We start from the raw sequence: 50702 nt of genomic DNA, 5'->3' as shown, positions 1-50702 counted from the left end.
CCCGAGCCGCGAGATCTTCGGTAGCGAAGGGACTGAAGATTACGGCATTCATCCGACTGTCCTGCACCTCACTGCCGCGCACTGGCATACGCTGGTGGCCGAATGGCACAAGCAACCGCAGGTGGCGGCTCAGCGCCTGCAACAGGTGCGTTTGATCAACGTCACTGGCGATGCGCTATCAGCACAGAAGCTCAAGCTCTGGGACGAGATGCGCCCGGCGCACACTCGCCTGGTCAACACCTACGGCCCTACCGAAGCGACAGTGTCCTGCACCGCCGCGTATGTCAGCCATGACGCCGTGGCTGGCAGCGAAGGCAGTGGCAACGCGACCATCGGCAAACCGATGGCCAACACGCGCATTTACCTGCTCGACGATCATCAGCAGCCAGTGCCCTATGGCGTGGCCGGTGAGATTTTCATCGGTGGCGACGGCGTGGCACGCGGTTACCTGAACCTTGAAGCGGTCAACGCCGAGCGCTTTCTCGCTGATCCGTTCAGCAACAGCCCTGATGCCCGGATGTACAAGACCGGCGACCTGGCGCGCTACATGGCCGACGGCCGTATCGAATACCTGGGCCGTAATGACTTCCAGGTCAAGGTGCGCGGTTTCCGTATCGAACTGGGCGAAATCGAAGCCCGTCTGGGTACTTGCAAAGGGGTCAAGGAAGCGGTGGTGGTCGCTCGGGAAGATAACCCGGGAGATAAACGCCTGGTGGCCTATGTGGTTGCCCAGCCGCAAAGCCAGCTTACAACCGCTGAACTGCGTGCCGAACTGGCACCGCAACTGGCCGAGTACATGCTGCCGAGCGCATTCGTGATCCTCGACGCCTTGCCGTTGACGCCGAACCGCAAGCTGGATCGCAACGCCTTGCCAGCTCCGGAAGCCAATGCCTTTGCCAGCCGCGAACACGTGGAGCCGCAAGGTGAAACCGAGATTGCGCTGGCGCAGATCTGGCAAAACCTGCTCGATCTGGAACAAGTGGGCCGTCATGATCAGTTCTTTGAACTGGGTGGCCACTCCTTGCTGGCGATGCGTCTGATTTCCCAGGTGCGCCATCAATTGGGCGTCGAACTGGGTCTGGCCGCCCTGTTCGCCCACCCCGAACTGAGTACCCTGGCCGTAGCCATCGCTCAGGCCGGGCGCAGCAACTTGCCGGACATCGTGCCGGTGGCACGCGATCAGGCGTGGCCATTGTCATTCGGCCAGCAACGTCTGTGGTTCCTCGCTCAGATGGAAGGCGCCAGCGCGGCCTACCACATACCTGCCGGTCTGAGCCTGCATGGCGAACTGGACCTCAAGGCAATGCAACGGGCGCTGGAGCGCCTGGTTGCACGCCACGAAGGCTTACGCACCACATTCATTCAGGGTGATGACGGACAGCCGGTACAACGCATCAGCCCGGCGGATGCCGCTTTCAACCTGCAACTGCACGACCTGCAAGGGCTGGCGGATGCCGAGGAACAACTTCAGGCGCTGGCCAGCGAAGAGTCGCTGCAAAGCTTCGACCTGCAACAGGGCCCGATGATTCGTGGCCGCCTGATTCGCATGGCCGAGGACCATCACGTCCTGTTGCTGACCATGCACCATATCGTGTCCGATGGGTGGTCGGTTGATGTGTTGACCCGCGAATTGTCTGCTCTCTATGCAGCATTCAGTCAGGGCCAGGACGACCCGCTGGCGCCACTGGAGCTGCAATACCTGGACTACGCCGTGTGGCAACGTCGCTGGCTGAGTGGCGATCTGCTGCAACAGCAAAGCGACTACTGGCAACAAACCCTTGCAGACGCTCCGGCGCTGTTGATGTTGCCCACCGATCGTGCGCGTCCGGCGTTGCAGGATTACGCCGGCGCAGCACTGCCTGTCATTTTCGACAAAGACCTTACCCATAGCCTCAAGGCGTTGAGCCAACGTCGCGACAGTACCCTGTTCATGACGGTCATGGCCGCTTGGGCCGGGCTGCTGGGACGCTTGGCGGGTCAGCAAGATGTGGTCATCGGTACGCCAGTGGCCAACCGCACACGCAGTGAAGTCGAAGGGCTGGTGGGCCTGTTCGTCAACACCCTGGCCATCCGCGTTGACCTCAGTGGCAAGCCTACCGCAGAGACTCTGCTGGCGCGGGTCAAACGGCAGACTCTCGATGCACAGGCGCATCAGGACTTGCCGTTCGAACAAGTCGTGGAAGCCATCAATCCGCTACGCAGCCTCTCCCACAGCCCGATTTTCCAGGCCATGTTGTCGTGGGAGAACAACGATGCGTCTGATCTGACGCTCGGCGACATGACGCTGAAAAGCGTCGAATTGGCCGCTGATACCGCTCAATTCGACCTGACGCTGGACATGGCCGAGGTGGATGAGCAACTGGTCGGCACGCTGGAGTACGCCACAGCGTTGTTCGACGAGAGCACCATGCGGCGGTATCTGGGCTACTTCCAGCGTGTGCTGGAGGCCATGGTCGCCGACGATCAACAGGTGCTGGAACACGTGACCTTGTTGGGGGGCGATGAACGTGAACATCTGCTGGCAGGCCTCAACGCAACAGAGGCGCCCTACCCGCAGGACTGCGCGATTCATCAGCTGTTTGAGGAAAGGGTTCAGGCGCAGCCCGACGCCATCGCCGTGGCCTGCGGGGCGCAGCGCTTGAGTTATGCGGAGTTGAACCGCCAGGCCAACGGTCTGGCGCATCATCTCATCAGCCTGGGCATCAGCCCGGATGATCGAGTGGCGATCTGCGTAGAACGCGGCGTGGAAATGATCATCGGCGTGCTCGGTGTACTCAAGGCTGGTGCCGCCTATGTACCACTGGACCCGGCCTACCCTGCTGAGCGTCTGGCCTACATGATCGAAGACAGTACGCCGTCGGCACTGCTGACCCAGCGTGGTGTGCAGGAGCGTCTGCCGACGCTTGACGTGCCGCTGGTGCTACTCGATGACGATCAACGCGATACCTTCTCCGAGCGTGACGACAACCCGGTTGTGGAAACCCTCGGCGGGCACAATCTGGCGTATGTCATCTACACCTCGGGCTCAACCGGCGTGCCGAAAGGCGTAATGGTCGAGCATCGCGGATTGCTCGCCGTCAGCGCGGCGTGGAAGCAATTGTATCCGTTACACGCGCCACTCAATCACTTGCAGATGGCCGGGTTTTCCTTCGATGTGTTCAGCGCCGACCTGATCCGCTCACTGGGTTTCGGCGGCACACTGGTGCTGTGCCCACGCGAGACCCTGATGGACCCGCCTGCGCTTTACCGCCTGCTGAGCGAGGGGTCGATCGGTTTTGCGGATTTCGTGCCGGCCGTGCTCAATGCGTTGCTGGCCTGGGTGGAAGAGACGGGTCGCGACCTGTCGTTCATGCGCACCGTGGTCTGTGGTTCGGATATCTGGACCGCGCACAGCGCCCGGCAACTGCGCAAGCTTTGTGGCGATCACGTGCAGATCGTCCAGACTTACGGTGTCACTGAAGCCAGCATCGACAGCACCTGTTTCGAGTTCGAGGCAAGCAGCCAGGTCGACGGGGTCTTGCCGATTGGCCGTGCATTGGCCAACACACGGATTTATCTGCTCGATGAGCTTGGCCAGCCAGTTCCACCGGGCGTTGCGGGCGAGCTGTATATCGGCGGCGCAGGTATTGCACGCGGCTATCTGAACTTGCCGCAACTCACCGCCGAACGCTTCATGGACAGCCCCTTCGTGGCGGGCGAACGGCTTTACCGCAGCGGCGATATGGCGCGCTACCGGGCTGATGGCAATATTGAATTCCTCGGCCGCAACGACTCCCAGGCCAAGCTGCGTGGGCTGCGTCTGGAGCTGGGCGAAATCGAAGCACGTCTGGCCGAGGTCGCGGGTATACGCGAAAGCCTGGTCGTAATTCGCGAGGACAGCAGCGGCACGCCGAAACTGGTTGCGTATTTCGTGGAATATGCCACCCGCGAACCTGCCGGCCCTGCCCTTACCCCGCGCGCGCTTCGCCAGCACCTGCAACTCAACCTGCCGGAATACATGATCCCGGCAGCGTTCGTGCGCATGGACGCATTGCCGCTGAGTGCCAATGGCAAGCTGGATCGCAGAGCGTTGCCCGAACCGGACGCCGAAGCCTTCGATCAGCATGATTTCGAAGCAGCCGATGGCCCGCTGGAGACGGCAGTCGCCGCAATCTGGGCCGATGTGCTGGGCGTCGCGCAAGTCGGTCGGCATGATGACTTTTTCGCGCTCGGCGGTCATTCATTGCTGGTCATGCGTGTGCTGGCCCAGGTTCGTCAGCAATTGAATCTGGAGGTTTCACCGTCAGCGTTTTTCGCAGCGCCGGTTCTGCGGCAGTTCGCAGAGCGGCTGAGCAACACGCAGGGCAACGCTCGCCTGGCGATCACGCCTGTGCAACGTTCGGGTGCGCTACCGTTGTCGTTTGCCCAACAGCGCCTGTGGTTCCTCGCGCAACTGGAAGGTGGCAGCGCCGCTTACCATATTCCAGTTGGGTTACGTCTGCGCGGCAGCCTTGATCAGGCGTCGCTGCAACGCGCACTGGACCGTATCGTGGCCCGCCATGAGGCGCTGCGCACGACCTTTGTACAAGAGCAGGGACAGCCTGCGGAGCAGCGTATCTCTGCCACTGAAACAGGTTTCAGACTGCAACTGCAGGTACTGGCCGGGCAGACCGATGCCGAAGACAAGCTGCTCGCCATCGCTGCACAAGAGGCCAGTGAGCACTTCGACCTCGTCAATGGCCCGTTGGTGCGCGGACGTCTGGTGCGCATGGCCGATGACGACCACGTGTTGCTGGTGACCATGCACCACATCGTCTCCGATGGCTGGTCAACCGGGGTGTTGAACCGCGAGCTGGGCGCGCTCTATGCAGCCTTCAGTAAGGGGGCGGAGGATCCGCTGCCGGCGTTGCCGGTGCAGTACGTCGACTACGCACTGTGGCAACGTGACTGGTTGAGTGGCGACGTGCTGCAACAACAGCGTCAGTACTGGCAGCAGGCACTGGCCGGTGCGCCAGCCTTGCTGACCCTGCCGACCGATCGGCCACGTCCGGCGCAACAGGACTACAGCGGGCAGACGCTGGAGCTGGTGCTGGATACACAATTGACCCATGGCCTCAAGGCTTTGGGCCAACGATATGGCAGCAGCCTGTTCATGACCGTGATGGGTGCCTGGGCCGCCCTGTTGGGAAGGCTGTCCGGTCAGGACGACGTGGTGATCGGTACGCCGGTTGCCAACCGAATGAGCGCCGAGGTGGAGAACCTGATCGGGTTCTTCGTCAACACCCTTGCTGTACGGATCGACCTCTCGGGGGCGCCGAGCGTCGAAGCGCTTATGCGGCAGGTCAAACAGCAGACTCTGGCTGCTCAGGCAAATCAGGACCTGCCGTTCGAACAAGTGGTTGAAGTGGTTCGACCACAACGCAGCCTGTCTCACAGCCCGATTTTTCAGGCGATGCTGTCATGGCGAGACAATGAGGACGACGCCCTGGTGCTCGGCGACATAAGCCTGCAAGGCGTTGCAGTGCCCGGTGATGCATCAAAATTCGACCTGGCGCTGGACATCGGTGAGGTAGACGGACAACTGATCGGCACGCTGGAGTACGCTACGGCGCTGTTCGACGAAAGCACCATGCGACGTTATCTGGGCTACCTCCAGCGTGTGCTGGAAGCCATGGTGGCCGACGATCGGCAAGTGCTGGAGCGGGTGCCGTTGCTCGACACGGCGGAGCGCGATTACCTGCTGAAGGATATCAATGCCACAGAGCGCGCCTACCCGCTCGGTCAGTTGATGCATCGCTTGTTCGAGGCCCATGCCGAAGCTGCACCGCAGGCAATTGCAGTCCGCCAGGGTGAGCAGACACTGACCTACGCCGAGCTCGACAGCCGCGCCAACGCCTTGGCTCAGCAACTTCGCCAGCACGGCGTGGTGTCTGGAACCCGGGTGGCGATCCTGCTGGATCGTTCGGTGGAGTTGCTGGTCAGCATGCTGGCCATTCTCAAGTGCGGTGCGGCGTATCTGGCGCTGGACCGCCTGGCCCCTGAAGAACGCCTGCGCTTCATGCTCAAGGACAGCGAAGCCATCATGCTGCTGAGCCGCAGCGACCTGACGGCACCTGAAATGACGCCAAGACTGGATCTGGACAGGCTGGATCTGTCAGCGCTGAGCCAGGGGCCAGTCGTGCTTGCAGATGACGTCGCAGGCGAGCCCCCCGCGTGCATCATTTACACCTCTGGCTCCACCGGTCAGCCCAAGGGCGTGATCGTGACCCACAACGGCATTGTGCGTCTGGTTCAGGACAACGGTTACTACGACTTCTCGGCTGAAGACCGTGTGGCGTTTTCGTCCAACCCGGCATTCGACGCCAGTACTCCGGAAATCTGGGGTGCGTTGCTCAATGGTGGCCAGTCGGTGATTATCGAGCCCCATGTGCTGCTCGAGCCGGTGGCGTTCGCCGCCCTGCTGAAACGCCATGGTGTAACAGCCATGATCAGCTCGACCGCCCTCTTCAACCTGTATGCCGGGTTGATTCCAGAGGCCCTGGCAGGCTTGCGCATGATCATGTGTGGTGGCGAGCGCGCTGATCCGGCCTCGTTCCGTCGGGTCCGTGAACATTCCGCTCAGATACGCCTGTTCAACGGCTACGGCCCGACCGAGGGCACCACCTGTGCCACCAGCTACGAAATTTTCGAGGTACTGCCTGACACCCTGAGTCTGCCGATTGGCAAGCCCAATGCCAACGTGCGGGTCTATGTGCTTGATGCCCGGCGCGAACCGGTGCCGATGGGGGTGGTCGGCGAGATCTACATCGGTGGTACTGGCGTTGCACTCGGCTACCTGAACCGTCCCGAGCTGACCGCCGAACGCTTCAGTGAAGACCCGTTCACTCCGCAGCCAGGCGCGAGACTCTATCGCACCGGCGATCTCGCGCGCTGGTTGCCGGACGGTAACCTTGAATACGTGGCGCGTAACGATGGGCAGGTCAAGGTCCGCGGCTTCCGCGTCGAGCTGGGCGAAATCGAAAGCGTCCTGCACTTGTGCGACGGCGTGCGCAACTCCGTGGTGGTGGCGCACGAAGCCAGCCCGGGTGACACCCGTCTGGTCGCCTATTACACCGTGCATGCGGGCGTTGAAGCACCTGACCCGGAGGATCTGCGTACGCAATTGAGTGGCGGTTTGGCGGAATACATGGTGCCGAGTGTGTTCATGCGTCTGGATACCTTGCCGCTGACACTCAATGGCAAGGTCGACCTGAAAGCACTGCCGGCACCGGACCTGAATGCCATGTCCGAGCGAGTCTACGTTGCGCCGGAGAGCGCCACCGAACAGGCCCTCGCGGAGATATTCCAGGAATTGCTGAGCCTCGAACGAGTGGGTCGCCATGACGGCTTCTTCGAGCTTGGCGGCCACTCGCTGCTGGCTGCGCAACTGGTTTCCCGGGTGCGTCAGCAACTGAACGGCGACATGGCGCTGCGCCAGCTGTTCAGTCACCCGACCGTTGCCGAACTGGCGAAGGTGGTCGATGGCCTGCAAGCGGTCGATTCCGTTAGCATCGAACCCATCGGGCGTAACGCGCCGCTGGCACTGTCCTTTTCCCAGCAGCGCCTGTGGTTTCTCGACAGGCTCGACCCTGGCGCCAGCAGCGCCTACCACATGCCGATGTCACTGCTGCTGCGCGGCGAGCTTGATCACAGCGCGCTCAAGGCTGCGCTCGACCGTCTGGTCGCGCGTCATGAAAGCCTGCGCACTACGTTCGAGTTGCACGGCGAACAGCCGGTGCAGGTCATCGCAGCGGCGGATAGCGGTTTCGCCCTGGCAGAACAGGACTTGCGCTCGCAGCCTTATGAACAGGCCAGCCTCAGCGCTTCACGCATCGCCGACAGCGAGGCCGCTGCACCGTTTGACCTGCGCCAGGGCCCGCTGATTCGCGGGCATCTGCTGCGCCTGACCGATAACGAGCACATGCTGTTGATCACCCAGCACCACATCATCTCCGACGGCTGGTCGGTGGGTGTACTGGTCAACGAGTTCGCCGCCCTCTACCAGGCCTTCAGTCAGCATCGGCCTGACCCGTTACCTGCCCTGTCAATCCAGTACGCCGACTACGCCGCCTGGCAACGCCGCACCTTTACCGGCGAGCGCCTTGCCGAGCAGGCCGACTTCTGGCGTGAGCACCTGGGTGGTGCACCGACGCTGCTGTCGCTGCCTACTGATCGGCCACGTCCGGCGGTGCAAAGCTACCGCGGCGGCGCTGTGCCATTGACAATCGATGCAGCGCTTCATCAACGTCTTGAGCGCTTCTGCCAGACCCACAACATCACCCTGTTCATGGGGCTGCTCAGCGCCTGGTCGGTCCTTATGGCGCGGCTAAGCAACGAGCGCGATGTGGTGATAGGCGTGCCGAGCGCCAACCGTGGCCGCACCGAAACCGAGAATCTGATCGGCTTCTTCGTCAACACCCTGGCGCTGCGCGTCGATCTGGCGCAGAACCCGAGCGTGGCGCAGCTGCTGGAACAGGTCCGCCAGACCACGCTGGCGGCCCATGAGCATCAGGACATTCCGTTCGAGCAAGTGATCGAAGCCTTGCAGCCGCCACGCTCGATGAGCCATAGCCCGCTGTGTCAGGTCGCCCTGTCGCTGGATAACACCAGCGTTGGTGGCGAGTTGAGCCTGCCGGGCCTTAGCCTGCATCCGATGTTGCAGGCCCATGAAACCGCGCAATTCGACCTGATGCTGATGCTGGGTAGCGAAAACGGCAGGCTGACCGGGATGATCGAATACGCCAGCGACCTGTTCGACCACGCGACCGTCGAGCGTTTTGCCGAGCATTTCCATACGCTACTGGAGGCGATGGTCGAGGATGTCGCGCAACCTGTGCTCAGCCTGCCGTTGCTCAGCCAGGCGCAGCGCCTGGCCTCGCCAGCGCTATTGCAGCCCAAGGCGGTATTCGCATCGGGTCTGATGGTGCATCAGCGCTTCGAACAGTTCGCCGCCGCCCACCCGCAGGACATCGCACTGGTCTTTGGCGGGCATGAGGTGAGTTACCAGGCGCTCAATCGCCGAGCCAACCGTCTGGCCCATGAACTGCTCGCCCAAGGCGTGCGCCCCGATGACCGGGTAGCGATCCTCGCAGAGCGAGGCACACAGATGGTCTGCGCGGTGTTGGCCGTGCTCAAGGCCGGTGCAGCCTATGTACCGCTGGATCCGACTTACCCCACCGAGCGTCTCGGCTACCTGCTGGCAGACAGTGCGCCGGTAGCGTTGCTGGCCCAGTCGGCCTGCCTCGACGTGCTGCCGGTACACAGCGTGCCGGTACTGACCCTCGGCGCGGACAACGACAGTGCCGATTTGGCAGATGAATCGCTGGACTGCAACCCTGAGCCTGCTGCTCTGGGTCTGTCTCGCGAGCACCTGGCTTATGTCATTTACACCTCAGGGTCTACAGGCCTGCCCAAAGGTGTACTGGTGGAGCACGGCAACGTTGCACGCCTGTTCGACGCCACCGCCAGGCAATTCAACTTCGGCCGTGAGGATGTCTGGACGCTGTTCCACTCCTTTGCCTTCGACTTCTCGGTCTGGGAAATCTGGGGCGCGCTGTGCTACGGCGGCAAACTGGTCATCGTCCCGAGTGAGGTGGCGCGCTCGCCGGATGACTTCTATGCGCTGGTCTGCGAGCAGCAGGTCACCGTTCTGAACCAGACGCCAAGCGCTTTCCGCCAGTTCATCCAGGCCCGCGAACGCAGCCCACAGGAGCATGCGCTGCGTGAAGTGGTATTCGGGGGTGAGGCTTTGGACTTCCGCAGCCTGCAGCCCTGGACCGCACGCACACCGCTGTCGCGTACCCGTCTGGTGAACATGTACGGGATCACGGAAATCACTGTGCATGCCACTTACTACCCGATAAGCCAGGCAGAAATCGACACAGCCATGCCAAGTCTGATCGGTCCGGCACTTGATGACCTGTGCCTGCGTATCCTCGACGACTATCAGCAGCCGGTGCCGGTGGGCGTCAATGGCGAGATTTACATCGGCGGTGCCGGTGTTGCCCGGCATTACCTGAACCGCACGGAACTGAATGCCGAACGTTTTATTGCCGACCCCTATGCGTTGCAAAGCGGCGCACGGCTCTATCGCACCGGCGACGTTGCGCACTACCGCAGCGACGGCGGCGTGGTCTACGTCGGCCGCAATGACTCGCAAATCAAGATTCGCGGCTTTCGTATCGAGTTGGGCGAGATCGAGGCGCAATTGCTCGCCTGCCCCGATGTCCGTGAAGCGATGGTCATCGTGCGTGAGGATCGCCCCGGCGACAAACGCCTGGTCGCCTACCTGATTGCCGAGGAAGGCGCCGCTCCCGAGTCAGCGCTCCTGCGCAACCAACTGGCCAGCGTGCTGGCCGAACACATGCTGCCCAGTGCCTTTGTGACCCTCGAAAGCTGGCCGTTGACCACCAACGGCAAGCTGGACCGTGCCGCCCTGCCCGCGCCGGACCAGTTCGCGACGGTGAGTCGTGACTACGAAGCACCGCTAGGCGCTATCGAAACGACCCTGGCCGCTGCCTGGCAGGAATTGCTCGGGGTCGAACGTGTCGGTCGCCAGGATCACTTCTTCGAACTGGGTGGTCACTCTTTCCTCGTGATTAACCTGATAGAGCGCTTGCGTCAGATCGGCTTGGTACTGGATGTGAGCACGGTGTTCTCGGCGCCAACCCTGCAAGCCATGGCCGCGGTCCTGGCGGGCGGCACTGCGGCGGAACGGGTCGCCCCGGCGAACCTGATTCCCGTCGATTGCACGGCGTTGACCCCGGACATGCTGCCGTTGGTGAAACTGACCCGGCAGGAACTGGAGCATATCGTTGCCGATGTGCCAGGCGGCGTCGCCAATGTTCAGGATATCTACCCACTGTCGTCGTTGCAGGAAGGCATCCTGTTTCACCATCTGTTGCAGTCAGAAGGTGATGCCTACCTGATGCGCACCATAGCGACCTTCGACAGCCGTGCGTTGCTCGACAAGTTCCTCGGCGCGCTGCAAGTGGTGATCAACCGCCACGACATCATGCGCAGCTCCCTGCGCTGGCAAGGTCTGCCGCAACCGGTACAGGTGGTGCATCGCCAGGCAACGTTGCCAGTCATTGAACTCGACACCGCGCCGGGTGAAGACGCCTTGCAGATGCTGCGCGACCGCACCAATACCTACCATATGCGCCTGGACCTGCAACAGGCACCGCTGATAGCCGCGTATATCACGTACGATACCCGGCAGGAAAAGTGGCTGATGGCGTTGCTGGACCATCACCTCATCAGCGACAACGTCACCCTGCGCCTGATCATGGGCGAGATTCAGGCAGTGATGGACGGACGCGCCGACGCCCTGCCGCCATCCCAGCCGTACCGCAACTTCATCGCCCAGGCCGCGTGTGTCTCCCAGGCCGAACATGAAGCCTACTTCCGTCAACTGCTGGGGGATGTCGATACCACCACTGCGCCCTATGGCGTGCTCGATGTGCGTGGCGGCGATGCAACAATCCTGCGTTCGGTGCAGGATCTGAGCGACGATCTCAGCGCGCGGATCCACAGCACCGCTCGGGCCCAGGGCGTACCAACCTCGGTGCTGTTCCACGCCGCATGGGGCTTGGTGGTGGCCGCCACCAGCGGCCGCGACGACGGGATTTTCGGTACCGTGCTTTCGGGACGCTCCCAGGGCACATCCGGCGCCAACCATGCGCTGGGGATGTTCATCAATACCTTGCCGATGCGTATTCGCCTGCAACAAAACAGCGTGCGCGATATCGTTCAGGACGCCTACCAACAGCTCAGCGGCCTGCTGACCCACGAGCAGGCGCCTCTGGCCCTGGCGCAGCGCTGCAGTGCAGTGGATGCATCGCTGCCGATGTTCACCGTGATCCTCAACTGCCGTCACGGTGATCTGGTGAACACTGCCGGGGAAAACATCGAGGACATGGGCGAGGAGCAGGAAGGGGTTCATTTCCTGGGCTCCGAAACCCGTACCAACTACCCGATCGAAATTGCCGTAGCCAATGAGGCCAATGGCTTTTCGCTGACTGCGCAGTCTATAGATGGCATCGACCCGCACCGGATTGCCGCCTACCTCGGTCAGGCGGTCGCCGAACTGGTCAATGCCCTCGAGCAGGATCCGCAACGTCTGGCAAGCAGCCTGGAAGTGGTCCCGGAGGACGAGCGGCAACGGCTGCTCAACGAATTCAACGACACCGCCAGTGAGTTCGCACCGGCAGTACCGATCCATGCCTTGTTCGAACACCAGGTCCGCTGCAACCCCGAGGCTGTAGCGCTGGTCTATGAAGACCGCCAACTGAGCTATCGCCAGCTCAACCGCCGTGCGAACCACGTGGCCCGGCAGCTGCTGCAACTCGGTGTGCAGCCGGACGAGCGCGTGGCCATCTGCGCCGAACGCAGTCTGGACATGATTGTCGGCCTGCTGGGCGTGCTCAAGTCCGGCGCTGCTTACGTGCCGATCGATCCTGCCCACCCGGCTGACCGCATGGCCTTCATGTTGCAGGACAGCCAGCCGCGTGCGCTGCTGACCCAGAGCGCACTCAGTCTGCCGGCTGGCGACATACCGCCGATGTTGCTCGACAGCGCTGAATCGCTGCTGGCAGCGGACGATCAGGCGTTCGACGCCAATCCAGTGGTCGACGGCCTGACGGCGGAAAACCTGGCCTACGTGATCTATACGTCAGGCTCCACTGGCCAGTCAAAAGGTGTCATGGTCGAGCACCGCTCGGTGTTCAACTTCTGGAACGTGCTGACCCGCACCACCCATCAGCATTGTCCGACACCGGCCACCGTGGCGCTGAACGCCGGCTTCTTCTTCGACATGTCGATCAAAGGCATCTCGCAATTGTTCTCCGGCCACACGCTGGTGATCATCCCGCAACTCATTCGTGCCAACGGCAGCGAACTGCTGGACTTCCTCGAAGCCCATCAGGTTCATGCCTTCGACTCAACACCATCGCAGCTCGACACCCTGCTTTCCGCCGGTTTGCTGGAACGCAGCAGTTACCAGCCGGTCAGCGTGCTGTTGGGTGGCGAGGCGATCAACGCCAGCACCTGGGAAAAGCTGCGCAACTGCCAGACCATCCGCTTCTACAACATGTATGGCCCGACCGAATGCACAGTGGACGCGACCATTGACCTGATCCGCGACCTGGGTGAAAAACCAAGCATCGGCCGACCCATCGCCAACGTTCAGGTGCATGTTCTGGACGCGCGTGGCGAGCCTGCACCACTGGGCGTCGCCGGGGAAATTCACATCGGCGGTAGCGGTGTGGCTCGTGGCTACCTCAACCGTGACGAGCTGAGTGCCGAACGTTTCATTGCTGACAGGTTCTCCAGTAACGCCAACGCCCGCCTTTACAAAACCGGCGATCTGGGTCGCTGGCTGGCGGACGGCACGCTGGAATACATGGGCCGTAACGACTTCCAGGTGAAGGTTCGCGGTTTCCGTATCGAGCTGGGTGAAATCGAAAACGTTCTGCTGGCCGTACCAGGCATCCGCGAGGCGGTGGTGATTGCCCGCAACGACAGCCAGGGTGATTCGGACAGTCAGCGCTTGGTCGCTTATGTCTGTGGTGAATCGGTTGCGGCCGAGCATTTGCGTAGCGAGCTGCTCAAGCATCTGCCGGAATACATGGTGCCCAGTGCCTTCGTCCATCTAGATGCCCTGCCGCTGACTTCAAACGGCAAGCTCGACCGCCGAGCGCTGCCGGCACCTGGTCAGGATGCGTTGGCCAGCAAGGCTTACGAGGCGCCGCAAGGCGAAACCGAAGAGGCCATCGCCGAAATATGGAAAGCCCTGCTGCATCTGGATCAGGTCGGCCGCAACGACGGCTTCCTTGAACTGGGCGGCCATTCGTTGCTCGCCGTGCAATTGCTGTCGCGACTGCGACGCAAGCTCGGTACACGAATCACCTTGCGTGAACTGTTCGACGCACCGACCGTGCGTGGCCTGGCCTCATTGGTCAACGCCACGGCGCCAAGTGAAGCGCAATCAATTCCAAGGGCGGATCGCTCGGGCCGTCTGCCACTGTCATTCTCCCAGCAACGCCTGTGGTTCCTCGATCATCTGGATCATGCTGCCGGTGCGGCCTATCACTTGCCGATGGCCTTGCGCCTGACAGGGGCACTGGACACGGCTGCCTTGCAGGCGACGCTTGATCGTCTGGTTGCACGCCACGAAACCCTGCGCACGCGCTTTGAGTTGGTTGACGGTGAACCGGTGCAGAAGATCGCCCCGGCCGATACCTGCTTTCCTCTGTTGCAACAGGATCTGCGCGGACTTTCCAGTGAGGAGCGCACGGCGACCCTGGCCCGTCTGGGTCAGGAAAATGCCACGCAACTGTTCGACCTGACTCAGGGGCCTATGCTGCGCGGGCATCTGCTGCAGGTGGCGGATGCCGAACATGTGCTGTTGATTACGTTGCATCACATCGTCTCCGACGGCTGGTCCAACAGTGTTCTGGCCCAGGAAGTGAGTGTGCTTTACAGCGCTTTCAGTCAAGGCCAAAAGGACCCGCTGCCAGCGCTGCCGCTTCAATACGTGGACTACGCCGCCTGGCAACGGAAATCCCTTGACGGTCCTGCGCTGCAAGCTCAGGTCGACTTCTGGCGTACGCATCTGGAAGGCGCGCCAAGCCTGCTGAACCTGCCACTGGACCGTCCGCGTCCAGCTATCCAGAGCTACACCGGCGGGATGATCGAGTATGTGTTCTCGCCAGAGCTGAGTGCCGACGTGCGCGCGTTCAGCCAGGCTCAGGGCAGCACACTGTTCATGGTTCTGCTGGCAGGCTGGTCGATGCTCATGAGTCACCTCAGCGAGCAGAATGATGTGGTGGTCGGTACGCCTGTCGCCAACCGTCAACGCCCGGAACTGGAGCCATTGATCGGCTTCTTCGCCAATACACTGGCATTGCGTGTGGCAACCTGCCGAGAGACCCGAGTGAGTGATGTACTCGGCCGGATCAAAGACATCACGCTGTCTGCCTACAGTCATCAGGATCTACCGTTCGAGCAAGTGGTAAGCGCCTTGCAGCCAACCCGCAGCATGAGCCACAGCCCGTTGTTCCAAGTGATGCTGAGCCTGGACAACACGCCCCCTTCGCTGTTGCAACTGCCCGGTCTGGAAGTCGAGTCGCTGGACAGCGCTCATATCACCACTCAGTTTGACCTGTCTTTGTCACTCACCGATACCGGCGAAAGCCTGAGCGGCGGTCTGCAATACTCCAGCGACCTGTTCGACAAAACCACTGTGCAGGCCATCATGCAGTTGTTTGCCACAGTTCTGGAGAACATGGTGACTGACGCACAGCAGTCGATCGGTCAGGTGCTGAACAACACGCCGGCGCTGCCGCGCTCGGCGCATACCGCGACTATCACTGCGACGGCCGAAAGCGAACTGCCTGAAGACCTGCCGTACGAAGCGCCCGAAGGCGACACCGAGATCGCCCTCGCCAACCTCTGGAAGGAGTTGCTCAAGCTGGACAAGGTCAGTCGCCATGACGACTTCTTCAAGTTGGGTGGTATTTCGCTGATGGCGGTGCAGATGGCCTCGCGCCTGCGCAAGGTGCTCGGCAAACCGATCGCGGTCCGCGATCTGTTCATCGAACCGACCATTGCCGGTTTTGCCAGAACCCTGGACGGCCAGGCACGTCCCGGCAAGCACAGCAATCTGGTGCCTGTCCGTCGCACTGGCTCGCAAACCCCGTTGTTCCTGGTCCACCCGCTGGGCGGCGAAGTGCAATACGTGCGCGATCTGGCCGCGGCAATCGACCCACAGGTGCCGCTCTACGGCTTGGCCGCCAGCGGCCTGGCAGCTGGAGAGAAGCCGTTGTCTGACGTGCCGGCCATGGCCGCGCGTTACCTGGCAGCGATTCGCCAGGTACAACCAAAAGGGCCTTACCGGATCGGCGGCTGGTCTGCAGGTGGTCTTATTGCTTATGAAATGGCCCGCCAGCTGCAATCCAATGGTGAACAGCTGGAGTTCCTCGGCATCATCGACACCTCCGCGCGTCTTGAGCAGCAAACGCCTCAGGCATTGAGCGAAGGTCAATTCCTGATGAGCTGGCTACCCGAGCAGTTCGACCCCGAGGTGTTCCGGCAACTCACCGAGCTGGCCAGCACGGATGCCGTCGATGAAATGCTCGCACTGTGCATTGCACACCGCCTGCTTCCGGAGGAGCTGCCACAGGACGTCGATGCCACCTTGTTACGCAGCCATCTCGCGGTGGCCTATGCAACCAATAGGGCAATCGACGCCTATGTCAGCCCACCCGCTCCGCTCTCGGTGACGCTGTTTACGGCCAGCGGGCAGGAGCGCAACGATCCGCTGCTGGGGTGGAGTGAGTTGCTAGAGACCCCGGTGAGCATGACAGCGCTTCCCGGGACCCACGAGACCCTGGTCCGGGCGCCTCATGTCAGCGCACTGGGCCAGGCGATCTCCCGGGCGCTGAACAAGGAGCCGGCCCACAAGACCTTCAAAGCCGAGGTTTCACGTTCGATAACAGCGTCAGCTGAGTAGTAACCGCTCGGTTGCGCAGGATGTCCCGGTATCCCGTGACAGACTTTTCCTGCGCAACTCAGCTTAATGGGAACCTCGAGCTGAATCGTTTTTTGTGAAGACATTCACGCGTGATACCGGATTCGATTGATGTCAAGGGGCAAAGGATTTGAGCGTGCGGAGGACGGAACTCACAGTCTGATCGACAGCATTGCACGCAACTTCTGATCTGCAGGAATAGACATATGAACCGACAAGCGAATGCCAAAGATGAAGTGAAATCGCACATTTATCTGGAACTCGGGAAGTTGGTGGCCAGCGTCGGAAATGACATGTTTCTGAGCAACATGCACCAGTTCATCAATACATCGCTGGCCGTCAGCCGTGTCGAATTGAGCGAGTGGACCGTTGACGACAATCAGTCGTCGGTGACAGATGTGCAGTTGTTGGGCTATGCGGGCACTGAGTTGAATCCGCAGTTGCAGACGTTGTGTCCGACACACGCCAGGCACCGCCACGACCACCCGTTGGTCAAGCGGGTGCTGGAGGTGGATGACGACCTGCTGATTCACCTGAATGCCCGGATGAAAAACGAAAAAGGCAATGACTTTGTCGGTACCTCGCACCAGTGCAGCATGATCTCGCGCAAGGCCAATCGCTGTTGTGTGATCTCGTTGCACCGCCCGCAAGCCGACAAAGATTACTCGTTGCAAGAGCTGTCTTTTTTGAAATACCTCTCGGAGACCCTGCTGCCTTTATCGGAGCGACACGCACGTGCCCATCGCCAATCCGGTATGAAAAGTGCTGGACGCACACTGTCGCACGGCCCGCTTTCCGATGAGTACAAGCACCTGCAAAGCGAGTTTAACGAACGCTTGCGTGCCTGCGACGTTTCGCTCTCCGCACGGGAGAAAGAGGCCTGCCTGGAGTTCCTCGCGGGCGGCACAGTTCCCGAGATCGCAGAGAAACTTTGCGTCAAGAGCAGTTCTGTCGAAACCTACCTCAAACGTTCCGCCGCCAAGCTGGGTATCAGCGGTCGACATGGGTTGGCCAAGTGGATGGTAGGCGCAGAATGAACAAATTCCTTGGCCCCTGGCTGTTTGCTGCGCTGTCCCTGAGCGGCTGCTCGTTGATTCCTGATTATCAGCGCCCGGCAGCACCGGTTCCCGCACACTACCCACAATCTTCCAGCTACGCGCCAGCACTCTCAGGACCGCTGGCGGCGGATATGGGATGGCGTGACCTGTTCCGCGACCCGACGCTGCAACAGCTTATCGAAAGCGCCCTGCTCAACAATCGTGACTTGCGTGTGGCAGCGCTCAACGTCGAGGCCTATCAGGCGCAATATCGCATTCAGCGCGCCGATCTGTTCCCCGCGATCAGCGCCACGGGCAGCGGTACCCGGCAGCGCCAGCCGGCCAGTATCACGCAGACCGGCGCCCCGGTGACCAGTGGTAGTTATTCGGCGACGTTGGGTATCAGCTCCTACGAGCTGGATTTGTTCGGACGCATACGCAGCCTCAGCGACCAGGCATCGCTCACCTATTTGTCCAGCGAAGAGGCCCGGCGCAGCACTCAACTGAGCCTGGTGGCGAGTGTCGCAACTGCCTACCTGACCTGGCGTGCCGACCAGGAACTGTTGGCCTTGACTCAGGACACGCTGATGTCCTACGAAAAGAGCCTGAAGCTGACCACTCGCAGCCAGCAAGTGGGCGCTTCTTCGTCACTGGACCTGGCCCAGTCGCGCACGTCGGTGGAGAGCGCACGGGCAAGTCTGGCGACGTTCCAGCGCCAGGTCGCGCAGGATCTCAACAACCTGACCTTGCTGGTGGGCACCACGGTTGCGGACAGCGCGCCCGACCGCCCGTTGTCTTCGGAATGGCTCGCCGAAGTGCCTGCGGGGCTGCCTTCTGACCTGCTGCAACGACGCCCTGACATTCTCGAGGCCGAATACCAGTTGCAGTCGGCCAACGCCAGCATCGGTGCTGCGCGAGCGGCATTCTTCCCGAGCATTACCCTGACGGCCAATGCCGGTACATCCAGCACCGAGCTGTCCGGCCTGTTTAAAGCCGGCTCTGGAGGCTGGGTGTTTTCGCCGCAGATCGATATCCCGATTTTCAACGCCGGCAGTCTGCGGGCAAGCCTGGATTACTCGAAGATCCAGAAGGATATAAGCGTTTCAAAGTACGAAAAATCGATACAGACCGCCTTTCAGGAGGTCTCCGATGGCCTGGCTGCGCGTCAGACCTACAAGCGTCAGTTGAAGGCGCAGAGCGACCTTGTACAGGCAAACCAGAAGTACTACCGCCTTGCCGAACGTCGTTACCGTATCGGCGTCGACAACAGCCTGACATTTCTCGACGCCCAACGCTCTTTATTCAGCGCTCAACAAAACCTGATCACCGACCGATTGTCGCAACTGACCGCCGAAGTCAATCTCTACAAGGCGTTGGGCGGCGGCTGGACGGAGCGGACATCAAAACCCTTGTGAGGAGGAACTGAAGATGGGCACATTCGAACCTGGAGCACATGTACGCCTTCGCTCGGGCGGCAAAATCATGGTGGTCAAGCATGAACCCGCGATTATCCCTCTCCCGGACACTCTGCTTGTGATGTGCGAGTACCGGTCAAAGAATCGCCTGGTGCAGGGTTTTTATTCGCCGCGTGATCTGATACATGCGCGCCGCGAGCCAATGGCCAATCATGGCTGAAAGCAACCCGGCGCAGCGGGCTGCGTCTCATCAGTAATCCTGTGCGCGCCGGTATTCAGTTCAGGCATTTCAGCCAAGGCGGATACCGGCTTTCACTTGATCTGATCCAGCGTCCTGCAGGTAATTCAGTTTGCCATGCGGTACCGGATCGGACAGGTGCTCCCTCGAGAGCCGTGGTCGGGTGTGCTCCAAAGCCTGTACCTGGCGTTGCTCATCACAACGGAACACCAACGCCTTATTCGGGCGTTTCGGATATACCTCCGCCAGTCTCCCCGGATTCATCTTCAATACCCGAATCGCTGGATAGTTTTGACGCGTGTGTCAGGTGCGGCTTTATGTCATGGGCGGCCCAGATGCGCTGGACGCTGGCCGGCGATATACCGACGAGTTTCGCCATGCTTCGACAGCTCCATCGGGCGTGGCCGATACATGGCTGGGTGACTTGATCAAGGATTTGTTTCAACGCCTCGGCTGGCAGGGATGCCTTGCGACCTCGTCCAGGAAGATCCACCAGGCCTGGCAGACGCAGTTCTCGAAAACGCTTGCACCAGCGTGTGACTGAAACAACCGATAGTCCGGTCAACCTGGCAATCTCGTTACGAGAACAGCCTTGTGCAGCGAGCAAAATCACCTGCGCCCGGCTGCCTTCGCGAGGGCTGATCGTCGCTGAACTCACACGTTGCCTCAGCTCGATTTCTTCCTCGTCATTGAGCACGATGTCTCGATAGCTCACGTGACTACTCCAACATTTACTAAGCACATAAGCACAATCAACGTTAGATACATCGTTAAGAGATGGCGCAGTGACGGAGCACCACCGGGGTGGGAAGCTCAGGTGAACATCGTTGTAGCAGCGACGTTATACAACGCAATAATCGCGAACAGTCCTATCACCAATGACACTAATCGGTTGACTCGATTGCCCGATATTATCGACGGTAGTTTTCGACCAAATACGGCACCCAGCGCAACCCATGTCATACCGACAGGAAGAACGACCAGGGAAAAAACCGTCATGAATGAAAGATAGCTTTCCACGTGCAAAAACGTCCCGGCGGGGGCTACGAGTGTGGCGAAAAACAGCCCTTTCGGATTATTGAGTGTTGCCAAAAACAACGCGGAGACCGAAATCGGCGATGGCTTTCCGTCGGGGTCCTGGTGAATCGAAAACCACAGTTTCAGAGAAATGTAGAACAGGAACATCACGGCCAGAACCTTGGTGGTCACCACCACCCAACCATAGTGTTCGATCAGCGCATCAATGGATAAGCCCCACGCGCTGATCTGAATCACATAAGCCGCCCATTCGGCCGCGACCAGCTTCAGCGAATACAGGCTCAGCCCGCGACTGATCCCTGACTGTAGCAACAGCGAATTGGTCGGCCCTGGCACCAGCAGCACGGTGAGCATTGCAATTGCAACGTAATACATGGCCATACCTAACACTCCAGAATAGGTTTATTTTCAAGCCCGCCTGGTTTCCAGGAATGAAAACGACTGGCGAATGAGCAAACGCTGACGGCGTCAGGAAAGTCCTGACGCCGGCGTCGCCTGTTAATCCACTGTTGACCTGACTTTTGAAACACACGCCCAATTCATCAATCAGACGCCTGCAACGTGCCCGTTATCGATTTAACGTCGGCTTACAACTGTGCTGGATGTTCTTATTATCCAGCACCTCCTGGTCATACGCTCAAACACCTTCCACACCGCCCCGCTCTCCGATGACAACCCTGTCGCCTGCTTGAAGCCCCGAACGTATTTCGACCCTGACCTTATTATTGATACCCGGCTCTACGTACGCTGTTCTGACCTCGGTACCTTCGCCCAGCACTCTTACGCTGTAGGTGCCGTCTTCCCGCCGATCACCCAGTGCGGCAACAGGAATCGTCAACACGCCTTTCTTTGCCTCGAGCACAATTCGCACGTTAGCGGTCATGTTGATGTAGAAGCGGTTTTCAAGGTTGGGGACATCGAAAAGAGCGTTGTAGAAGACGGCTTTGCTGTTTTCGCCTGTGGTGCCAGACGGGCTTGCGGCGTCCACAGGGCCCGGCTCGATCGCCTTGAGGGTGGCGTCATGGTGCCTGTCAGGATCGCCCGGGATAGTGAAGTAAACCGGAAGACCGGATTGGATCTTGAGCACATCGGCTTCGGAAATCTGTGCTTTCACGATCATGGTGTCGAGTTGTGCCATCTTCAGAATGACAGGTGCCATTTGGTCTGCGATGACCGTCTGGCCCTCCTGAGTAACGATGGCGAGGACCTGACCGTCCATTGGCGCGAAGATTCGTGTGTAATCGAGCTTGATGCGCGCAGCTTCTTCCTTCACATGGGCCGTGTGTAATTGTGCGGTAAGCGATACCAGGTTGGCGCGTTGGGTCTCCAGTTCGAACCGGGCCTTGTCCTGATCCGCTTTGGAAACCGCCTCCGTGGAGCCAAGCTCCTGATATCTGCGATCATTCGACTCGGCAAGTTTCAATTTATGCAGCGTCGCGTCTCGCTCCGCATTGAGTTGTTCGACTTTGACAACCGCCTGGCGCAAAGCGTTTTTGGCGGGCAGTGGATCGATCTCTGCCAATAGCTGGTTTCTTTTGACCTTGTCACCTGGTTTGACTTTCAGGGACTGCAATTGCCCGGAAACCTGGGCTCCCACGGCCACTTGATTGCGGCCCTGAAGCACGCCCTGTGCCGATACGGCGTACTCAATGTCCGTCACTTCTGCTGCGGCTGAGAGAAAGACCGTCTCTTCTTCCCCGCTGGCGCCCCTATACAAGGCATAGCCAGCCAGCGACACCGCCAGATCGATCAATACGATCCTCAACAGGATTTTGCGGATATTCAATTTCCGGAAAAAGCCGACAATGCTCACTGTATTCCCCGCTCAATGGGCGTCACGGATCTCGGATGAATCAGCGGCTCAACACTGAAATAAAGGGCGTGCATGAGAATCTCTACTTCTCCACGACGACGATCCTGCGAGGCAGGTATTCATCCTGCAGCCATGTAGTAATGGAAACATCAGGACCCGTGTGCGTCTGTCCCCGCATTCAGGGACATTTTCGCGGAGACCTCACCGCGTCTGGAGCGCAAAACGGAAATATAGTTTGAGCACCCTAAAGCGACGGCGTCAGGCCATGCACTCGGCGGTATGAAGAACCTTATTTTCGAGACAACTGGCCAGCCGGTTTTCGCTATAAACCTTATTTCTGGTTAGTTACAACACGGCGATTTTCCTAAACGGTGAGCCGCTAAAGGATCCTTTATTCCGAGACATCACACTGGGTTGGCCCTTATAGGATTATCCGGTGCTATCGGACACTGTCAGCCCTGGTGCACTGGCGTGTAGCGAGACGTTTGTCCCCCTTTTCCCCGACAGACTGGGAATAGCCCCTATGTGTACATTCTTTAATGCGCCAGTAATATTGTCCTACAATCAGACATTATGCTCATTACTAGGCATCGAGAGGGCTGCCCTGTATGCGAGGTTGCTTTTGGTTGGGCTGGAGACTAACGCCATGGGGGCAAATGTGTAATGGAAGCCAATCTACAAATGACGGGAAATCAGTCAGCGTATTTTCTGGAATTGGGAAAGTTAATCGCAAGCGTGGGTGATACAGGATTTGCCGCGAACATGTACCAGATCATCGCGGCCACCGTCCCCATCGATTTACTTGACCTGAGTGAATGGACGATCGACGAGAACGAAGGAAACGTGATCAGCATTCAGCCCCTCGGGCAAGAGAATGCGGACCAGAAGCCGTTCAGTCTGAGTGTCTCGCAGAACCAGGAGATGCTGCTCGCTCGAATGCTCAATGTGGACGATTTTCTGCTCGTTCATCTCAAGCCACCCTGCAGCATGGGTTCTTCCGGGACCTATCACTGCAATCTCGTGTCGCGCAAGTCGAACAGGCGCTGCGTCATTTCCTTGCACCGCGATCATCACCAACGTGACTTTTCACTTCACGAATTATCGTTCTTGAAAAACTTTTCAGAGGCCCTGTTGCCCCTGCTGGAGCGACATGCCCAGACGACCCGTACCTTGTGCACTGCGCATGCTGACAACGAAGCCGTTACACAGGGCGGCCACCAGCTTCAACGTGAATTCAACGAGAAGCTGAGTCGATCCGAGGTCCGGCTGTCGTTGCGGGAAAAAGAAATATGCCTTGGCATATTGGCTGGCGCGACGGTTCCAGAGCTGGCCGACAAGCTTCACGTCAAGAACAGCTCCATCGAGACCTATCTGAAGCGGGCCGGAGCGAAGCTTGGCGTGAAGGGGCGACACGGTCTGGTCAAGTGGATGACGGGCGTATCCCAGACAGGGTGACCACCCTGTGCTGCAGAAGGTTACCTGTTTGCTCGTCTCACCCGGCGGGCGACCGAAGCTAACCGGCATCATGCGCTCGACGAGGCTGTCCGTGCTGCACGGTCAACCAGCCATCCATCGGCTAAACCGAGCGAACCTACTGTTGTGCGGCGAATAGAATTATAAAATGCCTGTCGAGAAACCAGCAGAACGTAAAATAAAAACAAGCGTGCCCTGATGAGGGTTGTTGTTAGGCGCATTTGCTGTGCACTAACGTACCGATGAGTACTCCTTCACTTGCTATCAAGCCCGATAAATAGTAAAGCGGCTGGTCGAAGCGTCATGCGCTTCTTCCCGCTGCGCAGCGTATCCGGTAATACTGCGTCGAATGCCCCCCGTCCCAGCGATGTCGCTGCGCGTAGTGTGAAATCTATCGCGTGTTGATTAAACTTTTTTTATTGCAATTGGAGCGTGAAACATGAACTATATGGTTAGTTTTCGGTCATACCGGTCAGTTGGAGTTTATTAAAGCTCTTTGTGATGTATATGATCACCTTAATATAAACACGCCAGTGCTGCACGACCCGTATCGCCGCGCCCTGTGCGTATGCGTTAACAACATGGATAGGGACAGGAGTTGAACGTCATGCCAACATTACTGGATACCTCTGCACTTTCAACACAGGCCAGGCGCTGCTGCGCGGTGGTAAGACGATCGTCTGCCGGCCTTTCAAGTATTCAGAGTGATTCGCATTTACCCCTGTCGCACAGGGAGCGTCAGACTCAATAAACATCGATAAAAAGTTGCTGCTATTAAAGAGTGCCTTGCTTAGGGTTAGCGTTCTCGCTTCTCGTAATACGATTGACTTTTTACTACTGCAAGCTCTCGGACGTCGTTGTCGCCTAACTTTCAAACTCCTGTTCAGCCCGCTTGAATGTTGTATTACGGTCTGCATATAACCTGTCTGACCGCAGGACTCGAAGAAACAGAAGACTTACTTAATTGCTGAATCAAGGCTGCGCCTTGGCGTGTCTCTCTATAAACGGAAAAAGGAACCCCGATGAACATGCAACAGCTCTTTCCGCATCTCGGCAAAGTGATCTCCGGTATCGGAAGCCGCCAGTTCGCCCGCTTGCTCCACGAGATGATCACCGCTTCGCTGCCCGTGGATGCGACTCATGTCATTCAGGGACTCAGTCGATCCACGAATGAAGTAACCGGCACTCACGCCGTTGGTGCCTTCGGTGGACATCTGCACCAGGTGCTCAACCCGGGGATCGACAGCAGACGTCTGGAGCCTGTTCTGTTGAGCCCGACAGAACTGGCAGACACTCGCGTCGACAGATCCATCAGGTTTGAGTCGCCCTCCTACAACGCACAGGAAAAGCCAGGTCATCTGCTTCCTCACGCGTCTTTCCCCCAGGTACACCTCGCTTACCCGGGCAAGGGGGAGTATGTGCTGTCGGTTTATCGATCCCCTTCTGCCAAGGCATTCACCAGTCAGGAGCGCGCCCGGCTCAAGGATCTGTCCTGGGTCGTGTTGCCCATCGTAAAGCAGCATATTGCAACTGTGACGCCTACCCTTGTTTCTACAATCCCCTCGCCTGTCACAAAAAGCCTTAAAAACAAAGATGCCATGGAAGGCCTGCGCCAGCGTTTCCTGGGTCGCCTGGAAGCCTCGGCACTGAGCCTGTCTTCGCGCGAGACCGAAGTGTGCGTCGGGCTGCTGGCCGGTCTCACTGTGCCTCAACTGGCGGACAGGCTTGATCTGAAAGTCAGCACGGTGGAAAGCTACTTCAAGCGCGCGGCAGTAAAAATGGGCATCGCGGGTCGCAGTGCGCTACTTCGCTGGTTGCATGCCGAGCATAGCGTGCAGCATCCCACCCCTGTAGAAATGTTTCAGGCGGCAGTCTGAGCCGAGGGCAGTTTCATTGTTGTTCCATATTCAGGGATTTTCCCGCCATGCAGCGGTGCGGTCTGTGGATCGGTTGATGTCCGTCCAGACCGCTACCGCCGCGCCATCCGGCATACGTCGTACATCCCCAGCGCGGCGCTCGACTGATCAACGTCGAGGGTAAACGACCAACCGGTTCAGACGATGTGCGCATTGCGCCATTTCTTGCGCCCATAAAAAAACCCGCCGGAGCGGGTCGTTTTTCTATCAATACCATTCCAACATCCTGTCAGTAGCCATCCCGGCAATGGTGATCATCCCTGACCTCCGAAGCGCCTCCTGCGCAACGGTTGATGGGTATAGATTGCTACTTCGCGAGCATGTCGTACAGGGCTGATTCACCTCGGCGTGTGTAAGCCTTTCGCTATATGTTCAGCTAAGGCGCGGTAACCTCACCCCTGTTCAAACTCGATCAGTACCTTGCCAATGTGCCGCGCGGCGGCGAAATATGCGTAGGCTTCGGGGGCATCGGCGAATTTGAATGTCCTGGCGACTACCGTTTCAACTCCATTGGCCTCGATGGCTCGAATAAGGTCGACAAACATCTCGCGGCTGCCGTTGGCGATGCCTCTGATTGTGACGTTTTTGAGGATCAGCGACAGGTAGTCGGGAATCGGCGAGTGCTGACCTGGCGTCACGCCTATCACGGCAATACGGCCGTTGACGGCAGCCGCCGCGATCGATTGTCCCAAGGTGTCCTGCCCTCCTGTCTCGATAATGATGTCGGCACCGGCGTTATCACTGAGCGCCATGACTTGAGCCGCCCAGTCCGGGTGCGTGCGGTAATTGATCGTGATGTCGGCGCCAAGCTGACGCGCGATGTCCAGCTTCTCGTCACTCGATGAGGTGATCGCCACGCGTGCGCCGTGAAGCCTGGCCAGTTTCAACGCGGCCAGCGCCACTCCGCCGGTCCCCAGACACAGGACGAGTTCACCCGGTTTGACCTTGCAGACCTCCATCAGCGCGTTCCAGGCGGTCAGACCGGCAGATGCCAGTGCGGCAACGTCCTTGTCAGCCAACGCGTCCGGTACGTGAATCAAGGCAGCGGCGGGCAATACGACTTTTTCAGCCAGCCAGCCGTCATGAGTTACACCGACATCGTGGGCGAACACGCTGGTGCGAAATTCGCCCTGCAGCCAGCCGGGAAAGTGACCGCAGATGACCCGGTCGCCCGGTTTGACCTGGCTGACGCCCTCGCCTACGGCGATGACTTCACCCACGCCTTCGGACATGGGAATGCGCTCTGGTAATTGTCGGGGGCCGTATGTACCACGCAGAATTTGAACATCCCGGCTGATAAGGCTCACCAGGCGAGGCGCCACGATGGCCTGCCCCGGCCCGGCGATCGGCTCGGGCCGAGTGGTCGCGGTCAGCGCGTCCAGGCCTTGTTGAGATCCGATCTGAAAAGCTTTCATGAACATAATCCTTGTGCCGTCAGCGCCATGAGGTCTCTGCATCGCGCCTTGAAAATATCGTGTCGCCCGGTTCAGGGCCGCGGGTTCTTCAACGTGTCGCCTACACAATACCTGCTCAGCGCTGAGCATCAAGTCCGGCACTCGCATCCCGGCCGCCTTGGTCTGCTGCCTGGCGTGGCGTAACGGCACGGCGCAGCGCAGCGTTGCGCCACGGCCGTGCTTACGCCTGATGTACCGAGTTATTGTGGTAGCTGGCAGCCCTTTTTCTTTAAGGATTCCAGGACCCAGGAGCGATCGTTTTCTCCCTTGGCGATCTGTTCCAGTTGCTTTTGTTCGGCATGGTGCTTGGCCGCGGCTCGATCATAGACGTCGGCGACATGCTCGTACGGTACGCACAGCAAGCCGTCCTCATCGCCTATGACCAGATCACCCGGTTCGATCACCATACCGTCGATCGCAATAGCCACGTTGATCTCACCCGGCCCGTCCTTGTAAGGGCCCCGGTGGGAAATGCCTGCTGCAAACATCGGGAATGTCCCTGCAGCAATGCTTCCTGCGTCCCGAATCGCGCCGTTGATGACGATGCCCGCCACGCCACGCTTCACCGCATAGGCCACCATCATCTCGCCGATGAGCGCGTTGCTCAGGTCTCCCCCCGCATCCACCACGATCACATCGCCCGGTTCGGCGATATCAATGGCGTAATGCAACATGAGGTTGTCACCGGGCCGGGCTTTCACGGTCAGAGCAGGTCCGGCCAGCACGCCTTCGCGGTGCATCGGACGCAGGCGAGCGCCGCCTGCGGTCATTCTATTCATCGAATCGCTGACATTTGCGACGGGTACGTCGCGATAACGTGATACCCACTCAGCGCTGACTTTGCGGGCTGCTTCGAGGACTCGGAATCCAATCGTCATGGGGCATGGCTCTCTTGAAATTATGGGTTGCCGCCGAAAGGCTGGGGAAGCTTTTTCAGAATCACATTTCATTTTGTATCAATCAAGCGGTAAAAAATAATTAATAAACTTTTTTAGTCCGATAAAAATCAGGATAGTGAAATGGCATTTCATTATGGTAGGGTTTAGATATCGGGTTGAAGTCGCTGCCCGGTCGCACACCAAACGCGACGCAAACAAGAACAAGGTACGCATCCATGACCCGCAAGATTTTGCTGACGGGCCCCGCCCTAGCACACAACGCGATGAGCTATGCGAATGATCTGGGCATTCAGATTTTCCCCACCACCCCCTATCTGCCGGCTGAAGAGCTCACTTCGCTCATCCGCGACGTGCAGCCCGACGCGATCATCGTCAGGCAAGGCAAGCTCACGCGAGAAATGATCGAAGCGTCCCCCAGGCTCAAGGCGGTCGCCAAGCATGGGGTCGGCTACGACACCATCGATATTCAGGCGGCGGCAGAGAAAGGTGTCCCTGTCATGATCGCCCTCGGGGCGAACGCGCAATCCGTGGCCGAACATGCCTTTGCGCTCATGTTCAGCGTGGCTCGGCAAATTGCCTGGCTGGATGCCCGTACACGTCAGGGGCATTGGGATAAGGCCACCGCCAACGGCATCGAGTTGTCCGGCAAGACATTGGGGTTGGTTGGCCTTGGGGCGATCGGCAGCATCCTGATGGATCTGGTTGCGCCCTTGCAGATGAAGGTCAAGGTGTTCGACCCTTACCTCAAAACGCTACCCGAACGTTCAAACGTCGAGCGTGAAACCGACTTTGACCGCCTGATCGAATCCAGCGATATCATCAGCCTGCATTGCCCGCTGACTGACGAAAATCGCAACCTGATCAGTACCGCGCAACTGAACCGCATGCGCTCCAACTGCATCCTGATCAATACTGCCCGTGGTGAACTGGTCGACACCCAGGCGCTTATCCAGGCGCTGCAAGCCAACAGAATCGCAGGTGCGGGGCTGGATACGTTCAATCCGGAGCCACCGTCTGCCGACAGCGCGCTGTGGCAGCTGCCAAATCTCGTTGCCACACCGCATACGGGTGCCAATACCACCGAATCCCTTGATCGCGTGGGACTGCTGGCCGTTCAACAGATCGTGAAAGTGTGGGAAGGCGACGCGCTTGATCCTCGCTGCGTCGTGAATCGCCAATTGCTCGATAGCTGATCCGGCTTGCGCCCCGCTGCCTGGCCGGCGGGGCGAACATCTACCGTTTCTCCACAAAAATAAACACAGGAGAGCACCATGGCCCGCCCCCAAGCGACTCAACCGGTCACCGAACTTGAGCTCACTACCATGCGCAAAGTTGCATGGCGACTGCTTCCATTCCTTATCCTCTGTTACCTGATTGCGATCATCGACCGCGGCAACATCGGCATGGCATCGCTGCAGATGAATCATGACCTGGGCCTCAGCCCGGCGATCTTCGGTTTCGCGAGCAGCCTGTTCTTTGTCTCCTACTTTCTGGTCGAGGTGCCGAGCAACCTGGCACTGCAGAAATTCGGCGCGCGCATTTGGATTGCACGCATCATGATCACCTGGGGGCTGATTTCCGCAGGTACGGCTTTTGTCCAGGGCGCCAACTCGCTATACGTCATGCGCTTTCTGCTGGGCGCTGCCGAGGCAGGTTTTTTCCCGGGGGTGCTGCTGTACATGACTTACTGGTTGCCGTCAGCCTATCGCGCACGCATGGTGGCGATCTTCATGGTCGCTATTCCAGGTGCAAACTTTCTGGGCTCGCCGCTTTCGGGCTACCTGCTGACACTGGACGGCTGGATGGGCATGAGGGGCTGGCACTGGCTGTTCATTCTTGAGGGGATCCCCGCGGTACTGCTGGGAATTGCCTGCCTTTTCATTCTCACGGATCGTCCCGCTCAGGCTCGCTGGCTGAATGACGAGCAGCGCACCTGGCTGGTCAACAAGCTGGACGAAGAGCGCAAGCTCAAGACCAATATCGGCCATATCTCGCTGTGGAAGCTGCTCAAGCACAAGGACATATGGGTCATGGCGCTTATCTATTCAGGCGCGTCTGCAGCAGGCAGCACCATGAGCGTGTGGGCACCGCAGCTGTTGAAAAGCTTTGGCCTGAGCAATCTGGAGATCGGCTTCGTCAATGCCATTCCCTACGGTATTGCATCGGTTGCCATGATCGTCTGGGGGCGCAGCTCGGACCGCAGCAATGAACGTCGCTGGCACACCTCCGCCACGTTGTTTTTGATCACGGCAGGTCTGCTGCTGGCGCTGGTCACATCCTCTCTACCCGCCACTGTGGTGATGCTGACCATGGTGCTCATCGGCGCCTACTCGATGAAAGGTCCGTTCTGGGCACTGGTGTCCAACTGGCTTTCGAGCAGCACGGCAGCTGCCGGACTGGCGGCCATCGGCGCTCTGGCGAATCTGATCGGAGGCGGGATCATGGTCAACGCTTATGGCGCTATCCATCAGGCCACGGGAAGTTATGCGGTCGCTCTGTTGCCTCTGGCCGCGCTGTGCACAGCCGGTGCAATCGCCGTGCTTGTGATGGGCAGAAGCCGCAAGCGTGAAGCGCTTGAGGATGCCAAATCCGTAGAGGTCAGTTGAGGCGCGGCAATAACGATTTGAAACGCTGCCTGACGCAGCGCTTCAAGTCGGCTGTTTATGGAAGTGGCTACTGACGCCGGCTTCAGACCGCTTCGTCTACCGCCGTCGCGCGGTGTGTGACCTTCTCCTCGCCGAAGCTTTTCCCTCCGAGGCTGCGCGTCAGGTCGTCAGCCACCTCGATGAAGATCGACCGGATCGCTTTTGCGTAGTCAGCGGTCAGTCGCATGGACGGGCCCGAAAGTACCAGTGCTCCGATGTTTTCATGCAGCGGGCCAAAAATGGGCAATGCCATCGAGGCAGCATGCGGGTCAGTCGCACCGCTGGAGTAAAAAGGCTCCAGCCCATCCTTCGCACGGGCATACGGGGTACGCAATGCTTCGGCACTCGCCGCACCGTCCATGGGGCGCATGTCTCCAGGCTGCATATGCAATCGCAGCCGGTGAGGAGAGTTGACCCGGTACTGGCACAACCGATAGGCGCCGTGTTTCACATAAAAAGAGGCCGTCTCGCCGGTTTCACCGGTCAACTTGTGCAGTCTTGGCAACACATGCCGCTCAAGATCCAGAGCATCCTGGTAGACCGCATTGAGGCGCATGACCTCGCTCGCGAGCATATAGCGACCGTCTGCAAGACGATTGACGAAGCCATAGGTTTCCAGGGAAACCATCAAACGCATGATCGTGCTTTTGATCAGTCCGGTGCGCTCGACCAGTTCCACAAGGCTCAAGGCCGAGTCTCCGATCTGAAACGAAGACAGAACGGTGAGCACTCTATCCGCTGATGCGACTCCATTCACGGCGGGACGTGGACGCGTTTTGACCATCATTATCTCCTGTGCGGCAGATTGCAGCATGAACCTCGAACTCGCAGCATTATCCGTTAGCTGAAAACGGATAGCCATGAAACCCTTGGTATCAGCCGCGCTGCAAAGGTCAAAAAAACGCCGCCAGCCCAATGTCGGGCTTACTGCTTCAAACGCCAGACACCTTCCACCTGGTGCGCCAGACCTCGCTCGCCCAATGATTCGATATATTTCTGCATGCCCTTTTCGCCACGTTTTTGTAGCAGGCGGATGGCCCGCGGCAATAGATTGGGGAACAACATGGCCAGACTGGACGCCCAGGATTCACTCGGTTTCGGTGATCGCTCCAGGCAGGGCTTGTCGAGCATGAGCATTACCTGACGTGCGACGTCATCCGGCGATTGCGGCGGCGCGATGAACTGCAAGGCGTTGCCGCCCTCAATCGCTTCCTTGCGCAACATTTGTGTGTCTGTCGCAGTGGGCAGGATCGAGCCGACCTTGATGCCCTTCTCTGCCAGATCCAGCCCGATCGACAACATGGCGCCACGCAGGCCGAACTTGCTGGCGCAATAGATGGGTGATTCCGGCGTGGGAAATACACCGCCCAGCGAAACCGTGGAGATGATCCGGGCGTCAGCCGAGCGCTTGAGCAATGGGATGGCGAGGCGCGTAAGAATCAGGGGTGCAACGAGATTGATATTGAGCTCTCTGCTGATGCTGTCCACCGAGCGTGTATCGAACGCCTCGACCACCGCGATGGCGGCATTATTGATCAGCACGTCCAGTCGGCCAAACTCTGCTTCTATATAGGCCATCAAATCAGCCAGGGCTTGCTGATCGGTCAGATCAATCACATAGGGATAAGCGCCTTCCCCCAGTTTTTCTGCCAGCGAACACAATTGTTTTTCGTCGATATCAGCCAGGACCAGTTGCATCCCCCGACGGATCAGCTGGGCACAGATGGCCTGGCCTATGCCACCGGCCGCACCGGTAATCAGGACCACCGTTTTCATGAGCACGTCTCCTGAATGGCGGCTGTTTCCTGGAGCAGCGGCGCAGCCACATAGCCGGCACCTCTGCGCAGGTTCTTGTAGTAGCCTTCCTCGACCATTGGCCAGCCCAGCCCATGAGACAACTTGCGCAGGTATTTCTTGAGCGTATGAGCCTCCAGGTACACCTCATGGCGTTGGGATTTGACGAACGTGATCCCCCCGGAAAGATCCGGATCGTCAGACGCAATCAACCGATCAAATTGACGAGCTCTGGCTTTTTGCTGCAATTGGTCGCGCAAGTAACAGGCCACCGCGTGGGCCTCGCTGTCGAACAGCTTGTAGGCGCTGGAGTTGGTTTCAACGTAACCGATGCCAAACAGGTTGTGGTGCTCGCGGCTGAAAATCGACAGGTATAATCGGGGCCGACCGCCCTTCCACTCGAAATAGTTTGCGGCGTATTTGCAGCTCCATTTATAACCGGTGGCGTAAAGCACCAGATCCAGCGCCTCGCGTGTGCCATCCTTGAACACCACGTACTGCCCCTCATAGTGCGAAACATCCGCTTTGACCTGAATATCACCGTGCTGCAAACAGTGCAGCAACTGGGTATTGAGCAACGGGTGGCTTTCAAACAGCTTGTGGTCAGGTCTGGGCAAGCCAAAACGGCGGGTGTCGCCATTGATCACACGCAGAATCGCCTGAAATATAGGCCGCGCCAGCCATATTGGCAGTTGCGGCCCCTTTTCGCCGAACTCATCAACCGGCATTCCGAACAGATGCTTAGGGATGAAGTGATAGCCGCGGCGCATGCTGATAAAGGCTTTATCCGCATGCCTGGCGGCGTCACAGGCAATATCTGCACCGGAGTTGCCCGCACCGATGACCATTACCCGTTTGCCTTTGAATTCGTCGGCATGCTTGTAGGTTACCGAGTGCCTGATGGTGCCTTCGAACTGACCTTTCACCTCGGGCATGTTCGGGTCCCAGTTGCACCCTGTGGCGCACACAACCGCGCGATAGCGGCGTCGTTCACCGTTGGCCAGTGTCACCAGCCAGCGGCCGTTTTCTTCCTTTTCGACATTGTCGACGGCGGTGTTGAAGCGGATTTTGCCGTACAGGTCAAACGCCATTGCAAAGGAGCGGACGTACTCGAAAATCTGCCGATTGCTCGGGTAGTCGGGAAAGTGCGCGGGCATCGGGTAATCAATGAAGCCAGACTGATCGCGCGAAGAGATAAAGTGCGCCGAATGGTACATCGGCGTTCCGGGGTTATTGATATCCCAGACACCACCCACTTCACTGTGTCGCTCGAATTGTTCGTAATCGAGTCCCTGGCGCTTGAGCGCCCTGGCCATGCAAAGCCCGCCAGGCCCGCTTCCGATAATGCATACCGCGTCGGCGCAATCGTGAATCTTGTTGTCGTTGCTCACTTTGTATTCCTCGGGTTCTACAGCGAGAACCCTAAGTTAGCCAAGGAGCCGTAGCGCTAGCAGGGGGTTTATGGACGTTAAAGGGGGTGATAACGGACTTGTCCGACAGGCACTTCAAGCCGATAAAAATGAACGTTTACACGGATGTTTCAGCTGTTTTTTCAGGCATGCTGTGATTCGATGGGACAAAAATACCTGCACGTGAAAGGTCTGGATCAATATGAAGCTCATTGCCGACCCACTGTTCTCCGAAGCCTCTGCCCCGCCACAGGTATCGCGTATGCTTCTGCAGTACGCGACCGATCGTGGCGTCAATACCCAGTGGCTGTGCCGTGGCCTGGGTTTCGCGCCTGATGACCTGAAGAAATCGGGTTATTTACTGTCGCACCGGCAAAGCAACCTGCTGGTGCGCCGGACCCTTTCGGAGTTGGGCGATGATGGCTTGGGGTTGTCGGTCGGCCAGCGCCAGACGGCCGTGTCATGGGGTATCGTCGGATTGGGCATGCAGGCCAGCCCGACGCTGGGCGATGCGCTCAATCTGGCCATCCGCTATCAGAAACACGCCGGCGCCCTGCTCTCCCACCGTATGGAGTTTCACGAGGGGCGTTGCCTGACGTATATCGTGCCGCAGTTCTTCGACCCCGATGTAATCGGTTTCTATCTGGAAGAGGCGTTCGCCAGCGCGATGGCGATCGTTCGGCACCTGAGTGGCCGTCATGATCTGGTTCCCAGTCGTGTGGAACTTGAATACCCGGAGCCCGAGCACGCGCATCGGTACAAGGAAGTGTTCCGCTGCCCGGTGGTATTCGCCGGTACGCATAATCTGATCGAGTTCGACGCCCGTTGGCTGGAAACGCCATTAGTCACGCGTGACGATTTCGTCGCGGCCGAAGTGGCCGAGTTGTTGGACAGCGCAAACTGGGAAGATAAAGGCACGTCTGATCTTGTCGAAACCGTGCAACGGGAAATACGCAAGCGGCTCTGCGCGCCGCCGTCACTCAATGAACTCGCGCAGCAACTCAATATAGGCGAGCGCACCTTGAGGCGGCGTCTGGATGAAGCCGGACAGTCTTATCAGGGCGTCATCGATTCACTGCGCCGGGCAAAGGCATTGTCACTGCTGAGTCACCGCGAAACGAAGCTGATCGACGTGGCCAGCGAAACCGGCTTCAGTGATATTCGTGATTTTCGCCGGGCATTCAAGCGCTGGACCGGGGTAACGCCGCGAGAGGCCAGGCACGAGATGCAGCAGTTCCGCAAAGATATCCAGCGCCCGACATCGCCCTGATGTTTCGCGTGATCCGCAGTCTGCAGCGTATTGACGGAAGTCCATCGCCGCCCCCTTTCGCGTCCGGTTCAGCCCTGATCGTTCTGTAACCGATTGTTTAACGTAGCCCTGCTCTGCATAACCAATCAAACAAGAGATGGGCTGCCATGACCGATCGAGTTCTTGTTACCGGAGGTGGCGGGTTCGTTGCCTGCCACCTTATTCAGCAATTGCTCGCCAGCGGTATTACCGTCAATACCACCGTGCGCAATCTCGCCAACGAGGCAAAAGTGCTGCCTTTGCGGACGCTGCAAAAGCAGTATCCGGGCAGGCTTTATCTGTTCGAGGCGGACCTTCTGGCAGAGGGCGCATTTGATGCGCCCATGCGCGACTGCAGCGTGGTCCATCATGTGGCGTCACCTTTCCTGTTGCCCGAGAAAATAAAAGACGGTCGCCGGGAGATGCTTGAGCCCGCACTGCAGGGCACTCGGAATGTCCTGCAGAGCGTCGATAAAACCCCCAGCGTGATGCGCGTGGTCATGACCTCCACGGTCGGGGCAATCTTTGGTGACTACATCGATGTGCTGCAGATGAGCAACAAGACCCTCACCGAGGAGTATTTCAATACCAGCAGCACACTCAAGACCAATCCCTACCATTACGCCAAGGTCGAAGCCGAGAAAGAGGCGTGGAGAATCTGCGAAGCGCAGAGCCGCTGGAGCCTGGTGACGATCAATCCCGGCATGATTCTGGGCCCGTCTCTGACACCCGCCTCGGAGTCCGGAAGCCTCTTCCTGCTGGATGAGATGTTCCGTGGCTACTTCTTTTACGGGATGCCCGACCTGAGCCTTACGACGGTCGACGTCCGGGATGTGGCGACAGCCCATATCACCGCGGCCAACAAGGCTGACGCTCATGGACGTTACATCCTTGCCGAACAACGAATGATCTCTTTCGTGGAGATCGCCGGCATTGTGCGACGTCTGCATCGACGTCCCTGGCTGCTGCCCCGCTATCAGATCCCCAATGTGCTCGTGCGCTTGATCGGTCCGATGTTCGGGCTCACTCAGGCTTACCTGAGCAAGCATCTGGGCATCCGTTTCAGCGTGGATAACCAGCGCAGCGTGAATGATCTGGGAGTCAGGTATCGCTCGATCACCGAAACGCTGACCGACCACTATCAGTGCTGGGAAGCGCAGCGCCAGCTGAAAGGTCAGGCGGCCCGAAACCGTTAGGTTGCCCCATCTGTGTAAACGGAATGGAACATGCATGGTTATCTGCCATCACGTTTCACCCGAGGTCTTCCCATGCGCCATCTCGATACCGATTGCCTTGCCGCTTTTGTTGCTGTCATCGACTGCGGCGGGTTTACCAACGCCGGTGAGCGTATCGGCAAGACCCAGGCAGCGGTAAGTCTGATGCTGGGACGACTGGAAGCCAGGGTCGGGCGCAAGCTGCTGGAGCGCTCTCGCCGTGGCGTCACGTTGACGGAGCATGGCGAAAGGCTGATCGGCTATGCCCGGCGCATCCAGATGCTTGAGGATGAAGCGCTTGCCGCGCTGGATTGCGGGCAGGAGGCTGCCCGCGTCCGTATCGGCATGCCGGATGACTACCTGGAGTCACTGGGGTGCGAGCTGATGCAGGCGTTCGCCCTGCGCCACCCGCATCTGCAGGTGGAAATCATCTGTGATTTTTCTTCTCGCCTCGAGGCGATGATTACGGAAGGTAGCATCGACCTGGCGATCATCACCCGCGCCAACACCAAGGTACAGGGTGAGTTACTCCGGTGCGAGCCGATGTTGTGGTGCGCAGCGCCGGGGCATTTTCCCGAGCAACAGAAGGTTGTGCCGCTGTCATTGTTTACCGACAGCTGCCGGGCGCGTCCGCAGATCATCGAGGCGCTGGATCTGCTAGGCACGCCCTGGCGAGTGGTCAGTTCGTCATCCCATCTCCCGGGCGTCATGCATTCGGTTCGATTGGGCACCTCGGTGACGGTATTACCCGCTTCGGTCGTGCCGTCCGGCTGGCGCATTCTGCACTGCGAGCAATTGCCCGAGCTGCCGAGCATCGAGCTGGAGCTTGTAGTGCCCGAACATGCCCTGCTGAACACGCGCCGCCTGGCACATTTCGTTCGCGACTGCTTCAAGGCCGAAAGCCTCTCGGAAAACAGCTCACAAGTCACTTCTAAAGGCACGATTCAAAGCGAAGCGATGGCCGCCTTGTAGCCTTCCAGCAAGGCCTGCAATGCCTGCTCCTGATGGGCAAAGGTCAGGTAGGTGCGGCCGAAAGCAAACGGCATGCTCATGACCCTTTGCCGACGCAGCGCCTTGTGCAAGGCCAGCGTCCAGCGACTGTCAGCCATTTGCGCTGCATCAGCGTAGTCTTTGGGCGGGACTGCCGACGGCCATAAGGTGAACACCGACCCGTAACCCGTGCTGCTTACCGCCATGCCCTTGTTGGCAAAGGCTGCCACCAGTTGCGCGCGCAACTGATCGCCGCGTCTCAGCAGTGCGGGATAGTCCGCAGTGGCCAGTTGCTTGAGGGTTGCCAGTACTGCGGCGCAGGCCGGCGGCGCTCCGCTGTAAGTACCGGCACGGACGATTTTCCCCTGTTCGAACAACCCCATGTATTCGGGCTTTCCGACCAGTGCAGCGACGGGAATACCACTGCCGATGGCCTTGCCGACCGTGGCGAGGTCGGCCTCGGCACCCAGCAACGTGCCGGTCAGCCCCGGGCACAGGCGCAGCCCCATCAGCACTTCATCCAGAATAATGAGCGCCCCATTGCGGTGGGCCAGATCGCTGAGGTACTTCAAGTACCCGGCTGCAGGTTCGATGCAACCCGCATTGGCCAGCACCGGTTCCAGCACCAGAGCGGCAATGTCGTGGTAGTCGCGAAACAACTGCTCGGCGTCGGCAAAATCGTTGTAGCGCAGCAGCAGTACACCGTCCCTTTCCGGACGCTGCGTATCGGCCATCAGGGCCGATGCCTGTCCGGCGTTGCCAAAGGCGACCGAGTCGTACCAGCCGTCATAGCCGGCAGCGAACTTGACGATACGCTGGCGGCCCGTCGCGACGCGGGCAGTCCGGCAGGCCAGGTGCACCGCTTCGCTTCCGGTATTGACGAATATCACCTGGCTGAGATCGCCGGTGAACGCTGCCAACGCCGCCGCCGCAGCCTCCTCGTCTGCGTGGGCGAAGGACGGCATCGGGCCATTGATCATCGCAGCACTGGCTGCAGCCATGACCTGCGTCTGGGCATGACCGAGCATGGTTGCACCGAAGCCCATTGCCGTGTCCACGTAGCGAATCCCCTCGCTGTCCCACAGCCATGGGCCACTGGAACGCGTGACATTGAAGACCTGGCCATCGATTTCAGGCAAAGCGCGGCCGCCGCTGGAAATTCCACCGATCAAATGTTTCATCTTTTTTCTCAGGAAATGGGAGGGATCAATAGCCCATGACGCGGGGCAACCATTGGGTCAGATTCGGGAATAACACGAGCAAGGCGATGGCAAATGCCGTAGCGATCCAGAACGGTATCAATCGTCGTGAGACGGAGCCGATATCAATACGCCCGACATTGCACACCACAAAGATGTTGGTTCCGATAGGCGGAGTGAACAGCCCCCAGCCCAGGGTCATGGTGAAGATCAGACCGATCTGGTAGGGCTCGAAACCTGCCGCCTTGGCAACCGGAACCAGAATGGGGGCCAGGATGATCATCGCCGGGCCCAGGTCCAGCCAGAAGCCAACGACCTTGAGCACCAGAATCACCAGCAATATGGTGATCAGCGGGCCGGTATGCAGGCCGACGATCCAGGTCGCCACGGTATGCGGTACCAGTTCGAAGGTCAGAATCCAGCCGAACGGCATCGCCACGGCCATGATGATCATTACCGAGCCAGTTGTGGTGACCGCTTCGGTCACGGCCGGGAACAGGTCACGCCAGCGCAATTGGCGGTAGACGATGGTGCCGACGAACAGCGCGTAAAGAACCGACAAAGAGGCTGCTTCAGTGGCCGTGGCAAAGCCGGTCACTATCGTTCCCAACACCATGAACGGCATCAGCAATGCTGGTAGCGCGCCGGCGGTATCACGCAGGAACAGGCCCCAGTCCATCTTGCCTTCGGCTTTTGGAAAGCCCTCGCGAACCCCTACTATATAAGCGGTCAGCATGAAGACTGCGGCGAGCATCAGGCCGGGGATCACGCCGGCCATGAACAGACCGCCGATAGACGTATTGGTCAGCACGCCGAACATGATCAGAATGACACTCGGTGGCACGATAATACCCAGCGTTCCGGAGGCAGCGGTGACTGCCGCGGCGAAGGCACGAGGGTAGCCTCGCGCTTCCATCACCGGAATCATGACCTTGGCAACGGTGCCGGTATCGGCCGTGGCCGAGCCGGTCAGGCCGCCATAAACGAACGCAGTGGCCACGTTCACCAGTCCGAGTCCACCACGCAAACGTCCGAAGCAATGCTCTGCAACGCGCATGATGCGCAGCGTGAGGCCGCCACGGTTCATCAATTCTCCGGCCAGCAGAAACAACGGAATCGAGGCCAGGGTGGATGAGTCCGCACCGCGCAGTGTCTGCTGGGCGAGCCAGGCCAGCGGCATGTGCAGATCGCCCCATAGCAAAGCCGCGATACTGCCACCGGCCATCGCCCAGACGACGGGCAGGCCAGCCATCAACAAACAGAAAAACGCCAGAAAGAGAATCAGCACGGTCATGGGCGTACTCCGTTGCGAATCAGGCGTGCCAGGCGCACAACGGCCAGTATCGCGAGCATTGCGGCAGCGCTGATCAGCGCCAGTGAACTCAGTCCTGCCGGCCAGCGCAGCACCGGGGTCGGCATCCAGCCTGTGCGTGAAATAAACGCCACACCGCTGCTCAGCAGCCACGCGCTGATCCCCAGCAAAGCCACGCTCGCAAAGGCATCCAGGGCCTTTTGCAGAGCGGCCGGCAGCATGCCTGCCAAGCCTTGGAATCGCACGTTCTCCTGCCTCATTTCAGCGATCACCGCGCCAGTGAACGTCACCCAGATAAACCCGATGGTGGCGATCTCGAACGACCATTCGAAGCCATGCAGGTTCAGGTAGCGGGAGAAGACGCCCGCCAGAATGGACAGAAAGGTGACGGCGAACATCAACGCGCCGAATACAGCAAGGCAGCGTTCAGCCAGGCTGCTGGGTGGTTGGTCGGGATGCGGGCTGATAGACATGGCGTCACTCGCCTTGCGCGTCGTGTCGCAGCTGGCTGACGAAGTCTTCGCCCCAGACCTTGCCGAACTGCGTATAGACCGGATTGCTCAGCTCGCGAAACGGCCGAGGGTTGACGTCGTTGAACTTCACGCCCTTGCTCTGCATTTCCTGCTGGATTTTGCTGTACACCGCTTCCAGCTGTGAGCGATACCAGGCGGTGGTGTCTACCACCGCCTTGTCGAGAGCCGCCCGCTCCGTTGTGCTCAGGCTTTCATACTTGTCCTTGTTGATGAACCAGAAGTTTGCCGACCACACGTAGTTCGAGAGCGAGACATACTTGGCGACCTCGTACCATTTCTGATCATGAAAATCGCGCAGTTCAGGCTCGACCCCGTCCACTACACCCGATTGCAGCGAGGTATAGACCTCGCCAAACGGAATCGACTGCCCCAGCCCGCCCAATTGCTTGATGGTTGCCAGAATGACCGGGTTGGGCGGCGTGCGTATTTTCAGGCCGCTAAGGTCCGCTGGTTGCAATATAGGGTGTTTGCTGTTGGCGAACTGACGAAAACCCGAGTCCAGTGCCGAGAGCATGACGAAGCCGTGGTCCTGGCCCATGCTCAGAAATTTCTTGCCGGCTTCGCTATCGAGGTAGGCATGCACGGCGACAGAATCTTCGAACAGAAATGGCAGTGACAATGCATTCAGGCGTGGATCGATGCCGTCGGTCGAGCCGCCCAAGCCAATGTCGATGGCACCGGCGCCGACCGAGTCGACGATAGGCGCTTCGTCGCCCAGTTGGCCGTCCGGATAGACCTGTACGTTCAATTCACCTTTCGTCTCGGCGCTGACCTCGGCGGCAAAACGCGTCATCGCCTGGTTGATCAGACTGTCGGAGCTGGAGGCATGGGCCAGACGCAAGGTCTGCCCGGCCATTGCCAGGTTGGTACCCACGAGAAACGCCAGACCGGCGATGGCCTGAAGTACTACGGTTTTACGAGACAGGGATCTGAGCATGGCGGCGAACTCTCGTTGATAGCGTTGAAGCTATTAACCATGAGCCGCTGCTGCAGCGTCAATTGAGAGATGGCTTTTTGCGATTAAGATGCGTAATACATCCATACATATATTTATTCATGGGCACCCTCTCCGCCATCCTGGCGCTCTCAGTCAACTCTGGCCGCCCCACTCAAGTATTGCGATAACCCGGTGATTACAGTCGAGGTGCCAAGCGAAGCCTTTTGCTCACAACTCCAAAAATAGAGCCGCGCCGATGACACTGAAAATATCCTTGCCAGCCTGCCTGGTGCTTAGCTTCATGCCGTTCGTTGCCCACGCAGCAGATGGCCCTCCACCGCCCTCGGTCAGCCAGCCCAGTGGTATCAATCTGGGCGGCACGAGCTTTTACGACGGTTTTGCCGGACCGCCTGGCCTGACGCATCAGACCTATCTGAAGTTCAGCACGGCAAGCAGCATCAGAACCAACGGCGGCAAAGACAACAGCGCCTTCGACGACCCGAAGATCAATGTTGTCACGATGATCAATCAGTTGAGCTATTACTCGCCAGAGAGCATTGGTGGTGCGCACCTGGGCTGGAGTCTGCTGGTGCCGGTGGTCTCTCTGGACGGTGACTTCGGTGACAACGGTGCCACACTCAAAGACAACGGCGCTGGGCTGGGCGACGTTACGGTCGGGCCTCAGGCGCAGTTCGACCCAATAATCAACGCCCAGGGAAGGCCGGTTTTCGTCCAGCGTGTGGCTTTCGATACCATCGTGCCCACGGGCAAATACGACAAGCACAAAGACCTGAACCCTGGCTCTAATCATTTCTCGCTGAACCCCTACTGGGCGGCCACCTGGATGCCTGCGCCGCGCTGGGAAATGAGTTGGCGCCTCAACTACCTGTACAACTTCAAGAACGACGACCCGGCGAGCAGTTCGCAACAGTTTTTCGACGGACAGTCAGTGCGCAACACCCAATCCGGCCAGTCGGCGTGGGCCAACTTCACCGCATCGTATGAAGTGTTCCCCAAGGTTTCCGTCGGCATCAACGGCTACTACTTCAGGCAGATATCGGATGATCAGGTCAATGGCAGCCGCTTGAGTGACTCCCGGGAAAAAGTACTCGGCATCGGACCTGGCCTGTTCTGGAAAATAAGCGAACCGCAGGCGTTCTGACTGAACACCTACAAAGAAACCGGCGTCGAGAACCGCTCACGCGCGGATTACATGGTGCAGGTTCGTTACGTTCACACGTTCTGACCGATGTCTGTGTCCGCCCGTGCACGGTGGGCGGCCCCTTTGTAGAGGTAATGAGTGAATATATCTGGCAACGACGCCTGTCGCGTTGCGCCGAAGAGTTGCGCAGCAATGAGCATGCCCATCGTTCACTGACCGATATCGCCTATGCCTGGGGCTATGGCAGCAGTTCGCATTTCAGCAGGCAGTTCAAATCGACATTCGGTATGTCGCCCCGGCTGTTTCGAGAGATGGCTCGCGGCAGGGATAAGCCGTCGAGTGCGGCCTGACAGCTGCAATCAAGCGACGGTTTCAGACCGGTTTCGAGCCGTGCAGTGCCGGCAAAAGCACGTCAGCTCGACAATCGGCGCGCGTTGCAAGAAACTTGGCAGCACGGTCTGCTCGTATCGGCATTCCGCCTCGGCACCATGACCTCCAGCATCCCTGCTCGCCAATACGCTGCAACGGGCGGCGTTCGGCAGGACCAGATCGACCTCATTACTGCCCGTGCCGTTGACGCAGTTATCCACTTCATCGATATCGCCAACGGAGCACGTTAATGTTTCATGTCATGTTCAGCATGCCCTGCCTGTACGTCATCGCCCGATTCCTATGGCCGATGCCCTGGGCGTTATCGGCGAAAATCGCCGTTGCGGTGCTGCTTGTCCTTGCCTCGCAATATCATCTGTATTGCCGGTTTTCCTCCGGCAGCGTGTTCTCGCCGGAATTTCCACGCTACATCGTGATGCTGTTCAACTGGGCGTTCGGCGCGATACTGTTGCTTGCGGTACTGCAAATCATCGTCGACATCGGCACATTGCTGACGATGCTGGTGCGCCGGCAGACGCTGAGCATTCCGGCCAATCTGCGTTATTTCATCGGTATGGCGGCCCTGGTGCTGGCGGCAATCGGCGTCCAGCAGGCCGTGCGCGTGCCGCCAGTGAAAGACATCCAGATCGCGATTAAAAACCTGCCTCCGCAATTCGAGGGCTACAAGGTATTGCAACTGACGGACATGCACATCAGCCGCCTGTTCGATGCGCCCTGGACCCGGGCTGTGGTGCAGCAGTCCAATGCGCTGGGGGTTGACCTGATCGTCATCACCGGCGATCTCATCGACGGCTCGCTCAACGACCGGAAGCAGGATATCGAGGCGCTGCGCGATTTGCGTGCGCCGGATGGCGTGTACGTCATCCCCGGCAACCATGAGTACTTTTTCGATAACCAGGCGTGGATGCAGCACTTCGTCTCGCTGGGCATGATCCCTCTCGCCAACAGCCACACGCTGATCGAGCACGACGGTGCACGCATCGCTTTGGCCGGCGTCACCGATGTCACGGCGCCGAAAACCGGCTTCCCTGCGCCAGACCTGCAGAAAGCCATAGCAGGCATCGCGAAAGACACACCGATCATCCTGCTCGACCACCAACCCAGAAACGCCGAGGAAACAGCGACCCACGGCATAGCGCTGCAACTCTCCGGGCATACCCATGGCGGCATGATCTTCGGTCTACACCGGCTGCTGGCCCTGGCCAACGGCGGATTCGTATCCGGGCTTTATGATGTGGGCGGGATGCAACTGTACGTCAACAACGGCACCGCACTCTGGCCCGGGTTTGCCATTCGTCTTGGCAAACCTTCGGAATTGACCCGGATTACGCTTCGGCGGGCGCTCTAGCGCCCCATCAGTGGGGCGTAGGCTGTTCGTTTAGTGGGTCTGCTGTCTCCTCCCGGGATTGAGCCAAAAGATCGTTCAACGCTGCGTTCAGCCTCTGCAATGCTCCCTCTTTGTCTACCCACCATTCCGTGGACCATAGCCGCACCAGATTCCAGCCAAGACCGCTGAGAATTGCTCCGCGGACCTTGTCCCGATCCCGAGCAGTGGCAGCGCTGTGATAGGTAGCGCCATCGCATTCGACGCCAGCCAGATAGTCACCCGGACGATCCGGATGGACAACTCCCAGATCAATGCGGAAACGAGAGACTCCGATCTGCGGAATCACTTGCCACCCAAGACGCCTCAGGCCCTGAGCGACTGCCTCCTCGAACGGCGAGTCGTAACCACCGACCGAGCCTTGTACCGCCTCGGCCAAAGCTTTTGGTCCGCGCTGGGCAAACTCTATGAAATGCTTCAAGTCACGGACTGCGCGGGCATTGGTGCGGTTCAGGTCGATCATTGAAGGATCAAAGGATGAGAACACCAACATTTCTCGGCGAGACCGGGTGATCGCCACGTTAAGCCTGCGCCAGCCGCCGTCCTTGTTGAGGGGACCGAAGTTCATGGACATGACCTGCGCGCCGGGCTCGGTAGGACCGTAGCCTATCCCGAGCATAATCAGGTCGCGCTCATCGCCCTGGACTGTCTCCAGATTCTTGACGACAACCGGCTCGGTCTGTGTGTCCTGAAAAAACGGCTCGATCTGCGGGTACTGCTTGCGGGCATTGTCCAACAGATCATTGATCAGTTTTTGCTGATCGGAGTTGAGCGTGATAATACCGATCGAATGGCCAGCAGCCACGAACGCGGGATCGGTAAGGCGCTTGACTGTCTCGCTGACAATGGCTTCGGCTTCAGCCTGGTTGTAGCGCCCTTTGCCTTTTGCATAAACACCGTCAACCCTGCGCCACTCGACGGCACTCGCGCGAGTCTCTGCTGCCGGAAAGGTAATGAGATTACTGTCGTAGTAACGATGATTGGAGAAGGCAATCAGGCTTTCATGGCGACTCCGGTAGTGCCAGCTCAGACTGTGGCTCGGCACCCCTGCTCCCAGGCATTCGTCCAGAATGCTTTCCATGTCTTCCGCGGTATCGTCGTCGCTGGCATTCGGGCCACGGTTGAAAAAGTTCGTCGGCGGCATTTGACGCGGGTCACCCGCGATAACCACTTGCCTGCCGCGAGCTATCGAACCGATTGCGTCCCATGGAGCAATCTGCGAAGCCTCGTCGAAAATGACCAGATCGAAAGGCGGTTGATCGGCGGGCAGGAATTGCGCAATCGACAGCGGGCTCATCAGCATGCAAGGCGCCAGGCGATTCAGCGCGTCGCCCATTTCGACAGCCAGTTGCCTGACAGGTTTGTGCCGGCGAGACTTCTGCAGTTCATGTTTGAGAATGGCAAAGCCGCTGCTCTTGGGTATGTCATTTTTGGAGGGGATCAAGCCACACAGTTTGGCCCGGATGTAACGCACCGTCAGTTTCGCCATTTCGTCGTCCAGACGAACGAAAGCCGCAATATCACTCATGTGCTCGGCAGCCACAAAATTCCGCAACAGAGGTTCGCCGTCTATACCCTGCGTAGCGAACCAATGGGCATAGGCCGTGATGAAGGTTTCCTCGCTTGCTGCAGGTGACAGACTCCCTGCCTCGAGCGCACGCGCCAGACTGGCTAACCCAGCCTCACCAGCCTGCTCGCGAACCCGGCACCAATCGCACCATGCCTTGAGCTGCTCTTCTTGTTGCTGGATTGAGAGCGAAGTAGCCCTCAACACGCCAACGCTCGGTTGTGTATCTGTACCGGCTGCAGATAATTCGGCAAACAGTCGAGCGGCGTCTTCATAGCGAGACAACGCCTGTTGCAAGGCTGATAACGCTACGCCGATTTGCCCGCCCGGCGCCAACATTTCGTTCGCCTCAACGACCAGTCGCGCGACGGCACCGCGTAGCGAAACGAGGTGGTCCGGTGATTGGGCCAGACCGCTTATCAGCCCGCGCAGACGTTCAGCCATTGAGGCTGCACGAAATATCTGTGACACGTCACTGGTCAGGCCCTGCCAGCCCGGGATCGATTGCAGGCTGCCGGCCAATGTATCCAGTTCGTTCAGTTGCGCGTGCAGGCGCTCGAAAATCGCCAGGTCGCCAAGCGTGTCCGGCAGGCCTGCTGCGCCACCTGAAGAGGCCAGCTTCTTCGCGACCTTTTTCTTGGCGAAAGTCGCCAGGAACCAGAACTTTCCTTCGGCATCTCGCCATTCGCTGCGCATCGCCTCAACGGGAATGCGACGGCAGGCTTCGTCCGCATAATCCAGCGACAGACCTTCCTCAAGCTCTCGATAGCTTTCGATTAACTGGCACGCGCGCCGGGCGGCTTCAATACGCGCGACGGCGTCGGGTGCAAAAGCGAATGAGAGGTTCAGTCCATAGGACTCCACGACCAGAGTCGCCAATTCGCCAAGGTGCTGAACCTGCGCCACTTCGGCTACAGGCAAGTCAAGGTGCGTCAGGACAAGAAGCCTTTCACTCGCCGCATTCAGCGCGTCAAGGGCCTGCGGCAGCTCACGTGCGGCATTCGCAATGTGTGCCTGCCAGGCGTTCGACCACTGGGTCTGCGCCAGAGCGCCGAATTTGCCTGACAAATTACGTGCGGCATCACCGTTCAGGCCTAACCGGCGCGACAGATCCAGCAACTGGCTGTACTCGGCAGCATCATGCTGCGTGTCTGATGGCCAGGTCAGCCTGGGTGTTTGAGGGCCATGATCACGAACCACACGACCAATCGCCTGATGCAGGGAGAGCCCGTTGCTCCAGCGTCGGTGCAGTACCGCGACCAGTTCGTTGAGTCGCGAACGCAGTGTCTGCAAACGAGTGGCTTCACGCTCCCATTCGTCGGCGCTCAATGCGTCGCTGACGTCCCAGGCGCGGTCCAGTTGTTTGAGTACTTCAACTTTAGAGGTCTTGCTTGAATGCAGTTCCAGGCAAAACTCGCCCAGCCCCTGTTCTGCCAGGCGACGGTAAACCACGTCCAGTGCCGCGCGCTTCTCTGCCACGAACAGCACGCGGCGGCCCAAGGCCAGATTGTGGGCAATCATGTTGGCAATGGTTTGCGACTTGCCGGTTCCCGGAGGCCCATCCATGACGAAACTATGAGTACCGGCAGATGCCACCACGGCAGATAACTGTGAAGAGTCGGCCGGCAACGGGGCGAAAAGCGTGGCGGGCGTTACTGACGAGTCCAGATGCTCTGGTCTGGGAAACTCGTCTGAGCCGGAGAAGCCCTCATCTACCTCAGCGGGGTCCAGCAAATGCTTGACCAAAGGGCTTTGCAGCAGCAGTGCTGCGTTGGCATTCAGGTCTTTCCACATCAGGTATTTGGCAAATGAGAAGGTTCCCAACACAAGTTCGGTACTCACCTCGAAACCCGGCACGTCACGCACTGCTCGCCGCACCATGTTCCAGATACCCGTCACATCAATGCCACTTTCATCGCTGGGCAGTTCGCCGTCCAGTCCGGGAATTACCAACTCGAAGTCATGGCGCAGCAGTTCAAGCAGCGTCAGATTGAAACGTGGTTCCTCATCAAGCAGGCTTAGCGTTACCCCGGACAAGGCACTTTTACGTTCAAGTTTTACTGGCAGCAAGATCAGGGGCGCGGAGTAAGTTTTCGGGTCGTCGGCACTCTTCTTCCATTTGAGAAAGCCGATGGCCAGAAACAGTGTGTTTGCACCGCCCTCTTCCAGATCGCTACGCGCCTTTCGGAACAGATCAATCAGGGTGGCTTCAAGTTTGACTTTTTCCAGCCCGGCGAGCACTTCACCACGAGCAAGAGCCTGACGAGCAACTTCGTCGACCAGGTTTTCATTATTCTGCTGTTCGTACAGCGCCACATCCCGGCCACTGCTTTTCAGGTCAGGCACCGGCAGCACGCGAATTCGCTGACCACTGGAGAGAAGGTCTTCAACCGCTGCCGGATCGGGGCACAACAGGCGTACGCCTTTTGCGCTGTCCGGGAGGTGCAGGAGACGGTTGCGGATCGTCAGATCGAGGAGTTTGCGTTGCCACAGCGTCAGTTTGCCGGCAGGACCTTCGCTGTCGGTATTTATTTCGACATCGAACCCCGGGAGTGCCGGCGCCTCCTCCAGTCCTTCAATAGTGGGCGGAGCATCGGCTGTCGCATCAGATCCTTCTGTTACTGATATGAGCGCCATCGGACGAATCTTCTGCATCCGGGCACGGTGCAAATCGATGGCCATGATGAACTGCTCATCATCGAGTTGCCGCTCGGCAGCTGCAATGGCCTGGGAGAACCCCGGCGCAGGTGTCTGGGTAGAAAGGGTGGTTTCGAAGACCACCATTTCCTTCAGATCCAGGCGTTTGCGTACTGCCGACGCCTCATCGGTCAACAATTGGGAAAACTCTTGAGGCTGCAACCATACGCCTGCAAATGCATGTCCCTTGGTCATGATCAGCAGAGCATTCAAGCCCGCCTGCTCCAACGCCGCAGCAAACAGCAATGCAGTGTCCAGACAGGTCGCCACGCCGTTTTCCAGAACCACACTCGGAGGCCTGACTTTTTGGCCCTGCTGCTCAAAACTGGCCGGGGGTAATGCATAGCTCAACTGAAAGCTGCACACTCCTGACCAAATGGCAGAGGCAAGCTCCCAGGTTCGCGTACGCGACTTGCTTTCATAGCCGTCAATGCCATCTTTCTTGCCTGCGCGCCGTAATACCTGTGAAGCGGCCTTGAGTACGCGATCTACCGCGGGATCATTGGGCATGCAGAAAGCTGCAAGCAACTCCGGCATTGCGCTCAAGCCGCCCCATTCTGTTCGCGCCAGGAGTTCTATAGGGAAGCGCTGCTCGACGAGCACGTTGTCGCCCTGGGACAAGCGCATCACCACGTCTGCGCTGAGGCTTTCAGTCAGCCCGGCCAAATAACCCGCATTAAGCTTGATATCGCGCTCGGAGATGTTGAGGCGATCACCTGCATGGATGCGGTCTATATGCCAAGTCCGGCTTTCTACGAAATCGGGGTCGGTGCTTAAACTCAGGGTCAGGTTTTCAAAACCGGTTTCTTCCTGGTTCCAGATGCTTAGTTCACGTACCAGCGGTACGGCGTTCTGGTGAGAGGCGAAACCGATCTTCCGGGCGATCAGCGCCTCAATCTCGATGTTCATTCACGGGCTCCTGAAGCTGCGAGCGCTTGCCTCATAGAGGCAGCCAAAATGCGCATATACTCCATGAGTCATCGACAATAAGGAATGCTTATATGTGAATGGAACGCCTTATTCGCAGCAGCACCTCACGTTGACGCGATCGGTGCCTATCCCGATCACAGTTCCAAGAGGGTGTTGCAGCTCGCTGTACTGGCAGAAAGCCGCAGGTTTTATTGAGCGCCAAGCACTAGAGAACTCTCATCGTCTCTGGTGAATCCAAAGTTCCGCATTGAAGTTCGAGAGCGCCTGACTTGAAGCACATTCCCCTTATTTTCCAAGAACCGCCAACGCCCTGACCGGCCCTTTAGGCTCACTCATTGTCAGCAGCTCTGTTACCTGAGCCAACGGTAAGGGCCGTCCGAACAGGTAACCTTGGGCAAAGTCGCACTCATGAGTGGCCAGCCAGTCAGCCAGTCGCTCGTGCTCAACACCCTCGGCGGTGATTTTCATCCGCAGGCTTTTCCCCAGAGCGAGGATGGCCTTGACCATCTCGTTCTGGTTCTCGAGCGTCGTGTCAAAGAACGATCTGTCGATCTTGATCTTATCGATGGCAAGTTTGGTCAGGTGGTAAAGCCCTGAATAGCCGGTCCCGAAATCGTCCAGGGCGACGCTCACGCCCATCGCGCGCAGACGTTCGAGATTCAGGCGGGCACTGTCGACATTGGCGACGAGAGCGTTTTCCGTCACTTCCACTTCCAGCCGACTCAGCGGGAATTTTCCTTCGCTGGCCAACTGTTCCAGCCAGTCCGGAAAGTCGGGACTTTCGATCATCAGTGAGGTGACATTGATTGCCAGCGTGAAGTCGCTTGGCCAAGCGCGTGCCTGATCGAAGGCCTGAAGCAAAAGGGTCGCGGTGAGTGGCTTGATCAGCCCCAACTGTTCTGCTACGGGTATGAAGTCAAGCGGCAGAATGATTCCGCGCTCCGGATGCAGCCATCGCGCCAACAGTTCGAACCCGGACAGGCGCTGCTCTGGAAGGCTGACAATGGGCTGATAGAACGGTTGAATATCCTTCTCTTCGATAGCCAGGGTGAGTTCCCGCGCGAACTGCTCCTGCAGGCGCTGCTCGCGCTCGAAGCTGACTTCATAGAAATGAAATGTGGCTCGGCCACCGGTCTTGCCGCGGTACATGGCGCTGTCAGCACGTTGCAGCAAGAGGTCGGCGTCTGAGCCGTCCATTGGCGCAATGGCAATGCCGAGGGTTGCACTCAGGACCACACGCGGCAGGCCAACGCTGGATGCCGCGATTTTGGCCAGAATGTTTTCAGCGAGCGGCGCCAGTTCGGCATGGCTGAAGTCACCGCTGACCGCCAGGCCAAACTCGTCGCCACCCAGTCGCGCAACGGAAGCCTGCCACCCGACAGTGGCGTCGCGCAGGCTTTCGGCAACGGCGCAGATCGC

General features: G+C 58.9%; 25 protein-coding genes and 4 pseudogenes (1 of these 29 cut by a window edge). 15 read left to right on the top strand and 14 right to left on the bottom strand.

Annotation, left to right across the window (positions count from 1 at the left end):
- The 4 genes and pseudogenes from syrE to LCH65_RS14670 form a co-directional block, all read left to right on the top strand.
- Positions 1-16531: pseudogene (gene syrE / locus LCH65_RS14685) on the top strand (syringomycin E biosynthesis non-ribosomal peptide synthetase SyrE); the annotation flags it as partial.
- Between the two features lie 224 nt (positions 16532-16755).
- A complete protein-coding gene (locus LCH65_RS14680; RefSeq protein WP_058417193.1) occupies positions 16756-17586 on the top strand; it encodes a helix-turn-helix transcriptional regulator in 831 nt (276 codons plus the stop codon).
- Complete coding sequence (adeC, locus tag LCH65_RS14675; protein ID WP_058417192.1) at positions 17583-19001, top strand: AdeC/AdeK/OprM family multidrug efflux complex outer membrane factor; 1419 nt, start codon at positions 17583-17585, stop codon at positions 18999-19001. Before LCH65_RS14680 ends, adeC begins: the two co-directional genes overlap by 4 nt.
- A 13-nt stretch (positions 19002-19014) precedes the next feature.
- Positions 19015-19221, top strand: a complete 207-nt coding sequence (locus LCH65_RS14670) for a hypothetical protein (protein WP_003372929.1) — start codon at positions 19015-19017, stop codon at positions 19219-19221.
- Positions 19222-19389: 168 nt separating this feature from the next.
- Here LCH65_RS14670 and LCH65_RS14665 read toward each other — a convergent pair.
- The 3 genes and pseudogenes from LCH65_RS14665 to LCH65_RS14655 all read right to left on the bottom strand — a co-directional run.
- Positions 19390-19954, bottom strand: a pseudogene (locus tag LCH65_RS14665) (helix-turn-helix domain-containing protein); the annotation flags it as partial.
- A 98-nt stretch (positions 19955-20052) separates the two neighbouring features.
- On the bottom strand, positions 20053-20658 hold the full coding sequence (locus LCH65_RS14660; RefSeq protein ID WP_003372924.1) for a LysE family transporter: 606 nt from the start codon (positions 20656-20658) through the stop codon (positions 20053-20055).
- 256 nt (positions 20659-20914) lie between these two features.
- Positions 20915-22090, bottom strand: coding sequence for an efflux RND transporter periplasmic adaptor subunit (locus tag LCH65_RS14655; protein WP_003372922.1), 1176 nt, complete (start codon positions 22088-22090; stop codon positions 20915-20917).
- A 663-nt stretch (positions 22091-22753) separates the two neighbouring features.
- On the opposite strand from LCH65_RS14655, the gene LCH65_RS14650 reads away from it, so the two are divergent.
- Together LCH65_RS14650 and LCH65_RS14645 are read left to right on the top strand one after the other, a co-directional pair.
- Complete coding sequence (locus LCH65_RS14650) at positions 22754-23545, top strand: helix-turn-helix transcriptional regulator (RefSeq protein WP_032609573.1); 792 nt, start codon at positions 22754-22756, stop codon at positions 23543-23545.
- A 1040-nt stretch (positions 23546-24585) separates the two neighbouring features.
- Positions 24586-25440: a helix-turn-helix transcriptional regulator gene (locus tag LCH65_RS14645; protein ID WP_003372919.1), complete on the top strand. Its 855-nt coding sequence runs from the start codon at positions 24586-24588 to the stop codon at positions 25438-25440.
- Between the two features lie 431 nt (positions 25441-25871).
- On the opposite strand, the gene LCH65_RS14640 is transcribed toward LCH65_RS14645, so the two are convergent.
- A complete protein-coding gene (locus LCH65_RS14640; RefSeq protein WP_099266635.1) occupies positions 25872-26894 on the bottom strand; it encodes an NAD(P)-dependent alcohol dehydrogenase in 1023 nt (340 codons plus the stop codon).
- 239 nt (positions 26895-27133) lie between these two features.
- Entirely contained in the window at positions 27134-27811 is a 678-nt protein-coding gene (locus LCH65_RS14635; protein ID WP_003433928.1) for an RraA family protein, read from the bottom strand.
- Between the two features lie 236 nt (positions 27812-28047).
- Between LCH65_RS14635 and LCH65_RS14630 the strand changes: the two genes are divergently transcribed.
- Together LCH65_RS14630 and LCH65_RS14625 are read left to right on the top strand one after the other, a co-directional pair.
- The gene (locus tag LCH65_RS14630; protein ID WP_003372913.1) at positions 28048-29025 is read left to right on the top strand and encodes a hydroxyacid dehydrogenase; all 978 of its coding nucleotides are present in this window, start codon (positions 28048-28050) and stop codon (positions 29023-29025) included.
- A gap of 78 nt (positions 29026-29103) precedes the next feature.
- Positions 29104-30438: an MFS transporter gene (locus LCH65_RS14625; RefSeq protein WP_058417189.1), complete on the top strand. Its 1335-nt coding sequence runs from the start codon at positions 29104-29106 to the stop codon at positions 30436-30438.
- An 82-nt stretch (positions 30439-30520) separates the two neighbouring features.
- Here LCH65_RS14625 and LCH65_RS14620 read toward each other — a convergent pair whose 3' ends face one another.
- The 3 genes from LCH65_RS14620 to LCH65_RS14610 form a co-directional block, all read right to left on the bottom strand.
- Positions 30521-31261 carry a helix-turn-helix domain-containing protein gene (locus tag LCH65_RS14620; protein ID WP_042931175.1) on the bottom strand — a complete coding sequence of 247 codons (741 nt, stop codon included), beginning with the start codon at positions 31259-31261 and terminating at the stop codon, positions 30521-30523.
- A gap of 140 nt (positions 31262-31401) precedes the next feature.
- The gene (locus LCH65_RS14615) at positions 31402-32253 is read right to left on the bottom strand and encodes an SDR family oxidoreductase (protein ID WP_058417188.1); all 852 of its coding nucleotides are present in this window, start codon (positions 32251-32253) and stop codon (positions 31402-31404) included.
- Positions 32250-33662, bottom strand: coding sequence for an NAD(P)-binding domain-containing protein (locus LCH65_RS14610; RefSeq protein WP_058417187.1), 1413 nt, complete (start codon positions 33660-33662; stop codon positions 32250-32252). The genes LCH65_RS14615 and LCH65_RS14610 overlap by 4 nt, the downstream gene beginning before the upstream one ends.
- 220 nt (positions 33663-33882) lie before the next feature.
- On the opposite strand from LCH65_RS14610, the gene LCH65_RS14605 reads away from it, so the two are divergent.
- From LCH65_RS14605 to LCH65_RS14595, 3 genes are all read left to right on the top strand, one after another.
- Positions 33883-34950 carry an AraC family transcriptional regulator gene (locus LCH65_RS14605; RefSeq protein ID WP_003372903.1) on the top strand — a complete coding sequence of 356 codons (1068 nt, stop codon included), beginning with the start codon at positions 33883-33885 and terminating at the stop codon, positions 34948-34950.
- Between the two features lie 146 nt (positions 34951-35096).
- On the top strand, positions 35097-36164 hold the full coding sequence (locus LCH65_RS14600; protein WP_003372901.1) for an NAD-dependent epimerase/dehydratase family protein: 1068 nt from the start codon (positions 35097-35099) through the stop codon (positions 36162-36164).
- Positions 36165-36236: 72 nt separating this feature from the next.
- Positions 36237-37154, top strand: coding sequence for a LysR substrate-binding domain-containing protein (locus tag LCH65_RS14595; protein ID WP_042931183.1), 918 nt, complete (start codon positions 36237-36239; stop codon positions 37152-37154).
- On the opposite strand, the gene LCH65_RS14590 is transcribed toward LCH65_RS14595, so the two are convergent.
- From LCH65_RS14590 to LCH65_RS14575, 4 genes are read right to left on the bottom strand one after another with little or no spacing between them, the layout of a single operon-like run.
- Positions 37127-38353: an aminotransferase class III-fold pyridoxal phosphate-dependent enzyme gene (locus LCH65_RS14590; RefSeq protein WP_003433944.1), complete on the bottom strand. Its 1227-nt coding sequence runs from the start codon at positions 38351-38353 to the stop codon at positions 37127-37129. The two genes, LCH65_RS14595 and LCH65_RS14590, sit on opposite strands and share 28 nt — an antisense overlap.
- 25 nt (positions 38354-38378) lie before the next feature.
- Positions 38379-39665 (bottom strand): TRAP transporter large permease, encoded by a 1287-nt coding sequence (locus tag LCH65_RS14585; protein WP_003433946.1) that lies wholly within the window; start codon positions 39663-39665, stop codon positions 38379-38381.
- Positions 39662-40156 carry a TRAP transporter small permease subunit gene (locus tag LCH65_RS14580; RefSeq protein ID WP_003372892.1) on the bottom strand — a complete coding sequence of 165 codons (495 nt, stop codon included), beginning with the start codon at positions 40154-40156 and terminating at the stop codon, positions 39662-39664. Before LCH65_RS14580 ends, LCH65_RS14585 begins: the two co-directional genes overlap by 4 nt.
- 4 nt (positions 40157-40160) lie before the next feature.
- Positions 40161-41153, bottom strand: a complete 993-nt coding sequence (locus LCH65_RS14575; protein ID WP_096107124.1) for a TRAP transporter substrate-binding protein — start codon at positions 41151-41153, stop codon at positions 40161-40163.
- A 256-nt stretch (positions 41154-41409) separates the two neighbouring features.
- Between LCH65_RS14575 and LCH65_RS14570 the strand changes: the two are divergent.
- From LCH65_RS14570 to LCH65_RS14555, 4 genes and pseudogenes are all read left to right on the top strand, one after another.
- A pseudogene (locus tag LCH65_RS14570) lies at positions 41410-42399 on the top strand (transporter).
- A gap of 53 nt (positions 42400-42452) precedes the next feature.
- Positions 42453-42665: pseudogene (locus LCH65_RS14565) on the top strand (helix-turn-helix domain-containing protein); the annotation flags it as partial.
- A gap of 45 nt (positions 42666-42710) precedes the next feature.
- Positions 42711-42935, top strand: a complete 225-nt coding sequence (locus tag LCH65_RS14560; RefSeq protein WP_003372885.1) for a hypothetical protein — start codon at positions 42711-42713, stop codon at positions 42933-42935.
- On the top strand, positions 42935-44053 hold the full coding sequence (locus LCH65_RS14555) for a metallophosphoesterase (protein ID WP_003372883.1): 1119 nt from the start codon (positions 42935-42937) through the stop codon (positions 44051-44053). The genes LCH65_RS14560 and LCH65_RS14555 overlap by 1 nt, the downstream gene beginning before the upstream one ends.
- A gap of 7 nt (positions 44054-44060) precedes the next feature.
- Here LCH65_RS14555 and LCH65_RS14550 read toward each other — a convergent pair whose 3' ends face one another.
- Entirely contained in the window at positions 44061-49262 is a 5202-nt protein-coding gene (locus LCH65_RS14550; RefSeq protein ID WP_226439579.1) for a DUF4011 domain-containing protein, read from the bottom strand.
- A 306-nt stretch (positions 49263-49568) separates the two neighbouring features.
- Positions 49569-50702, bottom strand: the 3' portion of a protein-coding gene (locus LCH65_RS14545; RefSeq protein WP_226439578.1) for an EAL domain-containing protein. The gene runs 471 nt beyond the window's last position; the window shows 1134 of its 1605 coding nt (coding positions 472-1605); its start codon lies off the right edge, out of view; the stop codon is at positions 49569-49571.

It is taken from the genome of Pseudomonas sp. MWU16-30316, from assembly GCF_020515645.1.
GTDB classification, from domain to species: domain Bacteria; phylum Pseudomonadota; class Gammaproteobacteria; order Pseudomonadales; family Pseudomonadaceae; genus Aquipseudomonas; species Aquipseudomonas cerasi.
The sequence above is the reverse complement of the archived record's forward strand: the minus strand, read 5'-3'. Positions and strand labels throughout refer to the sequence as shown.

What these genes read in the sequence shown, in the direction of transcription:
- LCH65_RS14680 (WP_058417193.1), top strand. Translation starts at nt 16,756, where the DNA reads ATGAACCGACAAGCGAATGCCAAAGATGAAGTGAAATCGCACATTTAT.
- adeC (WP_058417192.1), top strand. Translation starts at nt 17,583, where the DNA reads ATGAACAAATTCCTTGGCCCCTGGCTGTTTGCTGCGCTGTCCCTGAGC.
- LCH65_RS14670 (WP_003372929.1), top strand. Translation starts at nt 19,015, where the DNA reads ATGGGCACATTCGAACCTGGAGCACATGTACGCCTTCGCTCGGGCGGC.
- LCH65_RS14660 (WP_003372924.1), bottom strand. Translation starts at nt 20,658, where the DNA reads ATGGCCATGTATTACGTTGCAATTGCAATGCTCACCGTGCTGCTGGTG.
- LCH65_RS14650 (WP_032609573.1), top strand. Translation starts at nt 22,754, where the DNA reads ATGGAAGCCAATCTACAAATGACGGGAAATCAGTCAGCGTATTTTCTG.
- LCH65_RS14645 (WP_003372919.1), top strand. Translation starts at nt 24,586, where the DNA reads ATGAACATGCAACAGCTCTTTCCGCATCTCGGCAAAGTGATCTCCGGT.
- LCH65_RS14640 (WP_099266635.1), bottom strand. Translation starts at nt 26,894, where the DNA reads ATGAAAGCTTTTCAGATCGGATCTCAACAAGGCCTGGACGCGCTGACC.
- LCH65_RS14635 (WP_003433928.1), bottom strand. Translation starts at nt 27,811, where the DNA reads ATGACGATTGGATTCCGAGTCCTCGAAGCAGCCCGCAAAGTCAGCGCT.
- LCH65_RS14630 (WP_003372913.1), top strand. Translation starts at nt 28,048, where the DNA reads ATGACCCGCAAGATTTTGCTGACGGGCCCCGCCCTAGCACACAACGCG.
- LCH65_RS14625 (WP_058417189.1), top strand. Translation starts at nt 29,104, where the DNA reads ATGGCCCGCCCCCAAGCGACTCAACCGGTCACCGAACTTGAGCTCACT.
- LCH65_RS14620 (WP_042931175.1), bottom strand. Translation starts at nt 31,261, where the DNA reads ATGGTCAAAACGCGTCCACGTCCCGCCGTGAATGGAGTCGCATCAGCG.
- LCH65_RS14615 (WP_058417188.1), bottom strand. Translation starts at nt 32,253, where the DNA reads ATGAAAACGGTGGTCCTGATTACCGGTGCGGCCGGTGGCATAGGCCAG.
- LCH65_RS14605 (WP_003372903.1), top strand. Translation starts at nt 33,883, where the DNA reads ATGAAGCTCATTGCCGACCCACTGTTCTCCGAAGCCTCTGCCCCGCCA.
- LCH65_RS14600 (WP_003372901.1), top strand. Translation starts at nt 35,097, where the DNA reads ATGACCGATCGAGTTCTTGTTACCGGAGGTGGCGGGTTCGTTGCCTGC.
- LCH65_RS14595 (WP_042931183.1), top strand. Translation starts at nt 36,237, where the DNA reads ATGCGCCATCTCGATACCGATTGCCTTGCCGCTTTTGTTGCTGTCATC.
- LCH65_RS14590 (WP_003433944.1), bottom strand. Translation starts at nt 38,353, where the DNA reads ATGAAACATTTGATCGGTGGAATTTCCAGCGGCGGCCGCGCTTTGCCT.
- LCH65_RS14585 (WP_003433946.1), bottom strand. Translation starts at nt 39,665, where the DNA reads ATGACCGTGCTGATTCTCTTTCTGGCGTTTTTCTGTTTGTTGATGGCT.
- LCH65_RS14580 (WP_003372892.1), bottom strand. Translation starts at nt 40,156, where the DNA reads ATGTCTATCAGCCCGCATCCCGACCAACCACCCAGCAGCCTGGCTGAA.
- LCH65_RS14575 (WP_096107124.1), bottom strand. Translation starts at nt 41,153, where the DNA reads ATGCTCAGATCCCTGTCTCGTAAAACCGTAGTACTTCAGGCCATCGCC.
- LCH65_RS14555 (WP_003372883.1), top strand. Translation starts at nt 42,935, where the DNA reads ATGTTTCATGTCATGTTCAGCATGCCCTGCCTGTACGTCATCGCCCGA.
- LCH65_RS14550 (WP_226439579.1), bottom strand. Translation starts at nt 49,262, where the DNA reads ATGAACATCGAGATTGAGGCGCTGATCGCCCGGAAGATCGGTTTCGCC.